A 57,671-nucleotide genomic window follows, 5' to 3' on the forward strand; every position below is an offset into this window, starting at 1 on the left:
CGTTGGGAAAAGAAAATCGAAAACTACGAGGCCATGTTGCATTTTGCTTGTGGCCTCATTGTTTGGAATAAATCCCTTTTGGGATAGGTTCTTAATGCCTGAATAAAAATAGCGGCTTTCTTGATCGGTACGAGTCGAATGTCAAACTTGATCATGGAAACATATGGAAGAAAACGTTTCCAAGCCTTCGTCGGCACAAAATCATCTAAAGCAATTTTGTATCCGCACTCATGCAGGTGCTTGATGGCTTCTAGCAGCTCCTCTGTCGGTTCACAATCTTCAAGGACTTCAATGACGAGAGACTCTTTGGGAAACAGAGTTGGGACCAGATTCACCAAGCTTTGATGCGGAAAGTTAACAAAGCCAAGTTTGTTCCCTAATGTGTTGTAATGCGTCGACAAAAAATGATCGGATAGCAGTCGACTAGTAGCCAGCTCTGGTTCTACTTCAGGGAAGGTATTTTTAGGACCGTCTCGAAAGAGAAGTTCGTAACCTATGGTTCGTTTTTCTCTATCCAGAATCGGTTGGCGAGCTACGTAAGAATACTTCAATTAGGTACTTCGTTCTGTTTAACTTAGTATTATGATAATAGCGATTTTTTACAAAATATCTACGACTTGAGCGTGAATCTTCTACACGCTCTACATGCTTAACGCAAATTCTGTATGAATGGTCTCGTTTGTAGGTCAAAGCCATCAGAATTTACTTGTAAAACTGAGCCTTGCGTATACCAATCCCCTAAAACTATCCGGGTCTTTTTAACGCCATCGACGTCAAAAAAATGTGTATTCGGGCGATGAGTGTGACCATGAATCATTAAGTTGACGCAATTCTGAGACATCACTTTCTCGACTTCATTTTGATTGACGTCCATGATATCTAAAGGCTTGCTCATTTTATCATCACGAATATCGGATTGAACTTTTGAGACAATTTTCTTCTTAATAAACCAAGGAATGTGATTAAATAGCCATTGCAACCAAGGTTGATGAACAGTCTTACGGAATTTTTGATAATCAATGTCGTCAGTACACAGGGTGTCACCGTGGAGAATAACCGCTTTAGTACCATAAAGGTCTATGAGGCTAACTTCATCCAGTAATGTAATGCCTGTCTCTTTACAGAAGCGTTTTCCCAATAGGAAGTCGCGATTGCCCTGAATGAAATAAACAGGAACGCCAGTCTTTGTTAGTTGCTGGAACTCAGTACGGATTTGATTGGCAAAAGGAGTTTTGTCATCGTCTCCAACCCAAAACTCGAACAGATCGCCTAATACATAAAGTGCATCGGCTTTCGTTGCTTCTGTTCGCATGAACGTCACAAAACATTCCGTAATATCCGGACGCGATGGGGTGAGGTGAAGATCGGAAATAAATAATGTTGTCATAGAAATAAGGGGAAGCGATGCCTCCCCATTAACTTATCTCTTAGAAATAATTCTTACGAATTATTCTTCAATTGTTGTACCAGTGATTACTACGTCCTCTAGAGGTACGTCTTGGTGCATGCCGTAAGAACCAGTGCTAACGCCTTTGATCTTATTTACGATGTCCATGCCTTCTACAACTTCACCGAATACACAGTAACCCCAACCATCTAGGCTTTCGCTACGGAAATCTAGGAATGTGTTGTTGTTTACGTTGATAAAGAACTGAGAGCTTGCTGAATGCGGCTCCATAGTACGCGCCATAGCAAGTGTACCCACTTTGTTGCTTAGGCCGTTGTTTGCTTCGTTCTTGATAGGTGCACGTGATGCTTTTTCACGTAGACCAGGTTCCATGCCACCACCTTGGATCATGAAACCGTCAATAACACGGTGGAAAAGAGTGTTGTCGTAAAAGCCATCGCGGCAGTACTGAAGGAAGTTTGCGCTAGTCTCTGGCGCTTTCTCTTCGTTTAGTTGAATCTTGATGTCACCAAAATTAGTGTGAAGGGTGATCATGCTACTTTCCTTTACTGTGTTGTGTTGAGCCCGAGATTCTAGCCTAAGTTCTAGTGCTTTAAAAACTCAGGAAGAGGAAATTCTTCGTTTTGTGCTTGAAGTTTAGCCGATTATCGTTTTATCGGTTAATTGCTATTACCTAACCAGGTCGGAGTTGATATACTCGACCTTCTTTTATTCATTCACAATCATAGATAGAGATCATGTTAAAGATATATAACACACTCACAAGACAGAAAGAGGAATTCAAACCAATTACAGCTGGCAAAGTCGGCATGTATGTCTGTGGAGTTACCATCTACGATCTCTGTCACATCGGTCACGGTCGCACTTTTGTCTCCTTTGATGTGGTATCACGTTACCTTCGTTACCTAGGTTACGATCTAACGTTTGTACGCAACATCACAGACATCGATGATAAGATCATTAAACGTGCGGCTGAAAATGGCGAGTCTTGTGACTCATTGACCGAGCGCTTGATCGGTGAAATGCACGCAGACTTCGACGCATTAAACATGAAGCGCCCAGATATTGAGCCTCGTGCAACCCAGTTTATTCCAGAAATCATCGAACTTGTTCAAAAACTGATTGAACGTGGTTTTGCTTACGTTGCCGATAATGGCGATGTAATGTTTGAGGTTCGCAAGTTTGACGAATACGGCAAACTGTCTAAACAAGATTTGGATCAGCTGCAAGCGGGCGCGCGCGTTGATGTCGAAACAGCCAAACGCAGCCCACTAGACTTCGTTCTTTGGAAGATGTCTAAACCAGGTGAACCTACGTGGGAATCACCATGGGGCCCTGGTCGTCCAGGCTGGCACATTGAATGTTCTGCTATGAACTCTTCAATCCTAGGCGATCACTTTGATATTCACGGTGGCGGCTCTGATCTTCAGTTCCCACACCACGAAAACGAAATCGCGCAATCATGCTGTGCACACGACACTAAGTACGTAAATACTTGGATGCACAGTGGCATGGTGATGGTAGATCGCGAGAAGATGTCTAAGTCTCTAGGCAACTTCTTTACTATCCGTGACGTACTTGGTCACTACGATGCAGAAACGGTTCGTTACTTCCTTATGTCTGGTCACTACCGTAGCCAGTTAAACTACAGCGAAGAGAACCTAAACCAAGCACGCGCTTCGCTTGAGCGTCTATACACTTCTCTACGTGGTTTGGATCTAAATGCTGCTCCTGCTGGTGGTGAAGAGTATGTATCTCGCTTTACAGCAGCGATGAACGATGACTTCAATACGCCAGAAGCGTACTCAGTTCTGTTCGACATGGCGCGCGAAGTTAACCGTCTGAAAACAGAAAACCTAGAGAAAGCGAGCGAGCTAGGTGCGCTAATGCGTGAACTAGCAGATGTGATCGGTATTCTTCACCAAGATCCAGAAGCCTTCCTAAAAGGTGATGCAGGTAACGATGATGAAGTGGCTGAAATCGAAGCTCTTATCAAGCTGCGTAACGACTCTCGCGCTGCGAAAGATTGGGCGAATGCAGATATGGCTCGTGACAAGCTAACCGAAATGGGCATTGTTCTGGAAGATGGTCCAGAAGGCACAACGTGGCGTCGTAAGTAATTGAATTTTCAATTTTAAAGGGCTGATAATTCAGCCCTTTTATTTTCCATTTCCATAAATTAAAACTTTAACTTTAGGTAATGCTCTGTGGCTCAGATGTATTTCTATTACTCAGCAATGAATGCGGGTAAATCAACAACGCTTCTTCAATCCTCTTTCAACTATCAAGAACGCGGCATGACGCCAGTTATTTTTACGGCGGCACTAGATGATCGCTTTGGTGTCGGTAAAGTGAGCTCTCGTATTGGTCTTCAATCTGATGCACACTTGTTTCGTCAGGATACCAATTTATATCAAGAGATCGCAGCTCTGAATGAGGTTGAGAAACGTCACTGTATTCTTGTTGATGAGTGTCAGTTCTTGTCGAAAGAGCAGGTTTACCAACTTACTGAAGTTGTTGATAAACTGCATATTCCAGTATTGTGTTATGGCCTTCGCACCGATTTTCTAGGCGAACTTTTTGAAGGCAGTAAGTACCTGTTATCTTGGGCAGACAAGTTGGTTGAGCTCAAAACGATCTGCCACTGCGGTCGCAAAGCGAATATGGTTATTCGTACCGATGAACATGGCGTGGCAATTAAAGAGGGCGATCAAGTTGCGATCGGCGGTAACGATAAGTATGTCTCCGTATGCCGCCAACATTACAAAGAAGCACTCGGTAAATAATCCGTATTCATACAGAAAAGCCACCGTAATCGGTGGCTTTTTGTTGTCTGCTAGAAAGGGCTTAGACTAAGTCAAAACCAAATCTCTCTAGCAAAACCTGGTAAGACGATTCGACTTGCTGAGGGATGTTCTGCTCGGTTTGAAATCCTTTCTCTGGATAGCTTTTTACACGAGAGAAATCTTCCATTAGTGCTTCTAGCACCATCATTAATGGCATGTCTTCATTAATATACTCAAAAAACGGATGAGCCGTAGAGCTTACTTGGAGCTGGGAGTAGGGTGACTGCCACTGTTTTTCAAATGTCGCTATAGCTCTGCGTTCCATAAATGGTTTTTGCACCAGAATAAACGATGAGCAATTTTTTCCTTCCTCTTTCAATCGTTGCTCAGTAAAGCGAACGTTTTCTCCACTATTGGTGGATTCAGCTTCGAGCAAAATTGCTTCACTGGGCACACCTGACATCTTGGCAATTTCGGCAAAAGTTTCCGCTTCGCTTTTTTCAAACAGTCCATCGGTAAAACGACCTTCTCCCCCTGAAAATACAATCAAAGGCGCTAACTTTTGGTGGTACAGATTTGCTGCATGCTCTGCTACACGCACATCGTTACTGCACATCACAAACAAACAGTCTGCGGGTTTCAGCTCATGTTTGAGTTGCATGTAATCCCAAAGTGTTTCTATGTGTCGATAGAGTTTCATAGCGCGTCCAAAGTTGAGTTGAAATGAAATTGATAGCCAAGTGAGAGTAGTTTGTCTGCGAGAATGCGCTTATCTGTTTGTTCTGTGACTGGTGGAAGAGGTATCTCACTTTCGCTCTTATTTATAGCGGCTTGGTAGAACTCCGCCTTGCTGACGGTATGCGGTGTGGTCACGTTAATAACTTGGTTGCTTAATTTATCTAAAGCAAATTTGGCCGCCGATACCGCATCGTCTTGATGAAGCATATTAGCAGGCGCTTTACGACTGACTTGTTTTAGTCTCATTGCAAAGCGAGAAGGGTGCCTATCTGGTCCAATTAGCCCGCTACAACGCATAATGACGAAGCTAATATTAGAGTCGATAACATGCTGCTCGGCTTGCAGCATAATACGTGCATTGTCAGAGAAATAAGGGCTGTCGGCTGCTAAAGAGAGTGACGCATCTGCTTCTTCCATATCAGAAGCTAGGTTGGGATACACCGTTGTAGAGCTAATCATAACGAGCTTTTCAACGTTGTTTTGCTTTGCTGCGTTTGCGAGCATTTGCCATTGTTGGGCGTATTCTTGTCCGCGTCCTTTACGAAAACCAGGGGGAAAAGCACCGACAACGTGAGTAATTTGATGTTGCTTAAGCAACTCATCTAGCCGTTTCGCCGCGTTAAGTTGATTAAAATCGAATAATGCGGAGTGAGTTAATGAAGCGGGTAACTCGTTTAACCGAGCTTGGTTACGACGAGTAACGACAACGTGGTGTCCGTCTTTCATCAAAGTTTCTGCTAGCGGAGTTCCGAGCCAGCCTGCACCTACGATCAATGTATTTGCCATTTGGGTCTTCCTACTTACTTATTTATGTCTGCTCGAATAGATTGAGCAGCTCTGCTTTGGCTTGTTGATGGAGGGGATCTGAATGCCATTTCTGATGTTGAATAAGGTCAACATTGACTTGCCAAGCCAGCTTTGTGAAATCATCCCCAACTCTTTTCAGTGTGTTCGGTGAATACGCGACTAAATGCTCTGGAAGAAAGCACCAACCAAACCCTTTATTCGCTAATTCCAACAAAATATAGTAGTTATCAGCGTACCAGATATCCGGGCTGAATGCTTGATTGAGACCACATGGCTCTGCGTTTTTGGAGCGTATGACCAGTTGACGATGTTGTTTGAGTTGATCAATGTGAGTGACGCGTTGCTGTGCTAGAGCGTGCGTTGAAGAGACATAGACATCGAACGCAATGTTACCAAGATTAGTGAAATCGATATGTCTCGGCATTTGTAAGTCACTCAAAATAATCCCAGTAGTGGCGCGCTCCGATTTGACCAATTCAATAATATCCGGACTTGAAGCAGTCAAGCATTCAACTTGCAAATGTGGAAAGCGTTGCTCTAAATTTTTTAGCACGTCGGGCAAGCGAGTCAGAGGAATCCCTTCATCAATGGCTAAAACCAATTTATTAGTTGGTGTTGAAAAAAGCTGTGATGCTCTGTTGTTTAATCGGTCTAGTTGGCTGATTGCCGCTTGTGCATAAGGTATGAGCGCGAGGCCACTCTCGGTTAATTTCGGGTATCGACCAGAGCGATCAAATAGATCAACACCACAGTCGACCTCCATATTTATGATGTGTTGGCTGACTACGGATTGAGCTCGCCCCAGTTTTCTTGCCGCGCCTGAAAATGATCCGGTTTCTGATGTAGCAATGAAAGCTTGCAGTTGTTCGATGGTAAACATATCGCTTTTGCCGATGGTATCTAACTTTTTGTTATCTGAATAATAGATAAAATTCTAAGCATTGAGTAGAACTATTTGGACAGAGAAATATGACTCGTAACGAACGAATTTTTCATGCAGTACTTTTTGAGTTAATCGCACTCGCGATCATTGTGCCAGCGGCTTCATTGATCACCGGAAAGGGATCGAGTGATCTCGCGTTAGTTGGGATTGGGTTGAGCATGTATACCGTCGTGTGGAATTACATCTACAACTTGTACTTTGATAAGTGGTTTGGCAGCAATCGAACTGAGCGAAGTTTAGCGATGCGTTTTGGGCATACAATTGGATTCGAGGGAGGGTTGATCTTTATCTCTATACCCGTCATTGCTTGGTTCTTAGAAATTACGCTTCTCCAAGCTCTGGTGTTGGAAGCTGGCTTCCTAGTGTTCTTCCTATTTTATGCCACAGGCTTTAATTGGTTGTACGACAAGGTGCAGCCATTTAGCAAAATGAAAAAACGATTAGCACCGCAGGTTTCGGCAGGAACAAAATGCAGGGACCAATAAAAAACGCCACCGAATTCGGTGGCGTTTTTGTTCAAATTACACAGAAAGGACTCTTAAAATCTTATCTGCATGCTCTGCGACTTCAATACCTTCATCTGTTAAATAACCACCATCAGGCTGTGTACAAAGTTGCTTCTCGTATAGACGAGCAACGGCTGCCTGCATTTCTTCTGACGCGTCTGTATGAACTTTAATACCAGTTGCAGCACTACTTAGGTCGAACTGAAGAAGTAGGTTCAATTCGGCGATATGTTCAGCTGAATATTTCATAAATGATTCCTTTACGCTTTTTTTACCAAGCTAGTCTGAAAAGAAGAGTTGAGCAACATTAAACGATAAGAAGTGTTAAGTATGGCGCTATCAGGCTGATATAACGCAGGATCTTTGTTCGAAAGGCAGAATACTTGTTAAGTATCAATGATAGTTATGATTGCGAATGATAGTTGACCTTTATCGGTTGATCTCTCGATAACAACATTTTTAGTAAACATGTCAAATAGCGCTTGAAAAAGTAGGGAAATGGAGCGATTATCCGCGCCTCTTTAATTGTTTCTAAATGTTACACCACAATGAACTTCAATCAGTTTGACTCACTATTACCGCCTCAGGCTGCGGAACGCGCGGCTGAAGTGGGGGTAGGTAAAGCAACTAAAGCACCGATCAAATCTTTTTTATTGGCAATTTCTGCCGGACTTCATATTGGTATTGCGTTCATCTTTTACACCACGGTGACAACAGGTGCAGGCGACCTTCCATGGGGTATTACCAGGCTAATCGGTGGCCTAGCCTTCAGCCTTGGTTTGATTCTTGTTGTCGTTACAGGTGGTGAGCTTTTCACTAGCTCAGTATTAACATTGGTAGCGCGAGCGAGTGGAAAGATCTCGTGGCAAGCGCTAATCAAAAACTGGTTTGTGGTTTATTTCGGCAACATGGTTGGTGCTCTTTTGTTGGTAGCATGCATGTTGGTCACCAAGCAGTATATGTTTGATCACGGCCAAGTTGGCCTCAACGCGATGGCGATCTCTCAACACAAATTGCACCATGGTTTCTTTGCTGCTGTTGCGCTTGGCATCATGTGTAACGTGCTGGTGTGTATTGCTGTTTGGATGACGTTTAGTGGACGTACATTAACTGACAAAATAGCGGTCATGATTCTGCCAGTAGCTATGTTCGTGTCGGCAGGTTTCGAGCACTGTATTGCGAACATGTTCCAAGTACCCATGGCGATTGGAATCAAATATTTTGCACCGGAAGCATTTTGGCAAATGACAGGGGCGGATATTGCAAACTATGCGGACTTAAACATGATGGGGTTCATCGTAAATAACCTTATCCCTGTAACGATAGGGAACATCATTGGTGGCGGTGTATTCGTTGGTATGTGGTATTGGATGATTTATCTACGTGATGAAGACAAGCATTTACGATAAATCTAAAAGAATAAAAGAAAGGCGAGCCAAATGGTTCGCCTTTCTTTTATTCGTGTCGATAAGTTTCACACAAATCGAGTGAGTTAAATCAGCTCTTCATTGATGCCAAAATCGGTTGGGAGCCAATGAGAAGTCACTTCCTTTGGTTCTTGAACGAGCCAGTCCAGAGGTGCATCGGATAGGAGTTCATCGTAATTTTCTTTGATCATTAAGACATCCATGTACGTCTCTCCAAGTTTGTGGTCACTATCTTTACTCTAAAATTAGAATATGTCAGGCAAGTGATCAAAGCATGACGATTAGATTGATCACTTATGCTGCTATGTTTCTGGTTGCGTATGGGTTTAGGGTGTTTATCCACATTTTCTGTGGATAACCTGTCTCAAAGACCGTGCGTATCTACACTTGCAAAGAAAATTTCATAAAATTAGAGGCTTATACTCGAGAGAATTCTGTCTGACTTTTCTCCTGAAAGCATCTTGATGAATGTTGAAAGAATGGATGAGTGATTCAGTTAAAAGTGCGTTTGACTTGATAATACAAGCCCTTTCACTGGCTTTGTTCACACGCTTAAACTATCTATGAGTTTTGGTAGGTTCTGGTTGTTGGATTTTTATTTTGATCCGGCCTTCTTTCGTTTGTACCCAGCTCAGTGTCATCTCCAGCGTAATAGCGACGGAGGTACTCAACATGACGAAAATAGCCAGCATAATCACTAACTGATATTTAATCGCAACCATCGGGCTTGTGCCACCTAGAATTTGACCAGTCATCATGCCTGGCAAGGTAACCAGCCCTGTAGTGGCCATAGAGGCTAAAGTCGGAGCAAGTGACTTTCTAAGGGCCTCTTGAATGAAGGGGAATGATGCATAACGAGGAGAGGCTCCAAGTGAGATAGCAGCCTCGTATTCTGATTGTCTCTGTTCAAAAGCCGTAAATAAATTCTGCAGTGCGATGATGTTACTACTTAAGCTGTTACCCAATAGCATGCCCGCTAGTGGGATCATGTACTGGGCGTTGTAAATAGGGGATGGCTGCACTAGGCCTGCGGTAATCGCTATAAGAAGTGGAATTAGGCCACAGGTTAAGCCTGTAAGAAGAGGAAGCATAAGTGGCTTTTTAGGCAGGCGAGCTTTTCCTGCAATTGAGCTTGCACCAATCAGTAGCATGATGGCAAGCCAAAGTATATTGATAAGTAAGCTGTTTAATTGAAAAAGATATTCTAAATACACGCCAATCAATATGAGCTGAAGTGTCATACGAATAACACTGATTATCGTGTCTTTCGCAATCCCTAATTTGTAGCGGGCATTAATAAAGAAGGGAACCAACAAAATCAGACCAAACAATGCCAGTTTGGTCCAACTTATATCCACCACGCTATCCATAATCGCTCCTCGAAAATCCGCGAATAATTGTAACTAAGCTCCTCCTTTATATGAACATCAATGTGCATTTTTTGATGTTCTCAACGTAAACCTTTAGCGCTATTCTTGTCATTATTTTGCATCATTTTATTCACAATTTATTATCTTTTGACGGGTTTTTAAGCCAATTTATGACCCGTTAATTACTATCCAAATGTAACTTATGTTTGGTAAATGTTGTCGTTTTAACAATTGGTTAAAAGACTTATTTTGTCACATCTGTTCATGTTTTTTAATAAATAACATCAATCAATCACATCTCTGGATGAGCTCAAAAAAGTGTTGAATTACAAGGCCTGAGAGCTCTTATTTGATTGAACCTTACTATTAGTATGGTCTAACATTTTCCATTAGAGATTGTAAAAAACTTAAGCTTGGTTACGCGGGCTTTTCAATAACACTAGATACAAAATAGGCAAATGTATGAGTGATGTTAATAAAATTGAGAGTGGTGAAAAACGCTCCCTGGAGTGGAAGTCGTTCCTCTTCATTGCAGTTGTTCTCTTCCCAATTCTGAGTGTGGCTTTTGTCGGCGGTTATGGGTTCATCGTTTGGATGTTGCAAGTGTTCTTCTTTGGACCTCCAGGCGCGCACGGCATGTAAGCCTGTGAGCTCATAACCACACTTTTGAAAAGATTTTAAGAGAGCAAATAATGAAATCATTAATCATTAAACTGTGGCGTACCATGACGCGCCCAGCTGTACATATCAGCCTAGGTGTGCTGACTATGGGCGGCTTCATTGCTGGTGTTATCTTTTGGGGTGGCTTTAACACCGCTCTAGAAGCAACCAACACAGAAGAATTCTGTATTAGTTGTCACACAATGCGTGACAACGTGTACGTTGAGCTGCAAGAAACGGTTCACTGGAAAAACCATTCAGGCGTTCGTGCTACTTGCCCTGACTGTCACGTTCCTCATAACTGGACAGACAAAATTGCTCGTAAAATGCAGGCATCTAAAGAGGTATTTGCACAGGTATTTGGCAACTACGACGAACCGGGTGTGTTCGAAGAGCGTCGTATCGAACTTGCGAAACACGAATGGGATCGTTTCTCGGCAAACAAATCTTTAGAGTGTAAGAACTGTCACAACTACGAATCGATGGATTTCGAGCAAATGTCTCCAACCGCTCGTATCCAAATGAAGCAAGCAGCAGAGAAAGATCAAAGCTGTGTTGACTGTCATAAAGGTATCGCACATAACCTGCCAGCAGGTATGGACAGCATCGGCGGTATCGTGGGTGACCTAGAAGGTATGACTTCAAATACAGATTACTCTGTAGGTCAGCAACTAGTGAGTGTTCGTCACCTACCTATTTACTTTGATGCACAAGGCACTAAAGAAGCCGGTCTTCTTAACCCAGCATCGACCGTTAAAGTTCTTGAAGACAAAGGCGAGTTTGTTGAAATCGAAATCGATGGCTGGCGTAAAGCGAAAGGTTTTGGTCGCGTAATTCAAGAAGACTTCGGTAAGAACATTGCGACTGCGTCTCTGATGAAAGAAGCAGCGACAGATAGCAACATTGTGACGACTGGTGAGAAAAAAGTGGATGAGCTAACGGGTCTTCCATGGGAAAAAGTGGCAGCGAAAGTATGGCTTAAGAAAGAGTCTATGCTGAACGACATCAATCCTGTTTGGGAAAAATCTCGTGAAGCGTACAAGACCAACTGTTCTGTATGTCACACGCAACCTGCGGAAGCGCACTTCGACGCGAACACCTGGCCAGGTATGTTCGACGGTATGTTGGCGTTCGTTAACCTAGATACAGACAGTGAAGCCCTGATCTTGAAGTATCTACAGAAACACTCTTCAGATTATGCTGAAGGTCACCACTAATAAGCGTCGGATTGGAGTAATTTAAATGGCTATTACACGAAGAAGTTTTCTTAAAGGTGTAGCAACCACAAGTGCAGCGTCAGTTATTGGTCCTAGCTTATTGGCGTCAGCCTCTGCCAATGCTGTTGAGACGACAGGTACTTGGAAAGTAACAGGTTCTCACTGGGGCGCGTTCCGCGCCCACATCTACGCGGGTAAAGTTCAAGAGATCAAACCGCTAGAGCTAGACAAAAACCCAACTGAAATGCTAAACGGCATCAAGGGCATTATTTACAGCCCTTCACGTGTACGTTACCCAATGGTTCGTCTAGATTGGTTGAAGAAACACAAATACAGCGCCGATACTCGCGGTAACAACCGTTTCATCCGCGTGACTTGGGATGAAGCGCTAGATTTGTTCTACCGCGAACTAGAACGTATTCAAAAAGACTACGGTCCATGGGCGCTACACGCAGGTCAAACAGGTTGGAACCAAACAGGTTCATTCAACAACTGTACCGCGCACATGCAACGTGCAGTGGGTATGCACGGCAACTTTATCACGAAAGTAGGTGACTACTCGACGGGTGCAGGTCAAACCATCATGCCTTACGTACTTGGTTCAACAGAAGTTTACGCACAAGGTACGTCTTGGTCTGAAATCCTAGAGAACTCTGACAACATCGTTCTTTGGGCTAACGACCCAGTGAAAAACCTTCAAGTAGGTTGGAACTGTGAAACGCATGAGTCGTTTAAGTACCTGGCACAACTAAAAGAAAAAGTAGCGAAAGGTGAGATCAACGTTCTATCTGTAGACCCAGTGAAGAACAAGACTCAGCGCTACTTAGAGAACGATCACTTGTACATTAACCCGCTGACAGACGTAGCGTTCATGCTTGCTGTGGCGCACGTGCTGTACAACGAAGACTTGTACGATAAGAAGTTCATTGATACTTACTGTCTAGGCTTTGAAGAGTTTATTCAATACGTTCAAGGTAAGACAAAAGACAAAGTAGAGAAAACACCAGAGTGGGCTGCGGCTATCTGTGGCGTGAAAGCGGACAAGATTCGCGAATTCGCGCGTATGCTAGTAAGTGGCCGTACACAGATCCTGATGGGTTGGTGTATCCAGCGTCAAGAGCACGGTGAGCAACCATACTGGGCGGCGGCTGTGGTTGCTGCAATGGTTGGTCAAATCGGTCTACCTGGCGGTGGCATCTCTTACGGTCACCACTACTCAAGTATCGGTGTGCCTTCTACTGGTTTCGCGGGCCCTGGTGGTTTCCCTCGTAACCTTGACCAAGGTATGAAGCCGAAGTGGGACAACAACGACTTTAACGGTTACAGCCGTACTATCCCAGTTGCACGTTGGATCGACTGTCTGCTTGAGCCAGGCAAAGAGATCAACTACAACGGCGGTAAAGTGAAACTGCCAGACTTCAAGATGATGGTGATCTCGGGTTGTAACCCATGGCACCACCATCAAGATCGTAACCGCATGAAGAAAGCGTTCCGCAAACTTCAAACGGTTGTAACGATCGAGTTTGCTTGGACTGCAACATGTCGTTTCTCGGATATCGTTCTACCTGCGTGTACGCAATGGGAACGTAACGACATCGACGTATACGGTTCATACTCGAACAAAGGTCTGATTGCAATGCATCGTCTCGTCGATCCATTGTTCCAATCTAAGCCTGACTTCCAAATCATGAGTGAACTAACTCAGCGTTTTGGTCGCCGCGAAGAATACACTCGTGGTATGAGCGAGATGGAATGGATCGAAAGCCTTTACAACGATTGTAAAAAAGCGAACGAAGGTAAGTTTGAAATGCCAGAATTCAACGAGTTCTGGGAGAAGAGCGTACTAGACTTCGGTGAAGGTAAACCTTGGGTTCGTCATGCGGACTTCCGTAAAGACCCTGAGCTTAACCCACTAGGTACGCCGTCTGGTTTCATCGAGATCACGTCTCGTAAGATCGGCCGTTACGGCTACGAACACTGTCAAGAACACCCAATGTGGTTCGAAAAATCAGAGCGTTCACACGGTGGCCCTGGTTCAGATAAATACCCATTCTGGTTGCAGTCTTGTCACCCAGACAAGCGTCTGCACTCTCAAATGTGTGAATCTGAAGAGTTCCGTGCAACTTACGCGGTGCAAGGTCGTGAGCCTGTTTACATCAACCCAGCGGATGCGAAAGCGAAAGGCATCAAAGACGGTGACTTAGTGCGCGTATTCAACGGTCGTGGTCAGTTATTAGCTGGTGCTGTTCTTACTGACAGCTACCCACGTGGCGTTATTCGTATCGAAGAAGGTGCATGGTACGGCCCTCTAAACGAGAAAGAGGGCGCAATCTGTACTTACGGTGACCCTAACACGCTAACGCAAGACATTGGCTCTTCTGAACTTGCGCAGGCGACTTCTGCGAACACATGTATCGTAGACTTCGAGAAGTTCACCGGCAAAGTACCGCCAGTGACTTCATTCGGTGGTCCAATCGAAGTTGCTTAATTAATGCAATTCACATCAATCGAAATACCAGCCTTCGGGCTGGTATTTTTTTAACCAAAATTTCAGTGAGCGTTATCTCAATAATAAATTTGTGACGCTAAACGACAGTAGGATTCGTGACGTCGATAACGAATTGGGTGGGACAAGCAGGGGATAATGAACCAAGCTAAACAATAATAATTAAGTGAGTAGACTCTTTATGGCTCAGAGCATTCAATTGGCAAATCACATTGAGATCACTGTGAATAACAACGACTTCCAAGTTGAAGTTGAGGGTAATCAATTACATTTTTCTTTTGCTGGGCTTCACAATAAAACGTTTACCGACCGTGAAGTGTTGTTCGAGATGCCGTATTTGTACGAGCACGAGGCCAACGTGATTGGCGATGGCTTCCAAATGCTGGCGCAAACAGCGGGAACGGTTAGCCATCCCGTTGAGATTGGTCGCTGTCCAGACAACAACCCTTCTTATCGAATCTATCCCAAAGATGCCCCTAAGCGTTACTACAACTATTTAGTGGTGGAAGGCTCGGCTGGCTATACCTTGTTTGGCTTTACTTCATGTCACCGTTTTGCGGGCTATTTTGATGTTGTCCTGCGTGATGGACATTGGGTTTTATCTGCCGCGATTGATGGTGAGTTTACTCAAGTGGCGGATTGGGAAAGTAATCAACTTGAATCCGTGGCGGTACTCTGCGGCCAATCTCTGTCTGAGCTTTATCAAATCTATGGAGAGATGATTGCAGAGCATCATCCTGTTCGCCAAGGTGTGACACAAGATGCGCCTGTCGGTTGGTGTTCGTGGTATGCCTACTACGCAGACGTGACAGAGCAAAACATCATGCAGAACGTTGATTGCATGCAAGATAAGCTTGAAGACCTTGAGTGGGTACTTCTGGATGATGGCTATCAAGCCTTTATGGGCGATTGGTTAATCCCATCGGATAAGTTTTCTGGTGGTGTGAAAGAGCTCATTCATAGTATCCGTGCAAAAGGCAAAAAGCCGGCGATTTGGATGGCGCCCTTTATTGCTCAACCTGAGTCGGAGATCTTCAAACAACACCCAGAGTGGTTTGTTCGTCACAAAGGTGGAAGCTTACTTAAAGCAGAAGATGTCACATACGGTGGTTGGCGCTGCACGCCTTGGTACATACTCGATACCTCAAATCCAGAAGTGCAAGACCATCTGACGAATGTGGTCTCTGTCATGAGACAAGAGTGGGGCGTTGAATTGTTCAAGCTAGACGCGAACTATTGGGGCACCTTGAAAGGTGTGCGTAAACAATCTGGTATTACCGGCGTTGAGGCATATCGCTTAGGAATGGAAGCGATTGCTAAAGGCGCTGGTGATGCGTGGCTTTTAGGTTGCAACGCGCCAATGTGGCCATCTCTAGGGCTTGTGGATGCAATGCGTGTTTCTGATGACGTAGAACGCCATAGTCGTCGTTTCGAGCAGATAGCCAAAGAAACCTTTTACCGTAGTTGGCAGCATCGAAAACTGTGGCAAATTGATCCGGATTGCGCGACATTCACGTCATTAGCTAATCAAGCCGCATCCAGAGAAGAGTATGAATTTCATCGCACGGTGTTATTGGCGTGTGGTGGTTTGCTGCTGTCTGGCGATCCGCTCCCTGAGATTACGCCATTTGCAAAGAAGACATTGGCTAAGCTCATGCTACGTCAACAACGTAACCAAGAGTCAGCAAAGTTCACGGCTTTGAGTTTAAATCATGCGTTTTTAAAACTAACGACGAAGAATGACCTTCACTGCTTGTTTAACTATGCAAGCTACGGGGCGATGGAATTTACGCTGACGTCTGATCAACCGATGGATTGGTATGATTACTGGACAGGAGAAAAGCTAAACCAAGAACCTTGTCAGTTATTGATGGTGAGCGTGGATAAAGGGTTAAATGCGAAAGCGATCGTCACGGCATAACGTGAACCAAATCGTTCGATTATAAAAACAAGAAAGGAGCCTACTGTGGCTCCTTTCTTGTTTTGACGTCCTGAGCGTTAGAACTCGAATAAAAAGTAATACCCGTATCCAACGATAAAAGCAGGAATGGACGAATAAATAGTCGCGACCAAAGCGGCTTTCGGTGCCATAGCAATGGCGGGGAATAGGGCGTCACCATCATTGGAAATCGCATTTGCCAGCTGCGCCGAAAGTGGCGCTGCACCAGAGATGTACAAGCTGGTGACTAAAATTTGCGGACCACAACCAGGTAGCATACCAATGGCTAAGCCAGCTAATGGCATCCATATCCCCCAATGAGAAAAGGTTTCTACGAGGTCGAGCCCAGAAAAATAGGTCGTCAGTTCAAACGCTAGAAACGCCACGATCACCCAAGCACTGACGAAATTCGTATCTTGGGCTGCTTTTTGAATCGGGTGTGAGTCCACGATTTTCTCATCTTCAGAGACCGTTGACTGATAATCGCCAAGTTCTTTTGTCATCGCCCATAATGACATTGTGATCACTGCGAAGATAGCGCCCAGCCATTCAATGGTATTGGCCTGCAAAGACAACAGCTGATTAATATCGATTTGGAAAGACATCAACACGGCAACGACACTAGCAGGCACAATAAGCCATTTCCAAAATGCGCCTTGTAGATTGATTGCACGTTGTTCAAGAGGCGTGTGTCGGTCTGTCTGGTGTTGGCAACAAGCATGTGTCTGAAGTGCTTCTTTTGGCTCTGGGCGCAGAAAGTTATCAGCATGAAAAGCATTAACGACCAGCCCTGAAAGAGTACCCACGATAATGCCCAATCCAACCACGCCTAATCCAACACTTGGCTTGGCGGCAAGAAGTAAAAAGGCAGCGTCACCCATTGTTGAAGTAAGTACCGCGACAATCGCACCAAATCCTACTCGACCACTAATAAATTGCGTTGTCACAACAATAGCGCCACCACAGCCAGGCAAAGCGCCCAATAAAGAAGCAAAGAAAACCTGATGATTACGCGAGCGGTGGTATAGCTCGGTGATTCGATTGGTTTTCGACATAAAGTTTGAAAGATAATGATAAATTGCCAAGGTGGCGGCAACATAGCATGACACCGCCCAGAAGGAGTCGGATAGCGTCTGTACGGCAACGTCACGTGTATTTTCATTGCCTAGCAAAATGAGCATGACGATAGGGATCAGCAATCGCTTATAAGCTAAACGAAACTGAGTAGGCTGAAACAACTGTTGTGCAGAGTGTAAAAATTGGGTCGCGTTCATCGTTTACTCAAATGCAAATAGGAATAATTATCATTATATGTAAATGAGATTTATTCGCAATAGCATTGTGAACTTTTCTTCGTGTCAAACTCTCTGAAATCAGGTAAAGTATCGGCCTTTGTGAGCAAACACGCCCTAATTAACTGTATTAGGCGGCGTATAAAATTGACTTGAATAGGAAGAAACATGATTCTAGTTGTAGGTCATAAGAACCCAGACAGTGACAGTATTTGTAGTGCACTCGTTGCAACTGAACTTCTAAAAGCGCGTGGCGTTGAAGCTATGCCAATTCGCCAAGGCGAAATCAACCGTGAAACTCAGCACATCCTAGAAGTTGCTGGCGCTGAAGTTCCTGAGCTTCGCACATCAGTTGCGGGTGAGACCGTTTGGCTAGTAGATTACTCAGATCTAGCACAAGCACCAGACGATATCGCAGAAGCTGAAATTGCGGGTATTGTTGACCACCACCGCCTAGGTGACGTGATGACAGTAAACCCAATGGAAGCATGGATCTGGCCTGTTGGTTGTACCAACACTGTTCTATTCAATATGTTCAAGATTGAAGGTCACGCGATTACTCCACAAATCGCTAAGCTAATGATGTCAGCAATTCTATCTGACACAGTAGGCTTCGCTTCTCCAACTTGTACACAAAAAGACAAAGATGCCGTTGCTGAGCTAGCGGTAATCGCAGACGTACAAGATGTTGACGCATTCACTAAAGATCTTCTAATTGCTAAGACAAACATCGAAGGTCTATCTGCGGCTGAGCTTGTTGAGAAAGACCTTAAAGGTTACCCATTCAACGGTCGTGACGTAGTAGTAGGTCAGGTTGAGCTTGCAACACTAGAGCAAGTTGACGGTATGATCGAAGCACTAGAAGCGGATCTAGAAGCGCGTTGCGAAAAAGACAACCTTGCATTTGCTGCTGTAATGCTAACAGACATCACGACTGCTCAAACTCGTCTTCTATACAAAGGTGAGTGGGCTGAGAAGCTTGTTAAGCACGAAAAAGACGGAATGCTAATGATGGAAAACACGCTAAGCCGTAAGAAGCAAGGTTGGCCTTGGCTTCAAACTGAGCTAGCTTAATTTTCTAGCATATACTTTAAATGCCCGCCTAGCTGCGGGCATTTTTCTATGGGAAATAGGAGACGAATATGTCTGAGCAACTGACCCAAGAGCAGATGGATACCATCAATCGTTACAACGAAGAGCAACGTTTAAAGTACTGCGTAAAAGAGGTTGTGGCGAATCGTAAAGTTTGGATTCTGAAAGATGAACATGGCTGTGTCATGTTAAATACAGAAGATGATGATTGTGTACCAGTATGGCCAAACGAAGAGTTTGCTTTGCAATGGGCGAATGGTGATTGGGAAGATTGCGAGCCAGAAGCGATCTCTCTAAACAAGTGGCACAGTCGTTGGACCTCTGGTCTAGAGGATGACGAGCTATCGATTGTTGTATTCCCAAATCAAAATGAAGAAGGGGTCGTATTGTTTCCTGACGAGTTTGATTTTGAACTGCGCAAACAAGCGAGCCGCCGTTAGTTTTTTGATTAGTACCCATACAATAAAGAAGCCTGCTTTAACGCAGGCTTCTTTACATTTGAACGATGACATCTTTAATAGGCTATTTTGTTTGGTGGCTTGGCGCCTTATAGAAGTGGCTTTCGACTAGGCGTTGAGTAATAGGATGTTCGGGATGAGTCAATACCTGGTTGGTTTCGCCAAACTCGACCACTTCACCTTCATGCATCACCATCACTTTGTCAGTAATGTGCTTAACAATGCCAATGTGTTGAGATACATACACAAATGACAATCCCATCTCTTCTTGCAACTCGAGGAATAAGTTAATGATCTGTGAGCGCATTGCCATATCCAAACCGTTTAACGCCTCGTCAGCGACAATGATGGAAGGTTGAAGAATAAGCGCACGAGCTAAACACACACGCTGTTTTTGACCTGCTGCTAGCATTTGTGGATAAAAATAGGCGTGTTCAGGCAACAATCCGACGCGGAGTAGGGTGTTCTTCACACGCTGCATGCGTGCATCTGGCGGCATGTTGGTATTTCGCTTTAACGGACCTTCCAAAATACGGCCAATCTGGATACGCGGGTTGAGCGATGTGTTTGGATCTTGGAAAATCATGCGAATGAGCTTACAGCGTGTCGCGTAATCTTTGTGCTCCAATCGTTCGCCATTTACACGGATTTCTCCAGAGCTTGGCTCTACAACGCCTGCAAGCATGCGGGCAAGAGTGGATTTTCCTGAACCGTTTTGGCCAATAAAACCGATAGTCTGCCCCGGCTCTAACGTAAAGCTCACCGGTTTGACAGCCTCATTAACCTGACGTTTGAATAGTCGGGAGCGCGTAACAAACTGCTTCGATAAATTATCGACTTCAAGTAACGCACTCATGACTTTTTCTCCGTGTTCAATGGAAAGTGGCAGTTAAATTTATGATTCTTAATTCGTCTGGTGTGTGGAATTTCAACACATTGTTTCTGCGCATACGGACAACGTGGACCGAGTCGACAACCGATGGGCAGATGCTGCAATGGCGGAATCGAGCCCGGTAGGGATTGGAGTTTTTGCTTGTGTGGTACCCAATCATTAAAGTCTGGCATCGCTTTAAGCAAGGCATCTGTATACGGGTGCTTGGGTGCCGCAATGATTTTACTGGTATCGGCAGACTCTACCGACTGACCACAATACATTACCGTAATGCGGCCCGCCCATTGTGTGATGGTCGCTAAGTCGTGACCGATAAGCAGAATGGTCGTGTTATTGAGCTGGTTCATACGGCTCAATAAACGCAATATTTGCGATTGGGTAATCGGGTCTAAGTCGTTGGTTGGTTCATCTGCGATCAGCAACTTTGGTTTGGTCGCTATCGCCATGGCAATCATGACTTTTTGACACTCACCATCGGTCAGTTCATAAGGATAGCTACCCATTAAGCGTTTATGGTCTTTAATCCCCACTTTGTGCAAAAGCGCGATGGCCTGTTTTTTACGCCATTTAAATCGCTCCCACCATTTCCCTTCAAACGCACGAGATGGAATGGACTCGATCAATTGACGTCCCACTTCTTCTGAAGGGTCAAGACAAGTTGAAGGCTCTTGGAAAATCATCGCAATATCACGAGCAATGACGCGCCGACGCTCTTTTGGCGTAAGCTGAAGCAAGTCAATATTGCCAAGGCGCATACGGTCTGCGGTAATGCGCCAGTTATCTTTACTTACCCCAACAATCGCTTTTGCAACCAAGCTTTTCCCTGAACCAGACTCACCTACAAGACCACGAATTTCGCCTTCATTCAAAGTTAGGCTCATTCGGTCCACGGCTTTGACCAACCCTTGAGGGGTTTCAATCTCAATAGTCAAATGTCGAATATCTAACAACGGCATTATTCGATCCCCGCATTAAGCGCTTGACGTACACCTTCACCTACTAAGTTTAGGGTAATAACGGTAAACATGATGGTTAGGCCGGGTAGGGTTACGGTCCAAGGTGCAATATAAATCAACTCGACAGAGTCACCTAATATCGCTCCCCACTCAGTACTTGGTGCTTGTGCGCCTAAGCCAAGAAAACCCAGCGCAGTAATATCTAAAATCGCAGCAGAGAGCGCGAGCGTGATTTCAGCAGCAATAACCGTCAATATGTTGGGAAGAATTGAACTCCACAACAAGTAGAAATCGTTCGCGCCATCAAGACGTGCTGCCATGATGTAGTCTTTTTCAACTTCGGTGTGGACTGCGATATAAACAGAACGAATAAAACGCGGAATCAATGCTAAGCAGATCGCGAGTAAAATGTTGAACCCACCAAAACCTAGAAATGCCACAAAAATGATCGCTAATAACAACGAGGGAATCGACATGACAGTATCGAGCAAGTGATTGAGAGTACTCGACAGTAAGCCTTTCGTCATGCCTGCTAATACGCCAATCAAACAACCTACGACCGCGGCAATCGCAGTGATGGCAACGGCTGCACCAAATGTAAGTTGAGAGCCCATGATCAAGCGTGACAAAATGTCTCGGCCTAAGTCATCGGTTCCCAAAAAGTAATCAACCGTTCCTGCTGGGGCCCATGATGGCGGCACAAGCAATTCGCCTGACTGTACTTGGGCATCAAACGGCGCAAGCAGTGGCGCAAAAATGGTAATTAGGACGATAAATACCAAGCACCATAGGCCAAACATGGCTAGCCCGTTGGCGCGGTAACTTCGCCAAAATCGCTCAAACTGAGTTGGAATGCGCTCTTCCTGATAAACGTTATTTGTTAGCATACCATTCCTTTCGAACTAGAGGGTTAATCATCGCGCCAATCAAATCAGAGAGAATATTAGCGGTGAGAACCAAAGTCGCAAGTACCATCACGCCAGCTTGGATTGATGCATAATCTTGGTTTGCCAATGCATCTAACAACCAACGACCAATACCTGGCCAGTTAAAAATAGATTCAGTGATGATAGCCAAGGTAATCATACTGGAAAGCTGAACACCAACTTTGGGGATGATAGGCGGTATCGCATTACGCAGCACATGTTGAGTAACGATCTCGCGGTTAGAGAGACCTTTGATTCTCGCTGCACGAATGTAGTTTTGGCTCATCACTTCCGCCACCGAAGAACGCATTAGTCCGACAACCTGCGTGGTTGGAGCCAAAGCGAGCACTAAACATGGCAGCACCATATGCTCAATGACGCTTTGCAGTGCGTGAGCGCGGTATTCACCTTTCGCCATGAATGCGTCGATAATGGCAAATCCGGTTACATGATCAATTTCGTAAAGCAGGTCATATCGTCCTGCCACGGGAAAGAGTTGGTATTCCAATGAAAAAACCATGATAAGTAACAAAGCCACCCAAAAAATTGGGGCGGAATAACCAGACATCGACATGAATGAAATGCTGGTGTCGAGCCATTTACCTTGCTTCATCCCAGCCACGGTTCCAAGTGGAATGCCGATCAAAAGGGACACCAAAAAGGCAAAAAAGCACAGTTCCAAAGTGGCAGGGAATACGACGGCGAGCTCATCATAAATCGCGTTGTCGTTTTTACTTATGCCAAAATCAAGCTGAGAAAGGTTGATTAAGTAAGTTTGCCAACCAGACCAAAAATCAACGTTTGCCCAGTGCGAGAGAGGGTCAAGGCGCAGCAGAGAAAAGCCCACTAACGTGAGGATCATCAAAGTGATGAAAAATAGGTTAAAGCGTCGAACGGTATACCAAAACATCAGTGAATTCTCTCAACTCTATCAAACGGTTGGGCATTGAAAGGGCTTGATTTGAAGCCTGTCAGTGATTTGTCGTGAACACGGAATTGCACACCATGTGCCAGAGGAATTACCGGGAATTCTTGATTTAAAATGTTCTGCGCTTGGCGATATAGGTTCAGACGGTAACGCGGTTCTTGGGTTTCCAATGCCAAATCGAGCAAGAAATCGAAATCATCGTTACACCACATCGATACGTTGAGGCCAACGCGATCAGACTCACAAGATAATAACGGGCGGAAAAAGTTGTCAGGGTCCCCGGTATCACCAATCCAACCAGTTAAAAGTAAATCGATGTCGTTGATGTTCTCTAAATCCACACGTTCGAATCTATCATCGGTTAGCAACGTTAACTCAACCCCAATATCGGCAAAATTCGCTTGGATTAGCTCCGCGGTCTTGCGAGGACTTGGGTTAAAGGCGCGTGGTTCAAGTGGTACCCACATGGTCAGCTCTAGACCGTCTTCATAGCCAGCATCACGGAGTAGTGCTAATGCATAGTTACGGTCATAACGAATTTTTACGCTGTCCTTTTGATAGGCCCATGAATTAGGCGGTAGCAATGTATAAGCTTGCGAGCCAGTTCCGTAGTAAACCGAATCTAAAATGTTCTGACGGTTAATCGCTAAGTTAAGTGCTTGGCGGACGCGAGCATCACTAAGTGCGGTGGTTTCAGTGTTGATCGCAATAAAGGAAACGTTGTTGGCTGGCGTAGCAGTTAGCTCAAGGTTGTCATTTTCTTGAATAACGGGTATTTGGCTCGAAATAGGCGAAGAGAGCACATCGCACTCGTTTCTTAAAAGTTTCGCCAAGGTACCAGTGCCTCGATGAGAGATATCGAACACCACTTGTTCCATTTTTGCTGGTGACTTCCAGTAATTAGAATGACGCTCTAATCGAATCAAGTCGTTCACTTGGTACTCTTTTAGTTGATATGGGCCGGTACCGATAGGAAGTTGGTCGATTTCTTCTTTATGATCTTTTGCTGCCAGTTGCTGTCCGTACTCCGCAGACAATATGACAGCATGGCTGGTGGCAATATTTGCCAAGAAGGAAAAATTTGGCTGAGATAAGGTAAACCTTACCGTATGCTCGTCAATCGCAGTCACGTCTTGCAGCAGGTTTTGAAAATCTAACCCTGCAAACCATGGATAAAAACCACCACCTACTTGGTGAAAAGGATGGTCTACATCAATGATTCGCTTGAAGCTAAATACCACATCCTTTGCATTCAATGGGCGAGTGGGAGTGAACCAGGACGTGGTTTGGAATTGAACATTACGTTTAAGCTTAAATGTGTATTCCGTTCCTGACTCATTCACAGACCAACTCTCAGCGATATTTGCTACTGGCTGATGTGATTTAGGATCGAGCGTGAGCAGCGTATCGTACAACTGCGGGCTCAGTGCCTCTGCGGTAATACCGCTATCAATAAGCTGAGGGTTAAACGTGGTTGGCTTACCTTGTCCGCAAAACACAAAGCCAGCTTTGCGAATGTCATTGTGGTCAATTTCATCACCACAAGCGGTCAGTAGGCTAATCCCAATAAGGCTCAGCGATAATCTTATAAAAGCATTCATAATATGAAATGTTCATTGGATCTTGCTTGTTTCATTTGATCTTACTCTTTCAGAGCTAACAAGCGAAAATGATCTCGCTAATTTATCACCTTTGTGAACTCGCTCCAAACATAAAATCCATACGCTGTAAGGTGTTATGCTTGAAAGACATACAAATTAGAGCGCTGTCACTCGCTCGCTAACCGATCAAGCACCTTCGACCAAGCTAGCTTTGCCCGACTAAACCATATTTTCTAACCATCCCTCGTAATTGGTGGTAGCTCAAACCAAGTAACTCGGCTGCTTGTCGTTGATTAAACTTGGCCTCTTCTAATGCGCGATTGAGTAAGTGGATGTCTTGCTCTTCTTGCCACTGTTTATAGTCTAGAGGGAATTGAACTGCGCTGCTTGGTGCTTCCTCTTCTTGCTGCAGTTCGGCTTGCTCGGCATTATGACCAAGCGTGTTATTCCAAACTGTTTCAAAAGGATTGAAAATCAGTTCATCAATTGGATCGGCACTGAGACCATGTTGGTAAATAGCACGTTCAATCACGTTTTTTAGTTCACGGACATTACCTGGCCATTCATATTCAAGAAGCGAATGCTGTGCTTTTGAGGTAAAACCGACAAAATATTCCAGTTGAAGTTCACGACACATCTTCATCGCGTAGTGCTCTGCTAAAGAGAGGATGTCTTCTTTTCGTTCACGAAGAGGAGGCAGCATGATGACATCAAACGCTAAACGATCGAGTAAGTCGGCACGGAAATCGCCTTGTTCCGCCAATTTTGGTAAGTCCGCATTGGTTGCACAAACAAGTCGAACATCCGCATTGAGAGCGGTATGACCGCCAACTCGTTCATATTCACCATATTCGATGACACGCAACAGCTTTTCTTGAACTAAAAGTGGTGCGGTGGCCAGTTCGTCAAGAAACAAAGTGCCGCCTTCGGCGCGTTCGAAACGTCCTTTATGCTTGCCCTTAGAACCTGTAAAAGAACCGGATTCATGACCAAATAGCTCTGAATCTATTAGTCCTTCGCTTAAGGTCGCACAGTTGAGTGATAGTAGTGGCTTATCCCAACGTCTTGATAAATAATGCAAACGCTGAGCGATGAGTTCTTTACCCGTTCCTCGTTCACCGATAATGAGGACTGGACGCTCAATAGGCGCAAGTTGTGATACTTTATCTAGTACGGCGAGAAAAGCAGGTGATTCACCAATCAGGTTTTGCTTCATAAAGTCCTTCTTATTTAACAGCCGAGCCATGATTTACATATGGAGTTGGTGAATTTCACCAACAGTTGGTGAAAAACATCATAGCATAATAGTGCATAACGACAAAAAAATGCATAAACTGCTGATTTTAAATGTAATTTTAAGTTGGCATGCTACTTGTAATGTATTCAGGGAGACGCAAGGTCAATCACCACCTTGTCGAGTTTTAATAGGAAAAAAGAGGAGTTCCGTTATGGGTATTTTTTCTCGATTTGCAGATATCGTTAACTCAAACATCAGTGCATTGCTGGACAAGGCGGAAGATCCTGAAAAAATGATCCGTCTTATCATTCAAGAAATGGAAGACACACTTGTTGAAGTGCGTACTAACTCGGCTAAAGCGATTGCAGACAAAAAAGAGTTGGCTCGTAAAGTTGAAACGTTAGAAGAGCAAATTGGCGAATGGGGCCAAAAAGCGAGCCTAGCGTTGGTAAAACAGCGTGAAGATTTGGCTCGTGCAGCATTAATTGAAAAGCAAAAGCTTGAGCAAGTGATTAAAGGCCTTCACACTGAGCAGACGTTAGTAGAAGAAACGATCGACAAGCTTACAGGCGAGATCGGTAAGTTAGAAAGCAAAATTGCAGAAACGCGTGCAAAACAGCAAGCACTAGCAATTCGTAACCAAACCGCCTCTAACCGTCGTGATGTGCAAAAACACCTGCACACTAGCCGTACTAATGAAGCGATGGCAAAGTTTGAGCAGTACTCGCGTAAAGTGGATGAAATGGAAGCGGAAGCAGATTTGTACGCACAAACTGGTAATGCAAAATCGCTAGAGCAAGAGTTTGCAGAGCTTCAAGCTCAAGACGAAATCGAAAAAGAGTTGGCAAAACTGAAAGAACAGATGTCATCGAAAGATAAATAATAAAGGAGCCATTTATGTCGACATTTTTATTTGCAGGACCAGCAATTGTCTTTCTGATCTTTGTCGCTCCTCTATGGCTCTTCTTACACTATCGCAGTAAACGCAAAACGGATAGTGCTCTGTCAAGCCAGGATCTGGAGCGCCTTCAGGTACTATCTGAAAAAGCGGAAGCGATGCAGTCCCGAGTTGATACATTGGAGCGCATCTTGGATGCTGAGTCACCAACATGGAGACGCAAGTATGACTAATCGAGAGCTGTATCGTGACCCAGTAAATGGCAAAATCTCCGGTGTTTGCGCCGGAATCGCCAACTACTTTGGTGCAGAGGTTTGGTTGATTCGTATTGTAGTGATTTCTGCAGCGCTGTTGGGCGGTACGTTTTTGGTGTTGTTAGCATACGTCGCGATGGCGTTTATGTTAGAAAAGCAACCAGTGACGTATTCTGAAAATATCCGAGCGCAACAAGAACACACACTTAAAAGTAAGCCTTGGCAGAAAGGACAAAGTCCGGACCAATTGCTCAGTGTGTTGGAACGCGATTTTGACCGTCTTGATGGCAAAATCCGTAACATGGAAGCGTATGTTACGTCTGATACATATAGGGTGAATCGGGAGTTCAGCAAGCTCTAAACACTCCGCATCCAAAGAAGATTTAAACGAAGCAGGCGCAAAGCCTGCTTTTTTGTCACAAATTACTAATTTTAAAGCACTATTAATCTTTTCAACTCTGGAAGTTCGCCCAGAATTCATCTACTTTAAAAATAATCCCTTAATTTTTTATGGATGAATGTAATGAGAAGATTGCTCATTCCTGTCGCCATCTCGGCTGTGTTGTCGGGGTGTGGTAAAGAACTTCCCCCTGTTCCAGAACCTGAATCCCGCCCCGCGAAGCTATTTACAGTATCTGTTGGCAATGCCCAATTTGAACGACACTTTCCTGCCACGACGGAAGCTGGTGATAAAGCGGTACTGACGTTTCGAGTTCCTGGACTTCTTCAAACGATTGAGGTGAATGAAGGTCAAGTCGTCAGCAAAGGCGATGTATTGGCTTCATTAAACCCTGATGAATATTCTCTGCTTGAACAGCAAGCTCGGGCAAATTTCGCGCTCGCAGACGTGCAGTACAAGCGATACCAAAAGTTACGTAAAGACCAAGTGGTGTCCGAACAAGATTTTGATGAGGCAAAAGCGAATCACAATTCAGCCAAAGCTCAGTGGAATCAAGCAAAGGCAAATTTAAGGTATACCAAACTTGTCGCGCCATATGATGGTACGATTTCGTATATTCCAGCAGAAAACCATGAGTATGTCGCCGCAAAAGAAGGCGTGATGAATATTCAATCCAACCAACTGCTTAAGGTGATATTCCAAGTCCCTGACTATCTGCTAAATCGTTACACCCAGGGTAGCGATGTCTCTGCCAGAATGGTCTTTGACGCTTTCCCCGAGCAGTCATTTGACTTGACCTTTCAAGAAATCGATACAGAAGCCGATCCTAAAACCGGTAGTTACAAAGTCACTATGGTTATGGAGCGACCAGCAGAAATAGGCCTTTTACCGGGCATGTCTGGTAATGCTTACCTCCTATCTAAAAATGCTGGTGCAACAAAAATTCCTAATTCCGCGCTGCTAGAAGAGAACGGCAAAACATACGTTTGGCGTGTTGATGAGCAAGGCATTGTGTCCAAAGCCGCTATTGAGATGAATGACAAAAACCAAGTGTTAGCTGGGCTTAACGATGGCGATCAAATCATTATCTCTGGTGTTAGTGTAATTGAACCCGGAATTAAGGTAAGAGCCTGGATTAAGGAAAGAGGGTTGTAATATGAAAGGAATCATCTCTCTAGCGGCATTATTTTCAACGTTTCTTCTTGTTGGTTGTGGCGATAAGGCACCAGAAAAAGCTCTTGAGACACCGCGTGTAAGAGTTACCTCATTAGCGGGAAATAAGGTGGATGACAACTTATATTTCCCTGCGGTTGCGAATGCAGCGGATCGCTCTCATTTGAGTTTCCGAGTGACAGGAGAAGTCAGCCGCATCATGGTAAAAGAGGGTGATAAAGTCACGAAGGGTGATGTTATCGCAACGTTGGACCCTACGGACTATGAGTTGGATGTAGATAATGCGAGTGCGCGTTTTTCTGTTGTTGACAGTCAGTATCGCCGTTCACGTCCTTTGGTTGATAAAGGCCTATTAGCTAAGTCTCAGTTTGATGAAATTGCAGCACAACGACAAATCGCTCTGGCTGAGCTTAAGTTAGCGAAACTCCGTTTATCATTTACTGCCTTAAAGGCGCCTGTGGATGGGATCATTTCTCGAGTTAATATCGAGCAATTCGAAAATGTCCAAGTCGGACAGCATATCGTCAATATTCATAGTTTGGAGCGAGTAGAGGTGCTGATTCAACTTCCAGACCGGCTCTATGTGAACCAACCGCCAACGGAAGAAAGACTTACCGCGATAAAAGCATTGGTGCGCGTCCCTAGTGGTAACGAGTACAACGCGACCGTGAAAGAATTTACGACTGAGCCAGACCCAACCACAGGCACGTTTACCGTCACATTATCGCTTCCTATGCCGGAAGAAGAATACATCCTAGATGGGATGGCAGTTGAGGTGACCTCCAAAGATAAGAACGTTGGCTTGGATCTCAATTTAGGAATTAATGTTCCTATTGAAGCCATTTTCAATGCGGACGGTGACGAGCTGGGGCGGGAAAACAAATTTGTTTGGGTACTGAATGATGACAATACGGTATCGCGCAGACAGGTTCGAGCAGGTAAGGCATCTAAAACGTCCATTCAAATCCTTGATGGTCTCATGCTGAAAGACAAAGTTGTGATTGCCGGTGTTTCTCGGTTAAGGGATGGCATGAAAGTGGAAGTGATACAGGAAATGGCTACGCAGGAGGCCGGTCTATGAGCGATCTTAATAAATCAGTGCCTCAAAGTGATGATGATGTGACCGGTATTGCTGCGTACTTCATCCGAAATCGTGTCATCAGTTGGATGGTCGCACTGATCTTTTTGATTGGTGGTATCGCTGCATTCTTTGGGTTAGGGCGTCTTGAAGACCCTGCTTTTACCATCAAAGATGCCATGGTGGTGACCTCTTATCCTGGTGCGACGCCGCAACAAGTCGAAGAAGAAGTGACTTATCCGATCGAAAAAGCGATTCAGCAGCTTACTTATGTTGATGAAGTGAATTCGATTTCTAGCCGAGGATTATCGCAAATCACGGTCACGATGAAGAACAATTATGGCCCTGATGATCTACCACAAATTTGGGATGAGTTACGCCGTAAAGTGAATGACCTTAAAGGGACGTTGCCTCCGGGTGTGAATGAACCTCAAGTGATCGATGATTTTGGTGATGTTTACGGGATTTTGTTAGCGGTGACTGGCGACGGTTATAGCTACAAAGAGCTACTGGATTACGTCGATTACTTACGCCGAGAGCTCGAACTGGTTGATGGAGTGAGCAAAGTTTCGGTATCCGGGCAGCAGCAAGAGCAAGTTTTCATCGAAGTATCGATGAAAAAGCTGAGCAGTATAGGACTTTCTCCCGATACGGTCTTTAATCTTCTCTCGACGCAAAACGTGGTTTCTGACGCAGGGGCGATCAGAATTGGTGACGAGTACATCAGAATTCAGCCGACTGGCGAATTCCAGAGTGTGGATGAGCTAGGCGATTTGTTGATTACTGAGTCGGGAGCTCAGGGGCTCATCTTCTTGAAAGATGTGGCGGAAATAAAACGTGGGTATGTAGAAGTACCGAGTAATATTATTAATTTCAACGGCAGCCTCGCACTAAACGTGGGGGTTTCTTTTGCTGAAGGCGTCAATGTCGTTGAAGTCGGAAAAGCGTTTGATCATCGCCTTGCCGAGCTAAAGTACCAACAACCTGTCGGTATCGAAATTTCCGAAATTTACAGTCAGCCTAAAGAGGTGGATAAATCGGTTAGCGGTTTTGTTGTCAGCTTGGCTCAAGCCGTCGGTATCGTCATTATCGTACTTCTGTTCTTTATGGGGCTACGTTCAGGTCTGCTTATCGGTTTAATTTTACTGCTGACGGTGTTGGGTACGTTCATTTTCATGAAGTATCTCGCGATAGATTTGCAGCGGATTTCATTAGGTGCCTTGGTTATCGCGTTAGGTATGCTGGTGGACAATGCAATCGTCGTGGTTGAAGGGATTTTGATTGGTACTCAAAAAGGACGAACTCGACTCCAAGCAGCGACTGACATTGTTACCCAAACCAAGTGGCCATTACTTGGGGCAACTGTGATTGCGGTAACTGCATTTGCGCCCATTGGACTGTCTGAAGACTCGACGGGTGAATACTGTGGCACTTTGTTTACGGTTCTTCTGATCTCATTGATGTTGAGTTGGTTTACCGCTATCTCGTTGACACCATTCTTTGCTGACATCTTCTTTAAAGGCCAGAAGACTAAACAAGGTGAAGGGGAAGAAAATGATCCATATAACGGGGTTATTTTCGTTATTTATAAAAAGTTTCTCCAGTTCTGTATGCGCCGTGCTTGGTTTACCGTTGTGGTGCTGATCGCGGGATTAGCGGCAAGTGTTTATGGATTTACTTTTGTGAAGCAAGCGTTTTTCCCATCGTCGACAACGCCTATTTTTCAGTTAGATGTATGGATGCCGGAAGGAACTGATATTCGCGCCACCAACACAACGCTTAAAGAGCTAGAAAGTTGGTTAGCTAAGCAAGAGCATGTCGACCATATCACGACGACTGCAGGTAAAGGCTTACAGCGCTTTATGCTAACGTACGCGCCAGAGAAAAGTTATGCGGCTTATGGTGAGATAACCACTCGTATGGAAAATTACGAAGCGTTAAAACCATTAATGGCGAAGTTTCGAGAGTATTTAAAAGCCAATTACCCAGAAATCAATTACAAGCTCAAACAGATTGAGTTAGGTCCAGGTGGTGGTGCAAAAATTGAAGCGCGCATTATCGGCTCTGATCCAACCGTCCTTCGTACGATAGCCGCTCAGGTCAAGGACATCATGTACGCCGATCCTCAGGCAACAAATATCAGGCATGATTGGCGTGAACGAACCCAAGTTCTTGAACCTCAGTTTAACGAGAGTCAGGCACGTCGCTATGGCATTACAAAATCAGATGTCGATGACTTCTTGTCCATGTCATTCTCTGGAATGACGATAGGCCTTTACCGAGACGGCACGACGCTCATGCCTATCGTGGCTCGCTTACCTGAAGATGAACGTATTGATATTCGTAACATTGAAGGCATGAAAATATGGAGTCCAGCACAGAGTGAGTTTATCCCACTTCAACAAGTCACAATGGGTTACGATATGCGTTGGGAGGATCCTATCATCGTACGTAAGAACCGTAAGCGTATGCTCACTGTGATGGCAGACCCTGATATTCTAGGTGAAGAAACCGCATCGACGTTGCAAAAACGTTTACAGCCCCAAATCGAAGCGATTCAAATGCCTCCTGGCTATTCACTAGAGTGGGGTGGTGAGTACGAATCTTCAGGTGATGCTCAAGAGTCGCTGTTTACTACCATGCCAATGGGGTACTTGTTCATGTTCTTGATCACTGTATTCCTATTTAACTCTATCAAAGAGCCACTCATTGTTTGGCTTACCGTGCCGCTGGCGTTAATTGGTGTCACCACCGGTTTGTTGGCACTCAACACGCCGTTTGGTTTTATGGCATTGCTCGGCTTCTTAAGCTTATCGGGAATGGTGCTCAAAAATGGCATCGTATTACTGGACCAAATTGAAATAGAAATGAAATCGGGTAAAGAGGCTTATGATGCGGTCGTTGATGCTGCGGTAAGCCGTGTTCGTCCTGTGTGTATGGCTGCAATCACGACGATCCTTGGTATGATCCCACTATTACCAGATATTTTCTTCAAACCAATGGCGGTTACGATTATGTTTGGTTTGGGCTTTGCGACAGTCCTGACACTGATTGTCGTGCCAGTGTTGTATCGTTTATTCCATAAAGTGGCAGTACCGAAACAGGCTTAGTGCTACTGATATAACGATGAAAAGTATCGCGCCTCTAGCTCATCAGTTAGAGGCGCTTTTTAAGGAAGAATAATGACAGAACAAAAAACGTGTGCGTGGGCGATGAATCACCCATTGGAGCGCGAATATCATGATTCCGAATGGGGCGTGCCAGTATATGACGACCAAACCCTGTTTGAATTTATTACGTTGGAAGGTGCGCAAGCTGGGCTTAGTTGGATTACCATTCTTAAAAAGCGCGAAGGATATAGAGAAGCGTTCGAGAACTACGACCTAGATGCGTTGGAAAAAAGAAATGAAGAACGTGCTGAATACATCGTGGAAAACTTCGATGTTGTAAGGCATCGCGGAAAGATTAACTCGGTTTTCAGTAATGCCAAAGCGGCCAAAGCGTTAATTGCTGAATACGGAAGTTTATCAGACGCGTTGTGGCAGTTCGTGGACGGCGAACCAATCATTAATCAATGGCAACATATGAGTGACGTGCCAGCTTCGACAGAGCAATCCAAAGCCATGAGTAAATTCCTTAAAAAGAAAGGCTTCAAGTTTGTCGGTGAAACCATCTGTTATGCTTTCATGCAAGCCGTTGGCATGGTGGATGACCATATCGTTGGATGTCCTAAAAAGCAGAATAAGTAACGTTTGGCTTGTTCAGTTTATATCGTTAATTCTGGCTATCATGGATACGTTCCAAAGCTTCGATTCGACGCCATTGAGCTGCATCGAAGCTTTGTTTTCTTAAAGCAATGATTTCTGCCTGTTTTTCATCTTGCCCTAGAGAATCCCTATTCAGAATATCTTGACGCTGTTTTAAGTAAGTGGCGAGTTGAGTCTCAAATGATGCTCTTTGCTCATCAAGCTTTTGCAGCCTTTGCGCTCCAGCGTCTCCCACCAATGCAACACGGGCGATGTACTTATCTTGTGAATCAAGCTGAGAAGCTTGCTCGAGTTGCTCCGCTAATGCGTTATTGCGTTCACTTTCTCGGATATAATCTGGTTGTTCTGATAACGCTTGATTGAGAAGGTGTGTCTGACTCTCGATATCCGATGCCTGTTTTTTAATCGTCAGCTTTTCCAATGCAAGTTGGCGAAGTCGGTTTTCTTCGTCAAACAATTGAGCTATCTGGACCTCGCTAAAGTATTGAAGCTGTAAATTCAGTATCGCTTCATTCAGCATGGTTAACTGTTCAAGCGTTAGGTGTTTATGCTCAAAAGGCTCTAATGCAGAGAGCGCTTGCTTGTAGGAAAGGTAGGTCTGAAAAAGTTTGGCATCAATATTCAGTGTTTGTTTTGCTAAAGTGTCATCATTGACTTCCGCTTTGATCGTATCGAGATCTTCTTCGCCCAGCCGGCTAAGAGAATATTCGAAGAAGTCTTTTGGGGAAGAGACATCGGCGGCTATGTCTTGCTGAGATTGCGAATGGCTAGAGGTTATCTCTTGTTGTTTGTCGCTTTGCAATAGAGAAAGCGCTCCCATGCCAAATATTGAGAGCAGGATAAAAGTGGTGAGAGCGACTTTCTTCATTGTGATGACCTCTTATAAACCTTGAAGTTTGAGACGATTTGCATGTTGGCGATAAAGCGTGACTGGATCGGTTTCAAAAAGATGATGAATACCGAGTAGACCGTTAATTTCATCCAAATGGTTCATTTGATAATCATCACGTATGACTTTGCCTAAATGTGTGCTGCACGCACCAACTAAGCCATCATTTGGCCCATCAAAGGCTAAGCCAAGTACCATCATGGCAGCGTCAGTCGGATCGAAAACGTTTGTAAAAGTGGATGATCCGGTCCATGAGTAGTAATAAACGCCATTTGAAGCTAGCAAGTCGCCATTACCACATTCGCTAGTAGGCACTCCCTCTGGGTAGTGCTGGTTAAACGCCAATGATCCTTCCGTGGTCAAGGCTGCTAATGAGGCCAAAGGGTCTTGGTCGAGATCAGAACCGCCTGATAGAAGATTAATAAGAGTGGTTAAGCCTTGCGCCAGTTTTACCGCGAGCTGCTCGCTACCAGAGCCCTCAGATACGGTGCCACGAACTAAATCTGCCACTTTAGATCCTTTATTAACGCCACCGATACTCGTAACTGATGCGACTAGGTCAGGACGGACAGAGGCGACGTAGCGCGTTGTTGGACCACCATGACTGTGACCGATGAGATTGACTTTCTCTGCGCCTGTTGCAGCAAGTAAGGTTTCTACTTGAGCAAGCAGTTGCTCCCCTCTAACTTCGCTGCTGTTGGTCGCGGATACCTGCGCTACATAAACTTTAGCGCCGTCTTTCGTTAAGGAATGTGGTATTCCGAAAAAGTAATCTACGCCTGCGAGGGTATCAAAACCAAATAATCCATGAACCAGAACAATCGGATACTTGGTTTGGGTATAACCCGTTGCAGCATATACGGAAGTTATTGGGACGGTAATTAAGGTAAAAAGCATTAGCGTTATGAGTTTAAGTTTCAAAACTATCTCCTTGTGGTATGACCTCTTATGAATGATAAAAAGTAGGAGAGAAACTCTAAATTTGGAAAGCGTATTTGTGGCACATTATTTCATTCTGTGACTGCTCAATTGAAAAACAACACAAATGATTAACATTAACGAATAGGTGGTGGGAATGTTAGGTAATTCTAATTAAGTCAGCGAGTTATAAAAACGCCCCGCGAAGCAGGGCGATTCAATTACTATTTTAGAGAGACTTCTTTTTCTAAAATTAACGCGTTATAGCGTGCAAAACCAGCCTCTAGATCGGCGATCAAGTCATCCACGTCTTCTAAGCCAATATGAATTCGAACTAAAGTGCCCTCAAAGTGTGGGTGCGCTACGGTTCTCAAGCTGTTAAAGCTCTTTGGTTCGTTAGCAAGAATGAGGCTTTCATACCCGCCCCAAGAATAACCCATACTGAAGTGTTTCATACCGTCAAGCAGAGCCGTCGTCGCTTTTGGATAAGACGTTTTGAGAACAAATGAAAACAAGCCGTTTCCACCAGTGAAGTCACGTTTGAAAAACTCATGGCCAGGGCACGATTCCAATGCTGGGTGGCGGACATGATCAACTTCCGGACGAGAAGCTAGCCACTTGGCGACTTTCAAGCTACTTTCTGCGTGTTGTCTTAGGCGAACATCCAGCGTGCGAATACCACGAAGGCCTAGGTATGCGTCGTCAGGAGAAACGCACTGACCCATCAAGTAGCTTTGTTCACGCAGTTGGGGCCAGTATTTTTCGGAAGCTACGGCTGTACCTAACATTACATCAGAGTGACCAACTATGTATTTGGTGGCGGCTTGAATGGAAATATCGACACCATGTTCAAATGGTGAGAAGTTCACGCCAGCTCCCCATGTGTTATCAAGCATCACAATAATATCGTGCTCGTGAGCAATGCGCGCCAATGTTGGTACATCCTGCACCTCCATTGTGACTGACCCCGGAGATTCTAGGAAAAGGACTTTGGTATTTGGTTGAATCAAATCACGAATACCTTCGCCGATCATCGGATCATAATAGGTAGTTTCGATGCCCATTTTCTTCATGATGGTATTACAAAAATCACGAGTTGGTTCGTAACAAGTGTCCACCATCAGAATGTGATCGCCAGTTTCGACGAAAGAGAGAATCGCATTTGAAATTGCTGCCGTGCCACAAGGGTAGAGAGCACAACCTGATCCACCTTCAATCTCAACCATTGCATCTTGAAAAGCGAAGTGCGTGTTGGTGCCACGGCGACCATAAAATAATGTTTTATTGGTGCGGTTCATGGTGGCTTGGTTCTTCTCTGCAACCGTGTTGAATACCACGGTTGAAGCGCGTTGAACGGGTGGGTTTACAACACCGTTTGTCCACTTTTTATCGCGGCCAGCGGTAATGAGCTTGGTTTTTTTGCCCTCTGACATAAAAGTTCCCTGTCTTAAATATTACGATTTTGATTATTTAAAACATGGACGACATAACGTTTGCAAGGGAAAAGTCAACTATCACCCAATAATAGCCGAGATTATCGAGTGAAGGCGTCAAAGCTGAAAGGTTGAGTTGTAGGCTTAGAGTGTATCGCTAAGGTGAAAAACGTAAGTAGAACAAACCTCCGGCAAGATGTTTGAAGCGCTGGAGGTTTTTTTAGTCGGTGTATTTGAGGTATTAGAGGAGTGGATTGAAGAGATAGAATACTCGCTCTAAGAATCGAGAAAATAGACTTCTTTTCTCCCATTCTTCCAATACAACAGTGTGAGATTGCTTAATATAGCTATCTTGTAACCAAGACATTTGCTTCGTGAACTCTTCGTCGTCAACGGCGAGGGTAACTTCGAAGTTCAGCCACAAGCTGCGCATATCCATGTTTACGGTGCCAACTAAACAGAATTGGTCGTCAATTACGACGGATTTCGTATGCAGCAAACCACCGTAAAACTCATAGATTTTGACTCCTGCACACAAAAGCTCACTATAAAAAGCGCGTGACGCCCATTGCACCATCATTGAGTCATTTTTATGTGGAATGATCAGTTCAACATCAATGCCTCGTTGTGCTGTCATCTTTAATGTTTCAAGTAAATCAGCATTGGGCACGAAATATGGCGTTGTGATTCGTACTGAGCGATTGGCTTGGTTGATTGCCAATGTTAATACTTGATAGATCAGATATTCCGGCATACCAGGGCCAGAAGGCACAACCTGAATAGGGTGTTGGAATTCACTCTCATCGATCTTGCATTCAGGTAGTCTCGGTAAATAACGTTCGCCAGTTTCGACTTCCCAATCCCAACAGTGGATAGCACTCAATACGTTTACCGTTGGTCCCGTAATGCGAACCATGATGTCCACCCAATGCCCGACGCCACTGTTTTGTTTGAAGTAAGCCGGGTCAACCAAGTTCATTGAACCTGTATAAGCAATTTCATCATCAATTACGATGATCTTGCGATGTTGGCGAAGATCAAGACGACGTAAGAAAATACGCCACATCTTCACTTCTAGCGCTTGAATAACTTCAATTCCAGCATCCTGCATCATTCGATACCAAGGACTTCTGAAAAAACGTGGACTACCTGCTGAATCGAGCAATAGTTTGACATCTACGCCGCGTTTAGCCGCTTGGATAAGTGCAGAAGCGACAGAGTCAGCCAAACCACCTGGATGCCAAATGTAGAATACCATTCGAATACTGCTCTGCGCGTTTTCGATGTCTTCAATAATGGAATGCAAAATCTCATTAGGTGACTGTTGCAGCGACAATGTATTACCGCTCAATGCGGGAAGACCAAGGCGGTTGTTACAAAGTTCATCAATTCGGTAGATGTGCCTTCCCATCGTTTCTGGGTTGTGCGCGTTACAGTCGTTAAGCTGACTGAACCACTTCTCGAATGGTGTAAACATCTCTTTTGCGCGTTCGGCCCGTTTTCTGCCTAAGTTCAGTTCACCGAAGAGGAAATAACATGCGACACCCAGAACGGGAAGGATATAAATGATCATTAGCCAAGCTAAAGACACGCTCACTGCGCGGCGCTTTAAAACAACACGAATGGTCACACCTGCGACCAGTAACCAATATAGCCCGATGCCAGCTAAAGTAAGAAAGTGATAAAACTTGTCCATATACGCTCAGAGTAATATGCCCTTCTAGGATATTAAGCATAAAAGTTGGTTGGGGGAATAGATTTCCCATTTAGACGTGGGATTGACCTTATATGAGGAACGAATTTCATAACAGCTGATTCTGTTATTTTAATGTGAAAAATAAGGTCATTCTTTAACTTTTGAACAAAAAAGCAGCATTTAACCTGCGTAACTCGACACTTGTGCGATAAATGTACTTTTTTGGGGTTCCAATTTTAAAGGGGAGCTGCTTTACTTTCTAGACATAGTGCGTCGAACGCTTATTTTATAAGTGTACAATAATTTTTACATAAACTTTTTAGACGCCTATCTCTATGCATACACAACAAACTAATTTTGGAGAAAAAGCGTGGCTACAACTAATACAGCAGCACCACGTGATACGTGGGGGTCTAAACTAGGCTTCGTAATGGCAGCAGCGGGTTCCGCTGTCGGTTTAGGCAATATATGGAAATTCCCTTACACAGCGGGTGAGAGTGGCGGCGGTGCATTCGTTGCTATCTACCTTATCTTTGTTATTTTTATCGGCTTTAGCGTGATGCTGACAGAGTTCGCTATTGGTCGTAAGACAGGTCTTTCTGCCGTAGGTGCATTCAAAACAACTGACCGACGCTGGACGTTCACTGGCGTCATGGGAGTCTTTAGTGGTCTTTTGATCATGGGCTTCTACCCTGTGGTTGGTGGTTGGGCATTGGCCTACATCTTTAAAGTGGGTGGTGGTCTACTCAGCGCACCAGAAGCAATTGGCGACAGCTTTGGCGGTTTCATCTCAGATCCGATTCAGCCTCTCATGTGGATGGGTGTTTACCTGTTCCTTAACGTCATGATTGTGATGAAAGGGATCTCGGGTGGTATTGAGAAAGCCGGTAAGGTTCTGATGCCGCTTCTGTTCTTAATCCTAATCGTTGTTTCTGTTAAGGGCTTAATGCTGCCAGGTGCAATGGCTGGCCTTGAGTTCTTATTCATGCCGGACTTTTCTAAAGTCGACAGCAATGTGGTTCTTGCTGCACTAGGGCAGGCGTTCTTCTCACTTAGCTTAGGTATGGGTTGTATGATGACGTACGGTTCTTACCTGAAGAAGAAAGAGAACCTAGTTCAAACAACCGGCATGGTTACAGCGATGGATACTGGTGTCGCGATTCTTGCTGGTGTTGCTATGTTCCCAGCTATGTTTGCCTTTGGCATGGAGCCTGCGGCAGGCCCTGGTCTTGTATTTGTTGTCGTTCCTCAGCTATTTGCTGAAATGGGCGGTGTGATTGGGTTGCTATTCGCGTTGCTATTTTTCATCGGTTTGACGGTGGCGGCATTAACTTCTTCAGTATCATTATTGGAAGTTGTCGTGTCTTACCTAATCGACGAGAAAGGCATGAAGCGCTCTAACGCTGTTCTGTCTGCAAGTGCAGTTATGGCGGCATTATGTATTTTTGCGTCACTATCGTTAGGTGGAATGGGGCCAACGCTGTTTGGTACCGGTGCCTTTGATATCTTCGACTTGCTAACGGACAAAATCTTCTTAGCAGTTGGTGGTATGTTGGTTTGTATCTTTGCAGGATGGCGCCTAAGCCGTGCTGAGCTAGAAAAAGAGATCACTAATGACGGCGAAGTATCCTTCCCGCTATTTGGATTGTGGTACAACCTAGTTAAATACCTGATTCCTGTTGCGATTGCTATTGTTGCCTTCATGGGGATTAAGTCTGGCTTTGACAGTGGCAAAGGTGAAATCATGCTGCTGGGTATCGCAATCATTGGTCTTGCTGGTATTTTCTCTAGAAAGCTCTAGCTCAGGCCTTGGGGCAAGCCTCGATAGCTTTGTCCGATAACTTATGTATACTGCTGGCTCCAAACGTGGAGCCAGTTTTTTATGTTCGATATTCTACATACCTATCCCGATTTTCTGATCATCAATAAGCATCCCAACGTCTCTGTTCATAAAGACGATGGCGACACAATGCTGCTGCAAGAAGTGGCTAAGCAGAGTGGTGATGAGCAGCTTTATCTTATCCATCGCTTGGATAAAATGACATCGGGTATTCTGCTCCTCGGACGCAACGCCAAAGCGGCCAGTGCGTTATCGCAAGCCTTCGCTGACCGCCAAGTGGAAAAGTTCTATCTGGCGATTGGCTCTAAAAAGCCGAAAAAGAAACAAGGTTTGGTCGTTGGTGATATGGAGCGTTCGCGCCGTTCATCATGGAAGCTGGTCAACAGCAAAAATAACCCAGCCGTTACCCAGTTTTTCTCTCTTGCGGCAGAGCCCGGAGAACGCCTATTTTTATGTAAGCCGCACACTGGTAAAACGCATCAAATCCGCGTGGCATTAAAATCGGTTGGCTCAGGTATTGTTGGTGACCCGATTTACAATGCAGGCAATGAGGCTGATCGCGGTTATCTGCATGCATTTTCACTTTGCTTCCAATACCGAGATGAGCAATATCGTTTTGTTTGCGATCCACGAGAATACCAAGTGCTAGGTAGCAAATGGCACAGTGAAATCGTCTCTCAGGGTTTGGATACTTGGCTTTCCCCTTGGGAACTGAACTGGCCTACGATCAAATAACCATCACAAAGAAAACTAATAAGAGAACTCGATGCAAGCATCACAACTTCCGCTGTTCTTTCAGCATCTAGAAACCGAGCTCGCGCAAGCTCCGAATGAAATTCGTCGACTGTTTCATGGTCGTGGCCGCCGTTTTGAGGGCCTAGAGCAAATAACCTGTGATTGGTTACAAGGTCAGTTGATTATCAATTTGTTTAAAGAAGTCGACGACGCGTTTCTCGCTGAGCTGAAAAGCGGCCTCAATGTGTTGGCACAATCACAACTGTGGGCAGACAAGCAAGGTCGCACTATGGTTCTTCAGCACCGTTATGCCGATGGTGCGCCTTCAGAAGTGCTTGTCGGTGAATTAGACGCTCGCCCTGTCGTTGAAGAAAGCGGTTTGAAATACCAATTGGATATTGGCCGCAACCAAAACTTCGGTCTGTTTTTGGACATGCGCTACGGTCGTGATTGGGTACGGGAAAATGCGAAGCATAAAAACGTGCTTAACTTGTTTGCTTACACGTGTGGCTTTTCTGTCGCTGCCATTGCGGGGGGCGCAGATAAAGTGGTTAACGTCGACATGGCAAAAGCGTCGCTGTCTAAAGGTCGTGAGAACCACAAGCTAAATGGTCATAACATCAACCAGGTAAGCTTTATGGGGCACGATATCTTTAAATCGTGGGGTAAGATTAAAAAATCTGGTCAGTATGACTTGATTATCATCGATCCGCCTTCATTCCAGAAAGGCAGCTTTGCGCTGACTAAAGATTACAAAAAGATTCTACGTCGATTGCCGGATTTGTTGGCAGACGGCGGTCAAGTGATGGCATGTGTGAACTCGCCATCTGTGACAAGCGACTTCTTGATTGAAAGCATGAAAGAAGAAGCGCCAGAGTTGACATACCGTGAGCGTCTGGATAACCCACCAGAGTTTATGGACGTAGACAGCGAAGCTGCATTGAAAGTGTTGTTATTTAGCGAGAAGTAATGACGACGAAACGAAAGTTGTACCTATCTATAATACCAGCCGTTTGAGTACGGCTGGCATTTCCGCGATACCCCGTCAATCTGAATAGCGAGACAGGAGTGTGATTCAGAGTCTATTCTCAGAGTGAGCTATTCCTAACACGCTGATATTAGATTCCTGATCTCGCCTAGGCTCGTCGGAATGACGGGAAACAATAAAAGATCGATACCAGCAGCATTAACCGATCTGCACTTCAAGATCCGCTTCGATGGTTGATGAGCAGGCGAGCACATAGCCTTGTTCAATTTCTTCTGGCGTTAATGTTTCTAGGCTGGTGAAAGAGACGCTGCCTTTACTAACCTTGCATTTGCACGAGCCACAAATGCCGCTACGACAAGCGACGATTAATGGTAAACCTGCGCCTTCAAGCACATCGGCCAGTACCTGACCTTTTTGCGCATCGATGGTTTGAGCAAAGTCAGGAACAGAAACACGAACAACTTTATCGGAGACCGATGTTTCTGCGCCAGTCGCAGGCGTAAAACTCTCTTGGTAGAAGTTCGTCATGTCAAAACCAAGGTCATTCAAATAACCGTGAACATCTTGCATAAACTGGCTTGGACCACACAGGTAAACGGTGCGTTGCTTGAAATCAGGAACAAGCTCTTTAAGCCAGTCGGCATTCAAACGACCTTGTGGGTGTGACGTTCCTTCGCGGTTTTTTAGCAACAGCTTTAAATGGAAGTTGGGATACACAGCGTCGAACGTTTCTAGTTGATCGTAGTAAATCGTCTCTTCTGGGCTGCGTGCGATATGAAGAAATGCGATGTCCACATCGTTGTCGTTTTCATCGTGATTACTCAGCCAGTGTTTTGCCATCGAAAATACGGGCGTGACGCCGCAACCTGCACTGATAAGCAAGGCTTTTGTTTCGCCATCACGTAAAACGGGTGGGTGGTCAATGCAGTTAAATTCGCCCGCTGGTGGTAATGCTTGAACGGTATCACCGAGCAGCAGCGAGTCAACGATGTAGTTCGATACTTTACCGCCAGATACTCGTTTGATGGTGAGTTGAAGGTGATCGTCTTCATTGATAGAGCTGATTGAATAGGCGCGAAACTCCATTTTTCCATCAATTTCGATGCCCAAGTTAATAAACTGGCCAGGCTTAAACTGAAACAGAAGTGACTCGGTTAGTTCAGCCAACTTGATGCTGACGGTATCGTGTGTTTCGAAGTATTTGTCGATGCAACGGAGTGTGACGGGTTGGTTACCTTGCCATTCAAAAAACATAACAATCTCTTTGGTTGTGGCTATTTTTAGTTCGAAATAGATAGCGCCTCCACGTAAGGAGGCGCGTAACAAGCAGGTTTGTTAAGCTGCTAGGATGGCTTTTAGATCATCTTGAACATTGCCAATACTGCGCATATCGAACTTCTCTTGGATGATCGCGATTAGGTTTGGCGTTAGGAATGCCGGTGCAGTAGGGCCTGTGTAAATGCCTTTCACGCCCAATGCAAATAGCGTTAGCAAGATAACGATCGCTTTTTGCTCGAACCAAGAAAGTACAAGCGTGAGTGGCAGTTCATTGATGTCACAGTCAAACTCTTTCGCTAGTGCAAGTGCAAGCTGGATTGCAGAGTAAGCATCGTTACATTGGCCCACATCCAATAGGCGAGGAATGCCGTTGATATCGCCGAACGTATTCTTGTTGAAACGGAACTTACCACACGCCAAGGTCAGGATTAGCGTATCTTCTGGCGCTTCAGCCGTAAAATCGGTGTAGTAGCTGCGTTCCGCTTTATCGCCGTCACAACCGCCGACTAGGAAGAAGTGCTTGATGTTACCTTGCTTAACTTGGTCGATAACCGCAGGGGCGGCGTTCATCAGTGCATTGCGACCAAAACCAACCGTGATGTGGTGTTCGATTTCATCGTGTTGGAAACCGTTTTGCGCTAGAGCACATTCAATCACTTGGCTAAAATCATCGCCTTCGATGTGAGCCACACCAGGCCAGCCAACAATACTACGGGTGAATAAACGGTCTGCGTATTGGCCTACATTTGGATTCAACAAGCAGTTTGACGTCATTACGATTGCGCCAGGGAAGTTTGCGAATTCTTTCTGTTGGTTTTGCCATGCGCTGCCGTAGTTGCCGACAAGATGAGGGTATTTCTTCAGCTCAGGGTAGCCGTGTGCAGGCAGCATTTCACCGTTGGTGTAAACGTTAATGCCTTTGCCTTCAGTCTGTTGCAGGATTTTTTCTAGGTCATGCAAATCATGGCCAGAAACAAGAATACACTTGCCTTTTACTGGCTTGACGTTCACCGTAGTTGGTTCTGGATGACCGAAGGTCGTTGTTTCACCTTGGTCGAGCATTTCCATCACTTTATAGTTCATCAGGCCAATGCGCATTGAGCAATCAAGTAGTTCACCGAGATCTTCAGGATCAGTACCTAACCACGCCATGATTTCATGATATTCGGCATAGATATCGTTGTTGGTTTGCTCAAGAACACGTGCGTGCTCCATGTACGCGGCTGCACCTTTAAGTCCGTATAGGCAAAGTAGGCGCAGGCCAATAACATCTTCATGTACTTGGTCTTTACCACGGTTAACCGCAACTTGAGGAGCAAAAGCTAAGATTGCTTCTGCGCTGTTTGGTAGCTCAAAGTGAGCAACAGCAGGAATGTCAGCGACTTCGGTATCGGCGAGCGTGGCTGCAGACATCACTTGCTCTTTTAGCAATGCTTTATACGTTGCAGCTTGAGAAGTCAGCTCTAGGACACGTTCAGGGTCGAAGTTTACGTTCGTCAATGTAGAGAAAAATGCTTTTGGTGCCCATTGGTTGATTTCATCGTTAATGATATTGAATTCAAGTGCTTTTGATGCCCAAAAAGAAACCCCTTGCAGTGTGTAAACCAACACGTCTTGTAGGTCTGATACTTCAGAAGTTTTGCCACACATGCCTTGTGCAAAAGAACAACCTTTAACAGCAGGGGTTTGAATTGTCTGTTCACATTGAATACAGAACATATTGGGTTCTCCAGTGATTGTTTTAATAGTCGTGATGTTGACCACTAGAAAGCAGAATGCGTGCCAATTGTTATCTTATTGATTTATATTTAATTTTATCGGTTTTAGATCATTGGTTGATGTAATTAAGACAACGCAGTTGATGTCTTAATTACATCGGCTTCTTGTGGTTGGTTATTTATTGATCCCGAGCTTTTTACCCATCCGATATAAGTTCCCGCGATCCATTTGTAAAAACTCCGCTGCTTTTGCCCAAACGCCACCAGTTTGGCTTAAAGCATGTTCAATTAAATCACGTTGATAGCTTTCTATTAGCTCTCGCATTGGCTGGCTTTCTTTAGGCAGATAATGCGATGTGTTTTTTACATCATCGAGAGCCAGTGAGGTGTCGAAATGGTTAAGCATGATCGTGCTCGCACCTTGTTGAATGGCGTGTAAAGCCGCGCGAGTTAAAGTGTGTTCGAGCTCGCGTACGTTTCCGTACCAAGGTAAAGACTCCAGTTGAGTCAACACCTTAGGATGAACGTGCAGATTGGGTGCATTGAATTGTTGGCGTACTTTTTCCAACAAATATCCTGCTAAAACAGGAATATCACCGTCACGGGCACGCAGTGGGGGGACTTGGATTGGGAACACGTTCAAACGGTGGAAAAGGTCTGCTCGAAACGTGCCAGCTTCGACCTCTTTTTCTAATTGTCGATTGGTCGCGGCGATGATGCGCACATTGACCATCAAATGCTGATCGCTACCTACTCGTTGTAGCTCGCCTTGCTGAATTACGCGCAACAATTTTGCCTGTAAAATCAAAGGCAGTTCGCCCACTTCATCGAGGAAGATAGTTCCGCCGTCTGCCAGTTCAAACTTACCGGCGCGGTGGCTATTGGCTCCAGTGAATGCGCCTTTGACATGACCAAACAGTTCACTCTCAGCCAGACCTTCAGGCAGGGCCGCACAGTTTACGTAGATCATCGGCTTATCGCTACGATGAGATTGCGCGTGCACCGAGTGCGCGACCAGTTCTTTACCAGTACCGGTCTCTCCTGTGATAAGTACCGCGTAATCTGATTGAGCAACGGTTGCAATGTTGTTTCGTAACTGGTTGATCTGCTGGCTCAAGCCTACCATTTCGCCATGTTGAGAACGGGCTTGCTGGATAAGGGTTTGAGTGACGCTTTTCTGCTTTTGGTTTTGTGCTTTGAGCGCTTTTAATTGAGCAATGTTACGCAATGTTGCAGCGGTCAAAGCCGCCAAGGTTTCGATAGCGACAGGGTCAATGTCATCAAACGCGCCCACCGTTAGGGCATCCATAGTTAGTGCGCCAACAAGTTGGCCTTCCACATGCAAGCTAAAGCCCATGCAATCGTGAACATCAATGCACTGGTCTTCGGTTAATAGTGTGCCGTCAAAAGGATCCGGAAGCGCACAATCGGCATCGAAACGCACAGGTGCGCGGCTATGAATAATGGCATCTAAGCGTGGATGTGCTTTGGGGAAATAGCGACGACCTAAGACCGAGCTGGATAAGCCTTTTACCGCGACAGGAGTCAGAAACCCATCCTCATCGAAGATAAACAGGCAGCTCGCATCACATGGGAATACTTGCGCGACCCCATCAATGAGGTTTTGATATTGCTGCTCGTGAGAGCGATTAGAGCTGAGGTTTAGCGCGATATTAAGGAGTACGTGGTCAACAGTCGGAGTCATAACAAGCCCAAAGTTATCTGGAATGGGCTCATGCTAGCAACTTGATGTCATTTGAACATCGAAAGGTGTGGGAGATTGATGTTCCATTGACGACGATCAAACTTGATACAAATAGAATCGCGCAAGCCGATGAGTAAGCAACGTACGCTTGCGCGGATTAAGCTCTTTGAAACAAAACAGCAGACCAATGGAAAGGAGTAACCGCGTTCAAATTAGCGAGGAACAACCCTTGCTTCATTGCCAGACATGTTGATTTGAACCGCTTGGCCTGGCTGAAAAATCATGTTTGGGTTTGCTTCTTGAACGACAGATATTATTTGTCCATCCTCTAAGCGAATGGTCAGATTCACACCATTTCGTTTCGCGGTTGCTTCAGCGGCTTTACTGCCGGCATAACCACCCAGCAGACCACCACCAATAGCTGCGATATCCGAGCCAGAGCCACCCCCGACTTTTGAGCCTAATATACCACCCACGGCAGCACCAGCGATTGTGCCTATGGCGTTGGATTGGGTAGAGGCATCAATGGTTACTGGTTCAACTTTTTCTATCGTTCCGTAGTAAACCTGCTGAACTTTGCGCGTGTCTGAAGAGCCGTATGCATCTCCGTACGGGTTAGGTGAGGTACAGCCGCTAAGCATAACAATACAAGACATGATGAGCAGCATACCTAGCTTGATGTGTTTTTTCATATAGCCTCCGAATGGTTTCTCTCCATCCAAAGAGTATATACCCCAATTTAATATATGCTTTAGTGTTATATAAAACAGGTACTTAGCGGCTGTTCTCTCAAGAAAACGTGAACTGCTAAGTGGTTTAATGGCCTTTAAGCGTATGAAACCCAGAGTAAATACGTGTGAAGGTGGTAAACCAACACGCTGCACCAAAGATATAAGCAATGACGGCAAAGTGTTGCGGTAACAAACAAAATAGCACCAAACAACCAATGGTTTCAGTACCTTCGGTTAAACCGCTCATGTAGTAGAGAGATTTGTGTTTATACACCGGATTATCGATGCCTTGTTTCCCTGCCATGATGGCAAAAGCTAAAAAGCTGCTTCCCGTTCCGACAAAGGAAAAAATCAAAAATGCCCCTGCAATGGCATTTTGTTCTGGATTTGCTAACACAAAACCAAAAGGAATCAGGGAATAGAACAGAAAATCCAAGCTGATATCGAGAAAACCTCCGGCATCGGTAATGCCTTGAATCCTCGCCAGTGCACCGTCTAATCCATCACAGATTCTATTCAGCAAAATAAACAGCAATGCCAACAAGTATTGTTCGGTGATCAAAGCCGGCAGAGCAAAACAGCCAAGCACAAAACCAAATACTGTCGTCTGATTTGCGGTGATGCCACATTTATCGAGGTATGTCGCACTGAGTGCCAGCGGTTTGCGGATGAGCTTTATACTCAGGCTATCAAGCATGATTTGTCTCCCACGGCCAATTTAGGCAGCGGCTGCCATTGGGAATGTCGTCTTCATCGTGCGTTACCATCAAAGTAGGGATGTTCGCTTGCTGCAATTGCTCGACCACCCAATTGCGAAATTGTACGCGCAGATCTTTATCTAACTTGCTGTAGGGCTCATCGAGTAGCGCAACTTTCGGCTTTGCCAACAGCATACGAGTCAAAGCAATACGGGCACGTTGTCCTCCGGAGATTTGATCTGGGAAGGATTCGGCAAGTTTGGTCAACGCAATGTTCTTCAGTGCTTGCATGGCGTGTGCTTTACGCTCCTCACCTTTGATTGAGTTTGGTAGCGCGAATGCAAGATTCTCCCATACCGTTAAGTGAGGGAAGAGCAAATCTTCTTGGAACAGAATACCAACCTGCCGCTTATGTGTAGGGAGGGCATCCAACTTTTCGTTATCAAGCGTAATGGAGCCAGAGTAGTTGAACTCGGCGGAGAGGTGTCCAGCAATGGCATCCAACAAAGTGGATTTACCACAACCGCTTGGTCCCATCAGAGTAACAATTTCACCTTTCTCTACGGTCATGTTGAACGCTGAGAAAAGCGTGTCGCCATTGGTTTTACGGATGGCGAGGTTTTCGAGACAAAGACTCATTCAGTAGTAAACCTTTTATAGACAAGCGGCGATACTTCACGTGTAAGCGGCTTAGTAGTATCGCAAAAGAGAAGAACAAGAACGGCAAGAGTGCTTGCCAAATGGCATAAATCGCGGTGACACGTCGGTCAAAACCACTGGATAGCGCAACGGCTTCGGTGGTGATGGTGCTAATGCGCCCAGCCCCTAGCACCAGTGTCGGTAGGTATTGCGCCAGACTTACGCTAATACCGACCGCCCATGCGAATGTAATTGCAGGTAGGAGGATTGGCAGTTTCACTTTTAACCAAGCTTGCATCGGTGATTTACCCAAGCTGAGTGCGACGCGAGTTAAGCCGTTGTCGAAGCTGCGCCACGGGCCGTCTAGCGAGAGGTAAATAAATGGGAATGCGAAGAACACATGCGCCCAGCATACCCAAAAGAAATACGCGTTACTGTTAAAATACAGTGTCACTACTTGCATACCGAATAGCACCGATAGCTGAGGAATCAGCATTGGGATGGCGATAATGTAACCGGGCACCTGCCAGCGATAACGAAGGCGATACTCGTGTGCGATCAAGGCAAGGACTAGAGCGACGGTCGCGCTGATAACAGCAATCAGCATGCTCTGTTCCAGCGTGCCAAGAATGCTGTGCCATTCGTATTCCCAAAAACGCAGGCTATAGCGGCTCGGTAGTAAATCTGGAAAGCGCCAGCGTTGAGCAAAGCTCCATACCACCATGAGTGGAATCATTAGAAGTGCGAGTAGCGCAATCAGTGAAAACAGGGTCTTACCGGGTAAACGAAACCCGTTTCGACCAGAGTACTGCCAGCGTTTGAAGCCTTTGGTAATACACCATTCCATCAAGCGTGCAAATCCAATCAAAAGGCTAGCGATCGCAAACAACACTACCGCGCCTGCGGCAGCTCTTGGTAGAAGTGATAAATCTGGATCGTTAAACCACTGCCATACCAAAACCGCAAACGTTGGTGGGTTGGTAGGGCCAATAATCAATGCAACATCGACAACCGACAAGCTGTAAGCCAATACCGCCAGCATTGGAAAGCGCAGTTTTGCTATCCACTGTGGGAACACGCATTTCCACCACGCTTGCGCCGAACTATAGCCCATTGAATGACTGACTTTTTCAATCTTATCGACTTTCAATTGCTGAAGAATTGGAATACTCATCAACAATAAAAACGGCACTTCTTTAATCGCAAGCATGATGATCAAACCGAGTGCATGCGGATCTTTAATCAGCAATGCTAAGTCATTCACCGTTTGCGCATTGGGATCGTAACCAAACAGTTGGTTGAGAGCCCTAACGCCCATACCAGTTGGGGCAAACAAGAACGCAAAGCCAATCGCAAACGCTACGTGCGGCATGGCAAGAAGTGGCGAGAGGCTTACTTCAATTTTTCGCCAAAACTTGCTGCCCCACGATGCTTGCAAAATCGCAAATGTGATCAAGCAAGCCAAGTAGCTACTGAAAATGGCAGAGTAGAAAGTCAGCCCGATGGATGTCCAAACACCCTCCCAATCAAAAACAGCGTTAAAGCCATCTAAAGAAAAGTGGTGCAAGCCGATAGGAGGCACATAACCGAGCGCAGAGACCACCACTCCGAGTAGTCCCGGAATGGTAGGCAAAATACAAACTGCGATAATGACTAAATATAGCGCTCTTAACATGGGCTCTTATTAATTCCCGTAGCGTTTCAACCATTCTTTTTCTAAGGCAGATTGCCAACTTGGATGCGGCTCAGCGATAGATTTGAATTGTTGAGTATGTTTAGCCGAACCTGTTAGGTATTGGCTGCTTAGCACTGAAGGATCGCCCCAGATGTTAAGGTTACCTTTGCGAGATTGTGCTTCAGGGCTCAATAAAAAGTTTATCGCAACTTGCGCACCAGCACTGGCATTTGCGTTCCAAGGAATCGCTAAGAAGTGAATGTTTGAGAGTGCACCTGCGTCCATCGCATACGCTTTGGTGCTTTCTGCAAGATTACCGCTCGACTGCGCAGAGAAAACCGCGTTCGGGTTAAAGGTAATTGCCAGGTCAGTCTGACCATCATCCAGTAGTTGAAGGGTTTCTGCTGTACCGCCTGGAAACTGTTTACCACCGCGCCAAGCGACTTTATGGAGCTCATCTAGGTAAGCCCATAGCGGTTGAGTAACTTGTTCAAACGTGTCATCGGTAACTGGTTGTTGCAGAGCAGGGGCGTTGTTAGACAGTTCAATGAGTAATGCTTTAATAAAGCTTGTGCCATGAAACTCTGGTGGGCGAGGGTAAGTTAGGCGATTTGGAAACGCCTTTGCGTAACTCAGCATTTCAGCAAATGATCGAGGAGGGTTATGCAGGGTTTGCTCATCATGGATAAACACTAATTGCCCCACACCCCAAGGTGCTTCCAGACCTTCAGTCGGCTCTGAAAAATCCACATCAATTGGCAATGATTTATCGACGTATTGCCAGCTTGGCAAACCTTCAACAAAAGGACCAAACAGCAATTGGTTATCCTTCATAGATTTGAAGTTTTCGCCATTGATCCAAACCATATCAACACTGCCACCGCTGTTTTTACCTGCGGCTTTTTCTGCGATAAGTCGAGTGGTGGTCTCAGAAATATCGGTGACTTTAACGTGGTTTAGCGTCACGTTATAACGCGATTTTAGCTCTCTACTCGCCCACTGGATGTAGCGATTAATTTCTTGGCTTCCGCCCCAAGCATGAAAGTAGACGGATTGTCCGTCGGCTTGTTGTTCGATTTTTTGCCATTCACTAGCAACCGATGAGTTGGCAAAAGAAGATGTCGCGAAAGTGGTGGCTAAAATGCCAACGGTACTGAGTAGCTTTTTCATATCTATTCCGTGTTATGTCTTTTTATTCTCGTTTCCGGCGTTATTGACGTCTAAACAAGTCGCTCCGCTTTGTTACAAGGATAGTAATCCATCTCTCTCTATTATCAATGGCAATCCCAAACGGAATCACTCATTGATTCAAAGAATTATTCTCAATGTGAAGCAAAACGAAGAAAGGACAATTCTGGTGTCGTTTTAGGTATACAAGAGCGGACCGCTTGTTTGACGATATTCTTTCAAGTAATTGAAAATTATTGTCCTCAAGCAACTTCGATATGTTGATTTGGAAGACTGAACCCGCGTCGTAGACGTGGCGTTGAGGGCGTAAAGAGGGAAAGAGTTTGTCGTTTTAAACGATTTTGCTAATCGAAGAGTGCGAAACAGACATCCAGCCTGCTTTGATATTGATTAGGAGGCATAAAAAAAGCAGCCATCTTATGGCTGCTCTTAGAATATGAAATGGGACTTAGTTTACCCAATCACGCAACTGAAACGTTAGTTCGTGATCGTCATTTTTAAGCATTAGCCCTTCTTTGGTTAGCGTTATATCACTCCATTCAGTAAGAGTTTCAGACATCGCTTGCTCAATTTTCATTTGGTCATCCATACACATCTTCATGGTCATTCCCATTTTTTCGATGCGTAGTTGATTGTTTTTTAGTTCAGCTTGACCAAAGAAGTTGTTACACCCCGCGTTACCATTTGCAGTCAGATTTTCTCCGATTTCTAAGCGAGGCGCTTGCTGACGTTCTTTTAATTCGATGTTTTTACCATCAATCTGAACCAGCTCCCAATTATGGTGCTGTAAATCTTGAGCCGTAATTTCTTTCACATTGTCACCGTTGCTAGCACATGCAGTCATAAGAACAGGAAGAGAGATTGCTGTAACTAACGTTTTTAGGCTAAGCTTCATTTTATAGACTCCGTTTTTAGAAAACGTGGTAAGTATAGGTAATAAAACACTGTTTTTGTCAGCATAAGGTAATAGTTTCGTATTACTGTGACAGAGTCCAGTTTATATACTCAAACGGCTTCAAGGTGCAAGATGTATAGCACTGTTGGGAGCGTATATTGAAGTCGTTATAATATCATTACAGCACAGCGAGCAAAAAACGGTTAGAGCATGGAGCAACTAGAGTTTTTTACCGTCCCAAACCCTTGCGTTGGTATTTGTAGTGTGGACGAAAAAGGGTATTGCAAAGGATGTATGCGTAAAAGAGAAGAGCGATTTAACTGGCTCACTTATACGCCTGCTCAACAGTTGCATGTAATTAAGCTATGCCGTCAGCGCTATAGAAGAAAGGTATTGGCAGGGAAGGGAAAGGCAGAAGAGTCTCAAGAAGAATTATCACCACAGCAAAATCTCTTTTAAATTTCGAATTATCCCGGCTCGGCAATAATCAATGATGAGCCGGGACTGTATTAGCTCTTACTATGCGGTGCGTGTAAGGCAAACTCGTTAAATTAGCACTACTTCATTGACCAACGGTCACTGACCCATCCCCCAGCATGTTCGTCAAAGTGGCTTCCTGAAAATCGATGATTGAATTCAACATCTAATTTACTTGTCGGGCGTTCATCCATCAGCTGATGAATGTATCTCGCCATAGGATCCGTGCAAGCTTCGCGCTCTCTACGGGTAACCACTTCTTTGATCATTTGAAGTCTGTAGCTATTGCTGGCTCGTTTCATTTTTGACCTCCTGAACTCGATGGCAGCAGTTTGAACATATTGACGTCCAGATCGCTGCTCATTGGTGAACGCTTGGCGGCGAATCACCTTCGTTTTAGGTCAAAAAGACAAATTGTTTGAGAGCAGTGTTTGTAACGCCATTCACATCTTTCCTAGAATCATCCACTAAGCTACGAAACTTCATAGCGAAAAGTTAGTTGATGAATCTGTATTTTCGAAAGACCTTATCAAACATAGAAGCCCAGCACATGGGCGTCAACAACACAAATGAATAATTTTTGAACACTTTATGAAGGGCGATAATTTTCAGCACTTTAACGAAAATAAAAAACCGAAGCGTCACGCTTCGGTTTTTAGGGAGGCTCTGACGGAACAACTTCTAAAAGCGCTTCACGTCAGAGTGTAAGGTGTTTTTAGCTATTAGTTGCTGGGCAACCTTTCACAGCTTGACCGTTACTGAAATACTTGATGTTTTCTAAGTTCTTGTTGTAGCTATCCGCAGAGATCTGTGGGTTATTTACGAAGAACTCACGTAAAACGTATGCATCGGTTAGCTGGGTAGATTGAACATCGATGATTGGATAGTTATCGCCACCAGCAGCACTGAAGCTGATTACAGAGAATGTGTACGTTGCGTCTAGATCGAAGCCTTTATTGTTAATGTCGGTAATGGTTACTGAGCCAGCATCACAATCTACATCTAAAGTGATGTTATCTAGTTGAGCGTAAGCACCAGAGCCTGCAGATTTCGTTGCTACGACATCAAGGTACTCTTTTACTTCTTGACCAGTCATTGTCGCTTTAGTCACGAAGTTACCGAATGGTTGCACTGTTAGTACGTCACGGTAAGTGATGTCACCATCTTGGATTGAATCACGCACACCGCCAGAGTTCATCACACCAAAGTCAGCACCTACCGTTTTGTAAGTACGGTATGCCTCGCCCAGTAGATGACCTAGGTTAGTTTGTTGAGAGCGAACTACGTTACGATCACCTTCTAACTTACCCGTTGTATTAGAAATCTTCTCATCTAATAACTCTTGACCTTGCTGTTGGTATGGCAGTAGTAACGCTTTTACCGTCGCATCTTGTTGAATGCGTTCACCGATCACTTCATCGTTGTCGTCCAAAAGGTTTACAGGAATCAGTGCGTAATTCGCTAAGTGAAGCTTGCCGTCGTAATATTCAAAGTCCGCACGACCCACATATTTACCCCACTCATGCGCTTGCATAATCCAAGTGCCTTTTTGTTGGTCTGGCGCGCAATCATCACCAGGTTTGAAATCAGCATACTCATTGGTACCTGGCTCCATACACACTGGGTTTTGTGAGTGACCACCGATGATAGCGTCTAGTTGTCCCTCTTCAAGAGAGCGAGCGAGCTTCACGTCCCCTGGTGCTTCACTACCATTATTACCATCTTGGTAGTGACCCATGTGCGTCGTTGCAAATACTAGATCTACTTTTTCGTTTTCTTCGATTTCCTTAAGTACTTTTTTGATTTCAACTTGAGGGTCTTCGAAGTGGATGTTTGATACGTTGTCTGGATTGACTAGCTTCGCCGTGTCCTGGGTGGTTAGACCAATTACAGCGATCTTAAGGCCGTTGATAGTAAATACTTTGTAAGGGTCGAAGTAACGCTCATTGGTATCTTTCTTATAGATATTCGCAGCCAGCATAGGGAAGTCAGCTAGCTCAGCTTGCATATCGAGAATATCTAGTGAGTTATCAAACTCGTGGTTACCGACAGCCATTGCATCGTAACCAAGTAGGTTCATCCCCACGAAGTCTGGAACCGCATCTTGCATGTCTGATTCTGGTACGCCGGTATTAATATCACCGCCAGATAGCAGAATGGTTTCACCGCCTTTTGCTTCGACTTCTGCGCGAATAGATTCGATTAAAGTGTGACGCGCAGCCATGCCATATTCGCCGTCGCTGTTATGCCAAAAGCGACCGTGGTTATCGTTAGTGTGGAGAACGGTGAACTTAGTACAAGAATCTGCTGTCTCGCAGGTTACTGGAGAATTATCGCTGTCTGAGCCGCATCCTGCTAGCGCAGCGCCCACTGCCATTACCAAAAGAGATTTGGAAAACTTCATAAGGGATCCTTTCTTTGTGATTTTGTTATTGTTACGGCGTGAAATATACGGAATTAATGTGAAACTTTAGTGATCTATCTCTTATTTATACTTCTATCGGAGACATGAATTAATAAGCCTGCAAACTACGTCTCCAATTAAACAGAAATAGTTTTTAGTATATTGAAATTAGAGGGAGGGGGTTATTTTGTGAAGTGGCCAATTGAATGAATGTGGTTTGTGTGAATCAATGCGCATTTTTGCGAAGTATAGCGCTGATTTTGGTGATTATTTTGCCAAGTTCATGTTTTTCTTAGCAGCCATGACACAAATCGTTATAAATTTTCGCTCTGATGATGAGGGAAATGTTTTGTATATAAAATGATCACTGTAAAACCCAAACTCGTTTGATCTTGGCTTACTCTGTTTAATACAACCAGAAAGGGTATTTCTCTCTTTACTATAATTGCGACCGTTTAGAAATCTTATGCCTTAGATATCGTTTATTTATTCTTATTCGATACCTTACCGTGTTTATCCCGCTTTCGATACCCGGATGTTAAAACAAATAGATTCAATCTAATGAGCGAAAGTGAAACGTAAATAACGTGGCGTTTTCTCGAATATTACGATGTGCACTATCATTGAATTAATGAAAATGAAATGGAGTAATGTAAAGCGTTGCATCTGTGGCTGCTCGCTTTGAGCTTCGATTCAAAGAGTAAGGTTGAAAGAATTTGTAAGTGGCGAATTTTAAGAAAGGATAGTAATGAGATACACAGTAAGGAACGCAGTCAGAGAGGAAGCAACTCAAATCGCCAAGATACATGTTGATTCGTGGCAGGTAGCATACAAAGGGTTAATGCCACAGAGCTACATCGATCAGTTTACGATTGAGCGCCGAGAAAGGATGTGGACGCGAGTCATGACTGAGCAACTGGCCCAATTGATCGTGGTTGAGAGACAAGGGGAAATCGTCGGCTTTTTAAGTTACGAACTACCTAACCACACCTGTGAAGATAAAACGGCGTGGGTAACATGTTGCTATGTCTCTCCTTTGCATTATGGGCAAGGGGCAGGGAGTGCATTGTTAGATGAACTAGAAACGCGTCTACTCTCTACGCCCGTTATGCAGATAAGCTTGAAAGCACTGGATACCAATAAACAGGGGCTTAACTTTTACAAGAAGTGTGGTTTTGTGCGTACTGGAGAGGAAGAGGCGGAAATCATTGACCGTATGACGCTGACGGATCTCACTTTAGTGAAGTACATTGCCCGTTCGTAAATCAATTGTTATATGCCACATATAGTAAAACCCCGGAGGTGGTAAGACTCCGGGGTTTTGAAATTTTTTAGATGTCTCGGTTGGTAAGTCCGATTATCTTGAATGCAAAAGGTTTGGATTTAATCCGATTAATTCCTTGGTAGGGAATTAGATACGGATGAAGTCCATGTGTTCAACTTTTGGCTTGAACGCGTGACGTTGAACGTCTTGTGGCTTAACTTTAACTTCTTTGCCATCGATAACTAGAACTAGGCCTTCGTAGAATTCAGGCTTGTCCATTTGGTTTACGATGTCGTCGTGGTTAAGAACGATAGCTACTGCTGCTTCTTCACCGCCGTATACAACTGCAGGGAATTTGCCAGCGTGACGTAGGCGGCGGCTCGCACCTTTACCTAGTTCAGTACGTACTACTGCTTCGAATTTCATAGTATTTACTCTCAAATTAGTAAAAATCAAATGTTCACAATCAACAATGCGACCTTGTTGTTCGTGGTAAAGCTTGAAACAGGAACTGTTCAAGCGAGCGCGGATACTATCATTCCACTTATAAATGGGCAACCCAAATCGTACCCAAATCAACAAAAAGGTATGATTTATCTGGGTGTAAGGCTATCCCTTTTAACGCTTTGCTTGGATTTTGTTCACATCGGCTTCATTTTCATCGGTTTACTAATCATGGTCCGAAGAACAAAGTTTATGCGTTATATGCTTTATGTTCGGCTGAGGTGTAAGACTAAAGATGCTTTTAAGCCACCTAAAGCGCTCGCTTCCAGTGTTAATTGACCTCGGTAACTGTGTGCCATTTCACTGACTATATTTAGACCAAGACCTGACCCAGGGGTTGCTTCATCCAATCTAACGCCTCTCTTGATTACTTGACTCAGTTTCTCTTTAGGGATGCCTGGCCCATCATCTTCAATGATGATGTGTATATTGTCTTTATCCTGAGAGGAGTGCACACGAATCATGTTGTTGGCCCACTTATAGGCATTTTCAAGCAAGTTACCCAGCATTTCGTCGAGATCGGTCTGCTCTACCGCTACATTCAGCTCTGAATCAAGTTCATTAATTAAGGAGATATCTCGGCTCGCATACACTTTATCAAACGCCATTGAGATAGCATCCACACGCTCTGCTGGGTTCGATTTCACTGATAAAATATTCATAGACCCCGCCATGCGGGCACGGCCCAGATGGTAATCGATATGATCTTGTATTTGATTGATCGGAGTACGCAGACG

At 44.8% G+C, this 57,671-nt stretch carries 54 protein-coding genes and 2 pseudogenes (1 of these 56 running past the window's edge); 23 read left to right on the top strand and 33 right to left on the bottom strand.

What is annotated here, in order from left to right:
* Positions 1-87: pseudogene (locus B7360_RS24405) on the top strand (IS5/IS1182 family transposase); the annotation flags it as partial.
* Between the two features lie 2 nt (positions 88-89).
* On the opposite strand, the pseudogene B7360_RS06875 reads toward B7360_RS24405, so the two are convergent.
* The 3 genes and pseudogenes from B7360_RS06875 to B7360_RS06885 all read right to left on the bottom strand — a co-directional run.
* Positions 90-551 (bottom strand): annotated as a pseudogene (locus B7360_RS06875) (EAL and HDOD domain-containing protein); the annotation flags it as partial.
* 98 nt (positions 552-649) lie between these two features.
* The gene (lpxH, locus tag B7360_RS06880) at positions 650-1,387 is read right to left on the bottom strand and encodes a UDP-2,3-diacylglucosamine diphosphatase (protein WP_006743038.1); all 738 of its coding nucleotides are present in this window, start codon (positions 1,385-1,387) and stop codon (positions 650-652) included.
* Between the two features lie 60 nt (positions 1,388-1,447).
* A complete protein-coding gene (locus tag B7360_RS06885) occupies positions 1,448-1,942 on the bottom strand; it encodes a peptidylprolyl isomerase (RefSeq protein ID WP_005390900.1) in 495 nt (164 codons plus the stop codon).
* A gap of 203 nt (positions 1,943-2,145) precedes the next feature.
* On the opposite strand from B7360_RS06885, the gene cysS reads away from it, so the two are divergent.
* Positions 2,146-3,528, top strand: a complete 1,383-nt coding sequence (gene cysS, locus B7360_RS06890; protein WP_005390902.1) for a cysteine--tRNA ligase — start codon at positions 2,146-2,148, stop codon at positions 3,526-3,528.
* 87 nt (positions 3,529-3,615) lie between these two features.
* A complete protein-coding gene (locus tag B7360_RS06895; RefSeq protein WP_005378154.1) occupies positions 3,616-4,194 on the top strand; it encodes a thymidine kinase in 579 nt (192 codons plus the stop codon).
* 61 nt (positions 4,195-4,255) lie between these two features.
* Here the strand turns inward: B7360_RS06895 and B7360_RS06900 are convergent, their stop codons facing one another.
* Genes B7360_RS06900 through B7360_RS06910 form a run of 3 tightly spaced genes read right to left on the bottom strand, consistent with a single transcriptional unit; the run spans position 4,256 to position 6,619 of the window.
* Positions 4,256-4,894: a YdcF family protein gene (locus B7360_RS06900; protein ID WP_085343070.1), complete on the bottom strand. Its 639-nt coding sequence runs from the start codon at positions 4,892-4,894 to the stop codon at positions 4,256-4,258.
* Positions 4,891-5,718, bottom strand: a complete 828-nt coding sequence (locus B7360_RS06905) for an NAD-dependent epimerase/dehydratase family protein (RefSeq protein WP_085343071.1) — start codon at positions 5,716-5,718, stop codon at positions 4,891-4,893. The genes B7360_RS06900 and B7360_RS06905 overlap by 4 nt, the downstream gene beginning before the upstream one ends.
* Positions 5,719-5,740: 22 nt before the next feature.
* A complete protein-coding gene (locus B7360_RS06910) occupies positions 5,741-6,619 on the bottom strand; it encodes a LysR family transcriptional regulator (RefSeq protein WP_005390908.1) in 879 nt (292 codons plus the stop codon).
* Between the two features lie 89 nt (positions 6,620-6,708).
* Between B7360_RS06910 and B7360_RS06915 the strand changes: the two genes are divergently transcribed.
* On the top strand, positions 6,709-7,167 hold the full coding sequence (locus tag B7360_RS06915; protein WP_005390910.1) for a PACE efflux transporter: 459 nt from the start codon (positions 6,709-6,711) through the stop codon (positions 7,165-7,167).
* Positions 7,168-7,203: 36 nt separating this feature from the next.
* Here B7360_RS06915 and B7360_RS06920 read toward each other — a convergent pair whose 3' ends face one another.
* Positions 7,204-7,437 (bottom strand): TIGR02647 family protein, encoded by a 234-nt coding sequence (locus B7360_RS06920; RefSeq protein WP_005378148.1) that lies wholly within the window; start codon positions 7,435-7,437, stop codon positions 7,204-7,206.
* A 299-nt stretch (positions 7,438-7,736) separates the two neighbouring features.
* Here B7360_RS06920 and focA point away from each other — a divergent pair, with 299 nt between their 5' ends.
* Positions 7,737-8,597: a formate transporter FocA gene (gene focA, locus B7360_RS06925; protein WP_005393324.1), complete on the top strand. Its 861-nt coding sequence runs from the start codon at positions 7,737-7,739 to the stop codon at positions 8,595-8,597.
* 83 nt (positions 8,598-8,680) lie between these two features.
* Here focA and B7360_RS25330 read toward each other — a convergent pair whose 3' ends face one another.
* Positions 8,681-8,806 (bottom strand): hypothetical protein, encoded by a 126-nt coding sequence (locus B7360_RS25330; RefSeq protein ID WP_254903806.1) that lies wholly within the window; start codon positions 8,804-8,806, stop codon positions 8,681-8,683.
* Positions 8,807-9,172: 366 nt separating this feature from the next.
* Positions 9,173-9,985: an ABC transporter permease gene (locus tag B7360_RS06930; protein ID WP_085343073.1), complete on the bottom strand. Its 813-nt coding sequence runs from the start codon at positions 9,983-9,985 to the stop codon at positions 9,173-9,175.
* A gap of 462 nt (positions 9,986-10,447) precedes the next feature.
* Between B7360_RS06930 and torE the strand changes: the two genes are divergently transcribed.
* The 4 genes from torE (at position 10,448) to B7360_RS06950 (ending at position 16,289) form a co-directional block, all read left to right on the top strand.
* Positions 10,448-10,627, top strand: a complete 180-nt coding sequence (torE, locus tag B7360_RS06935; RefSeq protein ID WP_005378141.1) for a trimethylamine N-oxide reductase system protein TorE — start codon at positions 10,448-10,450, stop codon at positions 10,625-10,627.
* A 50-nt stretch (positions 10,628-10,677) separates the two neighbouring features.
* Positions 10,678-11,862 (top strand): pentaheme c-type cytochrome TorC, encoded by a 1,185-nt coding sequence (torC, locus tag B7360_RS06940; RefSeq protein ID WP_031780338.1) that lies wholly within the window; start codon positions 10,678-10,680, stop codon positions 11,860-11,862.
* A gap of 25 nt (positions 11,863-11,887) precedes the next feature.
* Entirely contained in the window at positions 11,888-14,350 is a 2,463-nt protein-coding gene (gene torA, locus B7360_RS06945; protein WP_041156583.1) for a trimethylamine-N-oxide reductase TorA, read from the top strand.
* A gap of 199 nt (positions 14,351-14,549) precedes the next feature.
* On the top strand, positions 14,550-16,289 hold the full coding sequence (locus tag B7360_RS06950; RefSeq protein ID WP_085343075.1) for a glycoside hydrolase family 36 protein: 1,740 nt from the start codon (positions 14,550-14,552) through the stop codon (positions 16,287-16,289).
* Positions 16,290-16,366: 77 nt separating this feature from the next.
* On the opposite strand, the gene B7360_RS06955 is transcribed toward B7360_RS06950, so the two are convergent.
* Positions 16,367-17,581, bottom strand: a complete 1,215-nt coding sequence (locus B7360_RS06955; RefSeq protein WP_085343077.1) for a putative manganese transporter — start codon at positions 17,579-17,581, stop codon at positions 16,367-16,369.
* 186 nt (positions 17,582-17,767) lie between these two features.
* Here B7360_RS06955 and B7360_RS06960 point away from each other — a divergent pair, with 186 nt between their 5' ends.
* Positions 17,768-18,673, top strand: a complete 906-nt coding sequence (locus B7360_RS06960) for a manganese-dependent inorganic pyrophosphatase (protein ID WP_005393312.1) — start codon at positions 17,768-17,770, stop codon at positions 18,671-18,673.
* Between the two features lie 68 nt (positions 18,674-18,741).
* Entirely contained in the window at positions 18,742-19,131 is a 390-nt protein-coding gene (locus B7360_RS06965) for a DUF2750 domain-containing protein (RefSeq protein ID WP_085343079.1), read from the top strand.
* Positions 19,132-19,213: 82 nt separating this feature from the next.
* On the opposite strand, the gene B7360_RS06970 is transcribed toward B7360_RS06965, so the two are convergent.
* The 6 genes from B7360_RS06970 to pspF all read right to left on the bottom strand — a co-directional run bounded on the left by B7360_RS06970 (position 19,214) and on the right by pspF (position 25,668).
* Positions 19,214-20,005, bottom strand: a complete 792-nt coding sequence (locus B7360_RS06970) for an ATP-binding cassette domain-containing protein (protein ID WP_005393308.1) — start codon at positions 20,003-20,005, stop codon at positions 19,214-19,216.
* On the bottom strand, positions 20,002-20,997 hold the full coding sequence (locus B7360_RS06975) for an oligopeptide/dipeptide ABC transporter ATP-binding protein (RefSeq protein WP_005378126.1): 996 nt from the start codon (positions 20,995-20,997) through the stop codon (positions 20,002-20,004). The genes B7360_RS06970 and B7360_RS06975 overlap by 4 nt, the downstream gene beginning before the upstream one ends.
* Entirely contained in the window at positions 20,997-21,884 is an 888-nt protein-coding gene (locus B7360_RS06980; protein ID WP_085343081.1) for an ABC transporter permease subunit, read from the bottom strand. The genes B7360_RS06975 and B7360_RS06980 overlap by 1 nt, the downstream gene beginning before the upstream one ends.
* The gene (locus B7360_RS06985) at positions 21,871-22,833 is read right to left on the bottom strand and encodes an ABC transporter permease subunit (protein ID WP_085343083.1); all 963 of its coding nucleotides are present in this window, start codon (positions 22,831-22,833) and stop codon (positions 21,871-21,873) included. Before B7360_RS06985 ends, B7360_RS06980 begins: the two co-directional genes overlap by 14 nt.
* Positions 22,833-24,452 (bottom strand): ABC transporter substrate-binding protein SapA, encoded by a 1,620-nt coding sequence (gene sapA / locus B7360_RS06990; protein WP_005393298.1) that lies wholly within the window; start codon positions 24,450-24,452, stop codon positions 22,833-22,835. Before sapA ends, B7360_RS06985 begins: the two co-directional genes overlap by 1 nt.
* A 205-nt stretch (positions 24,453-24,657) precedes the next feature.
* Complete coding sequence (gene pspF, locus B7360_RS06995) at positions 24,658-25,668, bottom strand: phage shock protein operon transcriptional activator (RefSeq protein WP_085343085.1); 1,011 nt, start codon at positions 25,666-25,668, stop codon at positions 24,658-24,660.
* A 232-nt stretch (positions 25,669-25,900) separates the two neighbouring features.
* Here pspF and pspA point away from each other — a divergent pair, with 232 nt between their 5' ends.
* The 7 genes from pspA (at position 25,901) to B7360_RS07030 (ending at position 33,241) form a co-directional block, all read left to right on the top strand.
* Positions 25,901-26,572, top strand: a complete 672-nt coding sequence (gene pspA / locus B7360_RS07000) for a phage shock protein PspA (protein WP_085343087.1) — start codon at positions 25,901-25,903, stop codon at positions 26,570-26,572.
* Between the two features lie 14 nt (positions 26,573-26,586).
* Positions 26,587-26,820, top strand: a complete 234-nt coding sequence (pspB, locus tag B7360_RS07005) for an envelope stress response membrane protein PspB (protein WP_046874790.1) — start codon at positions 26,587-26,589, stop codon at positions 26,818-26,820.
* Positions 26,813-27,202: an envelope stress response membrane protein PspC gene (pspC, locus tag B7360_RS07010; RefSeq protein ID WP_012841944.1), complete on the top strand. Its 390-nt coding sequence runs from the start codon at positions 26,813-26,815 to the stop codon at positions 27,200-27,202. Before pspB ends, pspC begins: the two co-directional genes overlap by 8 nt.
* A gap of 162 nt (positions 27,203-27,364) precedes the next feature.
* Complete coding sequence (locus tag B7360_RS07015; protein WP_047008606.1) at positions 27,365-28,396, top strand: efflux RND transporter periplasmic adaptor subunit; 1,032 nt, start codon at positions 27,365-27,367, stop codon at positions 28,394-28,396.
* A gap of 1 nt (position 28,397) precedes the next feature.
* Entirely contained in the window at positions 28,398-29,495 is a 1,098-nt protein-coding gene (locus tag B7360_RS07020; RefSeq protein ID WP_085343089.1) for an efflux RND transporter periplasmic adaptor subunit, read from the top strand.
* Positions 29,492-32,602: an efflux RND transporter permease subunit VmeI gene (gene vmeI / locus B7360_RS07025; RefSeq protein ID WP_085343091.1), complete on the top strand. Its 3,111-nt coding sequence runs from the start codon at positions 29,492-29,494 to the stop codon at positions 32,600-32,602. The genes B7360_RS07020 and vmeI overlap by 4 nt, the downstream gene beginning before the upstream one ends.
* Before the next feature lie 72 nt (positions 32,603-32,674).
* Positions 32,675-33,241 carry a DNA-3-methyladenine glycosylase I gene (locus B7360_RS07030; protein ID WP_085343093.1) on the top strand — a complete coding sequence of 189 codons (567 nt, stop codon included), beginning with the start codon at positions 32,675-32,677 and terminating at the stop codon, positions 33,239-33,241.
* 25 nt (positions 33,242-33,266) lie between these two features.
* On the opposite strand, the gene B7360_RS07035 is transcribed toward B7360_RS07030, so the two are convergent.
* From B7360_RS07035 to cls, 4 genes are all read right to left on the bottom strand, one after another.
* The gene (locus tag B7360_RS07035; RefSeq protein ID WP_085343094.1) at positions 33,267-34,127 is read right to left on the bottom strand and encodes a lipase secretion chaperone; all 861 of its coding nucleotides are present in this window, start codon (positions 34,125-34,127) and stop codon (positions 33,267-33,269) included.
* Between the two features lie 12 nt (positions 34,128-34,139).
* Positions 34,140-35,045 (bottom strand): triacylglycerol lipase, encoded by a 906-nt coding sequence (locus B7360_RS07040; RefSeq protein ID WP_085343096.1) that lies wholly within the window; start codon positions 35,043-35,045, stop codon positions 34,140-34,142.
* 245 nt (positions 35,046-35,290) lie between these two features.
* Positions 35,291-36,499 carry a cystathionine beta-lyase gene (locus tag B7360_RS07045; RefSeq protein WP_085343097.1) on the bottom strand — a complete coding sequence of 403 codons (1,209 nt, stop codon included), beginning with the start codon at positions 36,497-36,499 and terminating at the stop codon, positions 35,291-35,293.
* 241 nt (positions 36,500-36,740) lie between these two features.
* Positions 36,741-38,195 carry a cardiolipin synthase gene (gene cls, locus B7360_RS07050; RefSeq protein ID WP_085343099.1) on the bottom strand — a complete coding sequence of 485 codons (1,455 nt, stop codon included), beginning with the start codon at positions 38,193-38,195 and terminating at the stop codon, positions 36,741-36,743.
* Positions 38,196-38,625: 430 nt separating this feature from the next.
* Between cls and B7360_RS07055 the strand changes: the two genes are divergently transcribed.
* The 3 genes from B7360_RS07055 to B7360_RS07065 all read left to right on the top strand — a co-directional run bounded on the left by B7360_RS07055 (position 38,626) and on the right by B7360_RS07065 (position 41,740).
* Complete coding sequence (locus tag B7360_RS07055; RefSeq protein ID WP_043884644.1) at positions 38,626-39,996, top strand: sodium-dependent transporter; 1,371 nt, start codon at positions 38,626-38,628, stop codon at positions 39,994-39,996.
* An 81-nt stretch (positions 39,997-40,077) separates the two neighbouring features.
* Positions 40,078-40,770, top strand: coding sequence for a TIGR01621 family pseudouridine synthase (locus B7360_RS07060; protein WP_085343101.1), 693 nt, complete (start codon positions 40,078-40,080; stop codon positions 40,768-40,770).
* Between the two features lie 31 nt (positions 40,771-40,801).
* Positions 40,802-41,740 (top strand): class I SAM-dependent methyltransferase, encoded by a 939-nt coding sequence (locus tag B7360_RS07065; protein WP_085343103.1) that lies wholly within the window; start codon positions 40,802-40,804, stop codon positions 41,738-41,740.
* Positions 41,741-41,956: 216 nt separating this feature from the next.
* On the opposite strand, the gene B7360_RS07070 is transcribed toward B7360_RS07065, so the two are convergent.
* The 9 genes from B7360_RS07070 to B7360_RS07110 form a co-directional block, all read right to left on the bottom strand.
* The gene (locus tag B7360_RS07070; RefSeq protein ID WP_085343105.1) at positions 41,957-43,012 is read right to left on the bottom strand and encodes a hybrid-cluster NAD(P)-dependent oxidoreductase; all 1,056 of its coding nucleotides are present in this window, start codon (positions 43,010-43,012) and stop codon (positions 41,957-41,959) included.
* An 81-nt stretch (positions 43,013-43,093) separates the two neighbouring features.
* Positions 43,094-44,755, bottom strand: coding sequence for a hydroxylamine reductase (gene hcp, locus B7360_RS07075; RefSeq protein WP_025630890.1), 1,662 nt, complete (start codon positions 44,753-44,755; stop codon positions 43,094-43,096).
* 174 nt (positions 44,756-44,929) lie between these two features.
* Positions 44,930-46,459, bottom strand: coding sequence for a nitric oxide reductase transcriptional regulator NorR (gene norR, locus B7360_RS07080; RefSeq protein ID WP_085343106.1), 1,530 nt, complete (start codon positions 46,457-46,459; stop codon positions 44,930-44,932).
* Between the two features lie 212 nt (positions 46,460-46,671).
* A complete protein-coding gene (locus B7360_RS07085) occupies positions 46,672-47,151 on the bottom strand; it encodes a glycine zipper 2TM domain-containing protein (RefSeq protein WP_085343108.1) in 480 nt (159 codons plus the stop codon).
* A 124-nt stretch (positions 47,152-47,275) separates the two neighbouring features.
* Entirely contained in the window at positions 47,276-47,887 is a 612-nt protein-coding gene (locus tag B7360_RS07090; protein ID WP_085343110.1) for a CDP-alcohol phosphatidyltransferase family protein, read from the bottom strand.
* Positions 47,880-48,527 carry an ATP-binding cassette domain-containing protein gene (locus tag B7360_RS07095; protein WP_085343112.1) on the bottom strand — a complete coding sequence of 216 codons (648 nt, stop codon included), beginning with the start codon at positions 48,525-48,527 and terminating at the stop codon, positions 47,880-47,882. The genes B7360_RS07090 and B7360_RS07095 overlap by 8 nt, the downstream gene beginning before the upstream one ends.
* Positions 48,493-50,202 carry an ABC transporter permease gene (locus tag B7360_RS07100; RefSeq protein WP_085343114.1) on the bottom strand — a complete coding sequence of 570 codons (1,710 nt, stop codon included), beginning with the start codon at positions 50,200-50,202 and terminating at the stop codon, positions 48,493-48,495. Before B7360_RS07100 ends, B7360_RS07095 begins: the two co-directional genes overlap by 35 nt.
* 9 nt (positions 50,203-50,211) lie before the next feature.
* The gene (locus B7360_RS07105) at positions 50,212-51,372 is read right to left on the bottom strand and encodes an ABC transporter substrate-binding protein (RefSeq protein WP_085343116.1); all 1,161 of its coding nucleotides are present in this window, start codon (positions 51,370-51,372) and stop codon (positions 50,212-50,214) included.
* A 466-nt stretch (positions 51,373-51,838) separates the two neighbouring features.
* A complete protein-coding gene (locus B7360_RS07110; protein WP_005393252.1) occupies positions 51,839-52,285 on the bottom strand; it encodes an META domain-containing protein in 447 nt (148 codons plus the stop codon).
* 210 nt (positions 52,286-52,495) lie between these two features.
* Between B7360_RS07110 and B7360_RS07115 the strand changes: the two genes are divergently transcribed.
* On the top strand, positions 52,496-52,744 hold the full coding sequence (locus B7360_RS07115) for a DUF1289 domain-containing protein (protein ID WP_048626242.1): 249 nt from the start codon (positions 52,496-52,498) through the stop codon (positions 52,742-52,744).
* Positions 52,745-52,842: 98 nt separating this feature from the next.
* Here the strand turns inward: B7360_RS07115 and B7360_RS07120 are convergent, their stop codons facing one another.
* Together B7360_RS07120 and ushA are read right to left on the bottom strand one after the other, a co-directional pair.
* Positions 52,843-53,064, bottom strand: coding sequence for a hypothetical protein (locus B7360_RS07120; RefSeq protein WP_005393249.1), 222 nt, complete (start codon positions 53,062-53,064; stop codon positions 52,843-52,845).
* Between the two features lie 413 nt (positions 53,065-53,477).
* Complete coding sequence (ushA, locus tag B7360_RS07125; RefSeq protein WP_085343118.1) at positions 53,478-55,166, bottom strand: bifunctional UDP-sugar hydrolase/5'-nucleotidase UshA; 1,689 nt, start codon at positions 55,164-55,166, stop codon at positions 53,478-53,480.
* 748 nt (positions 55,167-55,914) lie between these two features.
* Between ushA and B7360_RS07130 the strand changes: the two genes are divergently transcribed.
* On the top strand, positions 55,915-56,430 hold the full coding sequence (locus B7360_RS07130; RefSeq protein ID WP_031780335.1) for a GNAT family N-acetyltransferase: 516 nt from the start codon (positions 55,915-55,917) through the stop codon (positions 56,428-56,430).
* A gap of 147 nt (positions 56,431-56,577) precedes the next feature.
* On the opposite strand, the gene rplY is transcribed toward B7360_RS07130, so the two are convergent.
* Together rplY and B7360_RS07145 are read right to left on the bottom strand one after the other, a co-directional pair.
* A complete protein-coding gene (gene rplY, locus B7360_RS07135; protein WP_005393245.1) occupies positions 56,578-56,856 on the bottom strand; it encodes a 50S ribosomal protein L25 in 279 nt (92 codons plus the stop codon).
* A 284-nt stretch (positions 56,857-57,140) separates the two neighbouring features.
* On the bottom strand, positions 57,141-57,671 hold the end of the coding sequence (locus B7360_RS07145; protein WP_085343119.1) for an ATP-binding protein. The gene runs 819 nt beyond the window's last position; 531 of the gene's 1,350 nt are visible here — the last part of the coding sequence; its start codon lies off the right edge, out of view; its stop codon occupies positions 57,141-57,143.

The sequence above is a fragment of the Vibrio sp. ArtGut-C1 genome (assembly GCF_002105475.1).
Lineage (GTDB): Bacteria > Pseudomonadota > Gammaproteobacteria > Enterobacterales > Vibrionaceae > Vibrio > Vibrio diabolicus.

Bases quoted from the DNA above. Each gene is read 5' to 3' on its own strand.
- norR (WP_085343106.1), bottom strand. From the start codon at position 46,459: ATGACTCCGACTGTTGACCACGTACTCCTTAATATCGCGCTAAACCTC.
- B7360_RS06955 (WP_085343077.1), bottom strand. From the start codon at position 17,581: ATGAACGCGACCCAATTTTTACACTCTGCACAACAGTTGTTTCAGCCT.
- B7360_RS06965 (WP_085343079.1), top strand. From the start codon at position 18,742: ATGTCTGAGCAACTGACCCAAGAGCAGATGGATACCATCAATCGTTAC.
- B7360_RS06910 (WP_005390908.1), bottom strand. From the start codon at position 6,619: ATGTTTACCATCGAACAACTGCAAGCTTTCATTGCTACATCAGAAACC.
- B7360_RS06980 (WP_085343081.1), bottom strand. From the start codon at position 21,884: ATGCTAACAAATAACGTTTATCAGGAAGAGCGCATTCCAACTCAGTTT.
- B7360_RS06930 (WP_085343073.1), bottom strand. From the start codon at position 9,985: ATGGATAGCGTGGTGGATATAAGTTGGACCAAACTGGCATTGTTTGGT.
- B7360_RS06975 (WP_005378126.1), bottom strand. From the start codon at position 20,997: ATGCCGTTGTTAGATATTCGACATTTGACTATTGAGATTGAAACCCCT.
- B7360_RS07095 (WP_085343112.1), bottom strand. From the start codon at position 48,527: ATGAGTCTTTGTCTCGAAAACCTCGCCATCCGTAAAACCAATGGCGAC.
- B7360_RS07065 (WP_085343103.1), top strand. From the start codon at position 40,802: ATGCAAGCATCACAACTTCCGCTGTTCTTTCAGCATCTAGAAACCGAG.
- B7360_RS07130 (WP_031780335.1), top strand. From the start codon at position 55,915: ATGAGATACACAGTAAGGAACGCAGTCAGAGAGGAAGCAACTCAAATC.
- B7360_RS07105 (WP_085343116.1), bottom strand. From the start codon at position 51,372: ATGAAAAAGCTACTCAGTACCGTTGGCATTTTAGCCACCACTTTCGCG.
- B7360_RS07110 (WP_005393252.1), bottom strand. From the start codon at position 52,285: ATGAAGCTTAGCCTAAAAACGTTAGTTACAGCAATCTCTCTTCCTGTT.
- torE (WP_005378141.1), top strand. From the start codon at position 10,448: ATGAGTGATGTTAATAAAATTGAGAGTGGTGAAAAACGCTCCCTGGAG.
- B7360_RS06950 (WP_085343075.1), top strand. From the start codon at position 14,550: ATGGCTCAGAGCATTCAATTGGCAAATCACATTGAGATCACTGTGAAT.
- cls (WP_085343099.1), bottom strand. From the start codon at position 38,195: ATGGACAAGTTTTATCACTTTCTTACTTTAGCTGGCATCGGGCTATAT.
- rplY (WP_005393245.1), bottom strand. From the start codon at position 56,856: ATGAAATTCGAAGCAGTAGTACGTACTGAACTAGGTAAAGGTGCGAGC.
- B7360_RS25330 (WP_254903806.1), bottom strand. From the start codon at position 8,806: ATGATCAAAGAAAATTACGATGAACTCCTATCCGATGCACCTCTGGAC.
- cysS (WP_005390902.1), top strand. From the start codon at position 2,146: ATGTTAAAGATATATAACACACTCACAAGACAGAAAGAGGAATTCAAA.
- pspC (WP_012841944.1), top strand. From the start codon at position 26,813: ATGACTAATCGAGAGCTGTATCGTGACCCAGTAAATGGCAAAATCTCC.
- B7360_RS06985 (WP_085343083.1), bottom strand. From the start codon at position 22,833: ATGTTTTGGTATACCGTTCGACGCTTTAACCTATTTTTCATCACTTTG.
- B7360_RS07115 (WP_048626242.1), top strand. From the start codon at position 52,496: ATGGAGCAACTAGAGTTTTTTACCGTCCCAAACCCTTGCGTTGGTATT.
- sapA (WP_005393298.1), bottom strand. From the start codon at position 24,452: ATGAATGCTTTTATAAGATTATCGCTGAGCCTTATTGGGATTAGCCTA.
- B7360_RS06915 (WP_005390910.1), top strand. From the start codon at position 6,709: ATGACTCGTAACGAACGAATTTTTCATGCAGTACTTTTTGAGTTAATC.
- B7360_RS07060 (WP_085343101.1), top strand. From the start codon at position 40,078: ATGTTCGATATTCTACATACCTATCCCGATTTTCTGATCATCAATAAG.
- B7360_RS07045 (WP_085343097.1), bottom strand. From the start codon at position 36,499: ATGTCAGAGGGCAAAAAAACCAAGCTCATTACCGCTGGCCGCGATAAA.
- B7360_RS07085 (WP_085343108.1), bottom strand. From the start codon at position 47,151: ATGAAAAAACACATCAAGCTAGGTATGCTGCTCATCATGTCTTGTATT.
- vmeI (WP_085343091.1), top strand. From the start codon at position 29,492: ATGAGCGATCTTAATAAATCAGTGCCTCAAAGTGATGATGATGTGACC.
- B7360_RS07120 (WP_005393249.1), bottom strand. From the start codon at position 53,064: ATGAAACGAGCCAGCAATAGCTACAGACTTCAAATGATCAAAGAAGTG.
- pspA (WP_085343087.1), top strand. From the start codon at position 25,901: ATGGGTATTTTTTCTCGATTTGCAGATATCGTTAACTCAAACATCAGT.
- B7360_RS06960 (WP_005393312.1), top strand. From the start codon at position 17,768: ATGATTCTAGTTGTAGGTCATAAGAACCCAGACAGTGACAGTATTTGT.
- ushA (WP_085343118.1), bottom strand. From the start codon at position 55,166: ATGAAGTTTTCCAAATCTCTTTTGGTAATGGCAGTGGGCGCTGCGCTA.
- B7360_RS07055 (WP_043884644.1), top strand. From the start codon at position 38,626: ATGGCAGCAGCGGGTTCCGCTGTCGGTTTAGGCAATATATGGAAATTC.
- pspB (WP_046874790.1), top strand. From the start codon at position 26,587: ATGTCGACATTTTTATTTGCAGGACCAGCAATTGTCTTTCTGATCTTT.
- B7360_RS07030 (WP_085343093.1), top strand. From the start codon at position 32,675: ATGACAGAACAAAAAACGTGTGCGTGGGCGATGAATCACCCATTGGAG.
- B7360_RS07100 (WP_085343114.1), bottom strand. From the start codon at position 50,202: ATGTTAAGAGCGCTATATTTAGTCATTATCGCAGTTTGTATTTTGCCT.
- B7360_RS07040 (WP_085343096.1), bottom strand. From the start codon at position 35,045: ATGCTTTTTACCTTAATTACCGTCCCAATAACTTCCGTATATGCTGCA.
- B7360_RS06920 (WP_005378148.1), bottom strand. From the start codon at position 7,437: ATGAAATATTCAGCTGAACATATCGCCGAATTGAACCTACTTCTTCAG.
- pspF (WP_085343085.1), bottom strand. From the start codon at position 25,668: ATGAAGCAAAACCTGATTGGTGAATCACCTGCTTTTCTCGCCGTACTA.
- B7360_RS07035 (WP_085343094.1), bottom strand. From the start codon at position 34,127: ATGAAGAAAGTCGCTCTCACCACTTTTATCCTGCTCTCAATATTTGGC.
- lpxH (WP_006743038.1), bottom strand. From the start codon at position 1,387: ATGACAACATTATTTATTTCCGATCTTCACCTCACCCCATCGCGTCCG.
- torC (WP_031780338.1), top strand. From the start codon at position 10,678: ATGAAATCATTAATCATTAAACTGTGGCGTACCATGACGCGCCCAGCT.
- hcp (WP_025630890.1), bottom strand. From the start codon at position 44,755: ATGTTCTGTATTCAATGTGAACAGACAATTCAAACCCCTGCTGTTAAA.
- B7360_RS06905 (WP_085343071.1), bottom strand. From the start codon at position 5,718: ATGGCAAATACATTGATCGTAGGTGCAGGCTGGCTCGGAACTCCGCTA.
- B7360_RS07070 (WP_085343105.1), bottom strand. From the start codon at position 43,012: ATGTTTTTTGAATGGCAAGGTAACCAACCCGTCACACTCCGTTGCATC.
- B7360_RS06885 (WP_005390900.1), bottom strand. From the start codon at position 1,942: ATGATCACCCTTCACACTAATTTTGGTGACATCAAGATTCAACTAAAC.
- B7360_RS07020 (WP_085343089.1), top strand. From the start codon at position 28,398: ATGAAAGGAATCATCTCTCTAGCGGCATTATTTTCAACGTTTCTTCTT.
- B7360_RS06900 (WP_085343070.1), bottom strand. From the start codon at position 4,894: ATGAAACTCTATCGACACATAGAAACACTTTGGGATTACATGCAACTC.
- B7360_RS06970 (WP_005393308.1), bottom strand. From the start codon at position 20,005: ATGAGTGCGTTACTTGAAGTCGATAATTTATCGAAGCAGTTTGTTACG.
- B7360_RS07090 (WP_085343110.1), bottom strand. From the start codon at position 47,887: ATGCTTGATAGCCTGAGTATAAAGCTCATCCGCAAACCGCTGGCACTC.
- torA (WP_041156583.1), top strand. From the start codon at position 11,888: ATGGCTATTACACGAAGAAGTTTTCTTAAAGGTGTAGCAACCACAAGT.
- focA (WP_005393324.1), top strand. From the start codon at position 7,737: ATGAACTTCAATCAGTTTGACTCACTATTACCGCCTCAGGCTGCGGAA.
- B7360_RS07015 (WP_047008606.1), top strand. From the start codon at position 27,365: ATGAGAAGATTGCTCATTCCTGTCGCCATCTCGGCTGTGTTGTCGGGG.